Origin of the sequence: Bartonella sp. AC62GZZY (assembly GCF_042196525.1) — a bacterium.
Classification (GTDB): Bacteria; Pseudomonadota; Alphaproteobacteria; order Rhizobiales; family Rhizobiaceae; genus Bartonella.
This window is the reverse complement of sequence record NZ_JBHIQN010000009.1, coordinates 1-57,671: the sequence shown is the minus strand read 5'-3', so window position 1 is coordinate 57,671 and position 57,671 is coordinate 1. Positions and strand designations below refer to the sequence as shown.

42 protein-coding genes and 3 pseudogenes are annotated in these 57,671 nt (G+C 37.7%); 28 read left to right on the top strand and 17 right to left on the bottom strand.

The window, feature by feature from the left end; genetic code table 11:
• Positions 1-735 precede the first annotated feature (735 nt).
• From ACFIML_RS06620 to parA, 5 genes are all read right to left on the bottom strand, one after another.
• Positions 736-954, bottom strand: coding sequence for an EexN family lipoprotein (locus ACFIML_RS06620; RefSeq protein WP_375614687.1), 219 nt, complete (start codon positions 952-954; stop codon positions 736-738).
• A 45-nt stretch (positions 955-999) separates the two neighbouring features.
• Positions 1,000-1,212, bottom strand: a complete 213-nt coding sequence (locus ACFIML_RS06615; protein ID WP_375614688.1) for an EexN family lipoprotein — start codon at positions 1,210-1,212, stop codon at positions 1,000-1,002.
• Between the two features lie 3 nt (positions 1,213-1,215).
• Entirely contained in the window at positions 1,216-1,482 is a 267-nt protein-coding gene (locus ACFIML_RS06610) for an EexN family lipoprotein (RefSeq protein ID WP_375607268.1), read from the bottom strand.
• A 1,097-nt stretch (positions 1,483-2,579) separates the two neighbouring features.
• Positions 2,580-2,810, bottom strand: coding sequence for a hypothetical protein (locus tag ACFIML_RS06605; protein ID WP_375615248.1), 231 nt, complete (start codon positions 2,808-2,810; stop codon positions 2,580-2,582).
• The gene (gene parA, locus ACFIML_RS06600; RefSeq protein ID WP_375687705.1) at positions 2,807-3,436 is read right to left on the bottom strand and encodes a ParA family partition ATPase; all 630 of its coding nucleotides are present in this window, start codon (positions 3,434-3,436) and stop codon (positions 2,807-2,809) included. The genes ACFIML_RS06605 and parA overlap by 4 nt, the downstream gene beginning before the upstream one ends.
• A 1,003-nt stretch (positions 3,437-4,439) precedes the next feature.
• On the opposite strand from parA, the gene ACFIML_RS06595 reads away from it, so the two are divergent.
• Complete coding sequence (locus ACFIML_RS06595; RefSeq protein WP_375687703.1) at positions 4,440-4,769, top strand: TIGR01244 family sulfur transferase; 330 nt, start codon at positions 4,440-4,442, stop codon at positions 4,767-4,769.
• A 2,111-nt stretch (positions 4,770-6,880) separates the two neighbouring features.
• Here ACFIML_RS06595 and ACFIML_RS06590 read toward each other — a convergent pair.
• Positions 6,881-7,882: a bifunctional riboflavin kinase/FAD synthetase gene (locus ACFIML_RS06590; protein WP_375609227.1), complete on the bottom strand. Its 1,002-nt coding sequence runs from the start codon at positions 7,880-7,882 to the stop codon at positions 6,881-6,883.
• The gene (locus ACFIML_RS06585; RefSeq protein WP_375607263.1) at positions 7,882-8,727 is read right to left on the bottom strand and encodes a TIGR01459 family HAD-type hydrolase; all 846 of its coding nucleotides are present in this window, start codon (positions 8,725-8,727) and stop codon (positions 7,882-7,884) included. Before ACFIML_RS06585 ends, ACFIML_RS06590 begins: the two co-directional genes overlap by 1 nt.
• 1,190 nt (positions 8,728-9,917) lie before the next feature.
• Here ACFIML_RS06585 and ACFIML_RS06580 point away from each other — a divergent pair.
• Positions 9,918-10,277 carry a helix-turn-helix domain-containing protein gene (locus ACFIML_RS06580; protein ID WP_375607262.1) on the top strand — a complete coding sequence of 120 codons (360 nt, stop codon included), beginning with the start codon at positions 9,918-9,920 and terminating at the stop codon, positions 10,275-10,277.
• Positions 10,278-10,659: 382 nt separating this feature from the next.
• On the opposite strand, the pseudogene ACFIML_RS06575 reads toward ACFIML_RS06580, so the two are convergent.
• The 3 genes and pseudogenes from ACFIML_RS06575 to ACFIML_RS06565 form a co-directional block, all read right to left on the bottom strand.
• Positions 10,660-11,050: pseudogene (locus ACFIML_RS06575) on the bottom strand (integrase); the annotation flags it as partial.
• Positions 11,051-11,516: 466 nt separating this feature from the next.
• Entirely contained in the window at positions 11,517-11,753 is a 237-nt protein-coding gene (locus ACFIML_RS06570) for an EexN family lipoprotein (RefSeq protein ID WP_375607261.1), read from the bottom strand.
• Between the two features lie 1,031 nt (positions 11,754-12,784).
• Entirely contained in the window at positions 12,785-13,510 is a 726-nt protein-coding gene (locus tag ACFIML_RS06565; protein WP_375687701.1) for a hypothetical protein, read from the bottom strand.
• Between the two features lie 398 nt (positions 13,511-13,908).
• Here ACFIML_RS06565 and ACFIML_RS06560 point away from each other — a divergent pair, with 398 nt between their 5' ends.
• From ACFIML_RS06560 to ACFIML_RS06440, 25 genes and pseudogenes are all read left to right on the top strand, one after another.
• On the top strand, positions 13,909-14,229 hold the full coding sequence (locus ACFIML_RS06560) for a TrbC/VirB2 family protein (RefSeq protein ID WP_375614691.1): 321 nt from the start codon (positions 13,909-13,911) through the stop codon (positions 14,227-14,229).
• Positions 14,230-14,538, top strand: coding sequence for a type IV secretion system protein VirB3 (locus tag ACFIML_RS06555; RefSeq protein ID WP_375607258.1), 309 nt, complete (start codon positions 14,230-14,232; stop codon positions 14,536-14,538). It abuts the gene before it with no gap.
• A 22-nt stretch (positions 14,539-14,560) separates the two neighbouring features.
• Positions 14,561-16,915: a VirB4 family type IV secretion/conjugal transfer ATPase gene (locus ACFIML_RS06550; RefSeq protein WP_375607279.1), complete on the top strand. Its 2,355-nt coding sequence runs from the start codon at positions 14,561-14,563 to the stop codon at positions 16,913-16,915.
• On the top strand, positions 16,912-17,397 hold the full coding sequence (locus ACFIML_RS06545) for a type IV secretion system protein VirB5 (protein ID WP_375687698.1): 486 nt from the start codon (positions 16,912-16,914) through the stop codon (positions 17,395-17,397). The genes ACFIML_RS06550 and ACFIML_RS06545 overlap by 4 nt, the downstream gene beginning before the upstream one ends.
• Entirely contained in the window at positions 17,384-18,370 is a 987-nt protein-coding gene (locus tag ACFIML_RS06540; protein ID WP_375607256.1) for a type IV secretion system protein, read from the top strand. The genes ACFIML_RS06545 and ACFIML_RS06540 overlap by 14 nt, the downstream gene beginning before the upstream one ends.
• Positions 18,371-18,580: 210 nt before the next feature.
• The gene (locus tag ACFIML_RS06535; protein WP_375607255.1) at positions 18,581-18,883 is read left to right on the top strand and encodes a type IV secretion system protein VirB7; all 303 of its coding nucleotides are present in this window, start codon (positions 18,581-18,583) and stop codon (positions 18,881-18,883) included.
• Positions 18,837-19,541 (top strand): virB8 family protein, encoded by a 705-nt coding sequence (locus tag ACFIML_RS06530; protein ID WP_375607254.1) that lies wholly within the window; start codon positions 18,837-18,839, stop codon positions 19,539-19,541. The genes ACFIML_RS06535 and ACFIML_RS06530 overlap by 47 nt, the downstream gene beginning before the upstream one ends.
• Positions 19,538-20,404 (top strand): P-type conjugative transfer protein VirB9, encoded by an 867-nt coding sequence (gene virB9 / locus ACFIML_RS06525; protein WP_375607253.1) that lies wholly within the window; start codon positions 19,538-19,540, stop codon positions 20,402-20,404. The genes ACFIML_RS06530 and virB9 overlap by 4 nt, the downstream gene beginning before the upstream one ends.
• Positions 20,397-21,557 carry a type IV secretion system protein VirB10 gene (virB10, locus tag ACFIML_RS06520; protein ID WP_375614694.1) on the top strand — a complete coding sequence of 387 codons (1,161 nt, stop codon included), beginning with the start codon at positions 20,397-20,399 and terminating at the stop codon, positions 21,555-21,557. Before virB9 ends, virB10 begins: the two co-directional genes overlap by 8 nt.
• On the top strand, positions 21,554-22,624 hold the full coding sequence (gene virB11 / locus ACFIML_RS06515) for a P-type DNA transfer ATPase VirB11 (RefSeq protein ID WP_375607251.1): 1,071 nt from the start codon (positions 21,554-21,556) through the stop codon (positions 22,622-22,624). Before virB10 ends, virB11 begins: the two co-directional genes overlap by 4 nt.
• Before the next feature lie 62 nt (positions 22,625-22,686).
• On the top strand, positions 22,687-22,905 hold the full coding sequence (locus ACFIML_RS06510; RefSeq protein ID WP_375607250.1) for an antitoxin VbhA family protein: 219 nt from the start codon (positions 22,687-22,689) through the stop codon (positions 22,903-22,905).
• 10 nt (positions 22,906-22,915) lie between these two features.
• Positions 22,916-24,550, top strand: a complete 1,635-nt coding sequence (locus ACFIML_RS06505) for a BID domain-containing T4SS effector (protein WP_375687696.1) — start codon at positions 22,916-22,918, stop codon at positions 24,548-24,550.
• A 155-nt stretch (positions 24,551-24,705) separates the two neighbouring features.
• The gene (traG, locus tag ACFIML_RS06500; RefSeq protein ID WP_375614697.1) at positions 24,706-26,625 is read left to right on the top strand and encodes a Ti-type conjugative transfer system protein TraG; all 1,920 of its coding nucleotides are present in this window, start codon (positions 24,706-24,708) and stop codon (positions 26,623-26,625) included.
• 516 nt (positions 26,626-27,141) lie between these two features.
• Positions 27,142-28,770: a BID domain-containing T4SS effector gene (locus ACFIML_RS06495; RefSeq protein ID WP_375687694.1), complete on the top strand. Its 1,629-nt coding sequence runs from the start codon at positions 27,142-27,144 to the stop codon at positions 28,768-28,770.
• Between the two features lie 248 nt (positions 28,771-29,018).
• Positions 29,019-29,204: pseudogene (locus ACFIML_RS06490) on the top strand (type IV secretory system conjugative DNA transfer family protein); the annotation flags it as partial.
• A gap of 1,200 nt (positions 29,205-30,404) precedes the next feature.
• Complete coding sequence (locus ACFIML_RS06485; RefSeq protein WP_375687692.1) at positions 30,405-32,003, top strand: BID domain-containing T4SS effector; 1,599 nt, start codon at positions 30,405-30,407, stop codon at positions 32,001-32,003.
• Positions 32,004-32,311: 308 nt separating this feature from the next.
• Positions 32,312-33,619 carry a BID domain-containing T4SS effector gene (locus tag ACFIML_RS06480; protein WP_375687690.1) on the top strand — a complete coding sequence of 436 codons (1,308 nt, stop codon included), beginning with the start codon at positions 32,312-32,314 and terminating at the stop codon, positions 33,617-33,619.
• Positions 33,620-33,962: 343 nt separating this feature from the next.
• A complete protein-coding gene (locus ACFIML_RS06475) occupies positions 33,963-34,802 on the top strand; it encodes a BID domain-containing T4SS effector (protein ID WP_375687688.1) in 840 nt (279 codons plus the stop codon).
• A 354-nt stretch (positions 34,803-35,156) separates the two neighbouring features.
• Positions 35,157-36,437 (top strand): BID domain-containing T4SS effector, encoded by a 1,281-nt coding sequence (locus ACFIML_RS06470; protein WP_375687686.1) that lies wholly within the window; start codon positions 35,157-35,159, stop codon positions 36,435-36,437.
• A gap of 294 nt (positions 36,438-36,731) precedes the next feature.
• A complete protein-coding gene (locus ACFIML_RS06465) occupies positions 36,732-38,696 on the top strand; it encodes a BID domain-containing T4SS effector (protein WP_375687684.1) in 1,965 nt (654 codons plus the stop codon).
• 336 nt (positions 38,697-39,032) lie between these two features.
• Positions 39,033-42,263: a BID domain-containing T4SS effector gene (locus ACFIML_RS06460; RefSeq protein WP_375687682.1), complete on the top strand. Its 3,231-nt coding sequence runs from the start codon at positions 39,033-39,035 to the stop codon at positions 42,261-42,263.
• Positions 42,264-43,041: 778 nt separating this feature from the next.
• The gene (gene murJ / locus ACFIML_RS06455) at positions 43,042-44,613 is read left to right on the top strand and encodes a murein biosynthesis integral membrane protein MurJ (protein ID WP_375608076.1); all 1,572 of its coding nucleotides are present in this window, start codon (positions 43,042-43,044) and stop codon (positions 44,611-44,613) included.
• A gap of 60 nt (positions 44,614-44,673) precedes the next feature.
• Positions 44,674-45,744 carry a tryptophan--tRNA ligase gene (gene trpS, locus ACFIML_RS06450; RefSeq protein ID WP_375607239.1) on the top strand — a complete coding sequence of 357 codons (1,071 nt, stop codon included), beginning with the start codon at positions 44,674-44,676 and terminating at the stop codon, positions 45,742-45,744.
• A gap of 62 nt (positions 45,745-45,806) precedes the next feature.
• A complete protein-coding gene (locus tag ACFIML_RS06445; protein WP_375607238.1) occupies positions 45,807-46,298 on the top strand; it encodes a universal stress protein in 492 nt (163 codons plus the stop codon).
• Between the two features lie 59 nt (positions 46,299-46,357).
• Positions 46,358-46,936, top strand: coding sequence for a NifU family protein (locus ACFIML_RS06440; RefSeq protein WP_375607237.1), 579 nt, complete (start codon positions 46,358-46,360; stop codon positions 46,934-46,936).
• Positions 46,937-47,380: 444 nt separating this feature from the next.
• Here ACFIML_RS06440 and ACFIML_RS06435 read toward each other — a convergent pair.
• From ACFIML_RS06435 to ACFIML_RS06425, 3 genes and pseudogenes are all read right to left on the bottom strand, one after another.
• Positions 47,381-47,463, bottom strand: a pseudogene (locus ACFIML_RS06435) (DUF4102 domain-containing protein); the annotation flags it as partial.
• A gap of 1,051 nt (positions 47,464-48,514) precedes the next feature.
• Positions 48,515-48,850 (bottom strand): zinc ribbon domain-containing protein YjdM, encoded by a 336-nt coding sequence (locus ACFIML_RS06430; protein ID WP_375607236.1) that lies wholly within the window; start codon positions 48,848-48,850, stop codon positions 48,515-48,517.
• Positions 48,851-50,127: 1,277 nt separating this feature from the next.
• A complete protein-coding gene (locus ACFIML_RS06425) occupies positions 50,128-51,756 on the bottom strand; it encodes an alpha-D-glucose phosphate-specific phosphoglucomutase (RefSeq protein WP_375607235.1) in 1,629 nt (542 codons plus the stop codon).
• Positions 51,757-51,973: 217 nt separating this feature from the next.
• Between ACFIML_RS06425 and ACFIML_RS06420 the strand changes: the two genes are divergently transcribed.
• Positions 51,974-52,498, top strand: coding sequence for a peroxiredoxin (locus ACFIML_RS06420; protein WP_375607278.1), 525 nt, complete (start codon positions 51,974-51,976; stop codon positions 52,496-52,498).
• Between the two features lie 873 nt (positions 52,499-53,371).
• Here ACFIML_RS06420 and ACFIML_RS06415 read toward each other — a convergent pair.
• From ACFIML_RS06415 to pyrF, 4 genes are all read right to left on the bottom strand, one after another.
• Positions 53,372-53,905 (bottom strand): replication protein, encoded by a 534-nt coding sequence (locus ACFIML_RS06415; RefSeq protein ID WP_375687680.1) that lies wholly within the window; start codon positions 53,903-53,905, stop codon positions 53,372-53,374.
• Positions 53,906-54,495: 590 nt separating this feature from the next.
• Positions 54,496-55,980, bottom strand: coding sequence for a histidine--tRNA ligase (hisS, locus tag ACFIML_RS06410; protein WP_375614708.1), 1,485 nt, complete (start codon positions 55,978-55,980; stop codon positions 54,496-54,498).
• Positions 55,981-56,022: 42 nt separating this feature from the next.
• Entirely contained in the window at positions 56,023-56,271 is a 249-nt protein-coding gene (locus ACFIML_RS06405; RefSeq protein WP_375687678.1) for a hypothetical protein, read from the bottom strand.
• A gap of 58 nt (positions 56,272-56,329) precedes the next feature.
• The gene (gene pyrF, locus ACFIML_RS06400; RefSeq protein WP_375607231.1) at positions 56,330-57,175 is read right to left on the bottom strand and encodes an orotidine-5'-phosphate decarboxylase; all 846 of its coding nucleotides are present in this window, start codon (positions 57,173-57,175) and stop codon (positions 56,330-56,332) included.
• Positions 57,176-57,671 lie beyond the last annotated feature (496 nt).

Genomic DNA, 57,671 nt, shown 5'->3' with positions numbered 1-57,671 from the left:
AAAACATTTATCACACACTCAAGAACAAAAAACACCTCATACGTAAAGTTTTATATGAGCTCCACTGCTCAACATGATAATATAACGACACAATTAAGATAAAAAAATAATAAGGAAAGACCTTGCAAACTCAGAAAAGAGAGGAGAAAAATGAAAAGATGTGGAGAGCGCTCAATTCCTCACACATCCGGCAAAACCGTCCTAGCAAAACAGCCTCACAACTTAACTAATGTTATAATATTCTCAAATCAAAAGCAATTTTTTTAAAATAGTTTGAGAAAAACATTTGAGTATGAAACGATAATAATTCCATTCAGAATGTTTTTCTCTTTATTAAAACAGAGAAAAGTAATTTCCAAACAAATGTTTCCTCCGAATTTTTCCGAAATTAGCCGCAACGCTTAAAGACGATCTTAGTGTTATGAAACATTTATTTGTGATAAACGCAAAAAAACACCCCAAAGATAAATTTAATCTCATATTTTAAATACATGTAACCAAAACATTAAAAAATTAGCAGTAACACGTAACAACTCATTGGGAGGCAATACTATCTACAATTGAAAGCACTTTTGGGCTTAACAATGACAGTATAGCATCCGTTTATACAAAGAGTACTAAGCGTAAAAGACTAATTCTTGAAGCCATAAAAAGACTCTCTAAAAGTTAGAGATAGCCTGAAAACGCAATAGAATCAATAACTAAACAATTCTTTATTTATTGAACTGTATGTTTTTAATTAATGCCAAACATAAGTTCCATATATGCTTGTCTGGCATGTTGGCAATTTTTAGATTTCTCCATAGAAGATTGATCCAGCTTTTCACATTTTTTTGCCCACTCTTCGAGTAATGTTTTATCTTTCTTAAATTCCGCTACGCTGTAGTTTTTTTCACAACCAGCAACGACAAGTCCAGTACAAACCAGCAATGCTGTAATAATAACTTTATTCATAAATAAATTCCCCTTTTTTCAAATTTACAAAATTTAGGACACAATTTAGGGCCTTAAAAAAAGTTCTATATATGCTTGTCGAAGGTTTTTACAATTTTGAGAGGATTTGAGCGGTGAATCATCCTTCTCACATTTCTTTGCCCATTCCTCGTATAATTTTTCATTTGTTTTAAATTCTTTTACACTATAAGTTTTTTCACAACCAGTAACAGCAAGTCCAGTACAAAGGAGCAATGCTGTAATAATGACTTTATTCATGATTTAATTCCCTTCTTTTTTATCTTCAGTTTTTTCTTGGTCGTCCTTTCCAGAGCCGAAAATTCCCCATTTTTTACGAGTTTCTAATTCAGCTTGTTCTGCGTTTTTACAATTTTTTGAATCAAAACTTCCTGCAATAAAACATTTCTCTAACCACTGATTGAGTAATTTGGGATCTTTCTTAAACTCTGCTACGCTATAAGTTTTTTCACAACCAGCAACGACAAATCCCACGCAAAGCAGTAGCGCTGTTATAATGATCTTGTTCATGATTTACCCCCTCTCTTTGTTTTATATTTTATTAACAATATCTTTGGGTTCACATCCCCTCCTATATTGTGACCTTGCGTCTAACTTTCCTTTGCAAATACGTACACTTCCAACGCAAACATATTAAATCATGAAAACTGCTTTCATTTATCAAACTTGCATTTGTAACATTATCTGCACGGCTGCTCTTTGTATTTGAAGTGTTAAAACTTCAGCAAAAATTCTGATATCTTGACATTCTCAAAAAGCTTTTTAATCATTTCTTTTCCTTCAAGAACCTCTTGGTAACGAGAAACAGTACGAATATCTTACCCAAAATTCGTTATGCCTATACCCATTGCAAATTCCCTGCAAACGAAAGAATACACCTTTTAATCAACTAATTGCGCTCTTATCATTTCTAAACCACCGGAAAAGAAAGCTTTAAGTCCCCCCTTGCACTTTTTAAAAGCCAATAGAAATGCTAAAAAAGCAATCTTATACATTTCCAATTGAAGAAAAAAGCCTATTGCCTTGTATATCATTACGAATGGCATTAACTATTTAAGACTATAAAATCATATAAATGTAAGAAATATTGTCTATAGTATACTCAATGACTTCTTTTGTTTATTAGGAAAACTTATAGCGCGTCAATATCAGTAAATTTTACTTATTTTTATTCCCCGCCTTTATAAACATGAATATAATTTAATAAAATGGATTGCTACATAACAGAAAAAAATAATCAACGCTACTCTTAATTACATTATTACATTATTTACCCATGTATTAAGTAAAATAAACAAAAATAACCTGATGTTTAAAATCATTATCAAGATAATTTTTATGGAAGAATAAACTTATCTATTCATCTAGAGATATAAGATAACAAGTAGTATGATGATTATCACATTTATAGGGAAAAGTTTGAAATGGAGAATTTTTCGCAAACACATAGCTCTTTCATAAGATGATACAGAACCTTATGAAAAACAACTTAAATGAAGCAACCATCGTGAAAAAGGAAGAGCGCTTTTATTATTAACTTCGTATAAAAACAATCGATATCATCTCTAGAAAAAGCACTCAAACCAACGAAATTATCGTATCATTTTTTACACTTTTCCGTATTTTTGTGAAAGCAATTCGCGGACCTCATCAGCTATTTTAGTTCCACGACTTGCACAACTGACCTTAATCAACCGATGCAAACTTTCTGGTATATCAATCGTAAGGCGCTTCATCCCTCCATTCATGCTCCCTTTGTGGCGTCCTACCCATGCATCCGCTGTTAAAGGAATTGATTTATTCGTTGGTTTTGTGCCGATTTTAATTTTTTTATTCATCGCGCTAACTCCTTGATTTCCGCTGCAACCGCTTCAATCTCTGCTGTTGCTGGTCCTTGCTCATCAACTTCATAAACCGCCTTCCCCTGTGCTGCTGCTTCTGCAAAAATCACGCGCTGCGCAACGCTAGAAGAAAGAACATGCACGTGGTATATGCCAAGAGCTTCGTTCACATCACGCCCTATCGCTGTATTGACGATTTTACGATTAATGACAAAAGCAGATTTAAGATTTTCTTTATAAACACGTGCTTCATCAATCAGCTTTACAATTCCATCCGCTGCCCAAATATCATAGGGACTAGGCAAAACAGGGATAAGCACCAAATCCGAAGCCATAAGAGCACTACGAGCAAGATCAGTTACACGCGGAGGGCCATCGATAATAATATGATCATAACCATGCCCAATCTGTGTAATCTCTTTGTGAACCGTTGCACGCGGTAAACCAATAACCGAAAACAAAGGTGCATCTTCACGTGCAGCAGCCCAATCCAATGCACTTCCCTGTGGATCAACATCAATAAGCAATACACGTGCACCAGTACGTGCAAAACTGGCGGCAAGATTAACACTCAACGTCGTTTTTCCGACACCTCCCTTTTGATTCAAAAGTCCAATGATCATCCATTACGCCTTTCAGTATTATCGTTTTTACGATAATACTGAAAATAACAAAAGAAGCAAGCATTCAACACATGAAAAACAACTACTTCTCCCATTTTTAGGATAAAAACGACACCACCCAATTTTATCTTTATAATATTCTTTTAACTTTTAGCATTGAGCGAAATATTATAAAAATAATATTCTTGAGGATAAGAAAAATTTAAACACGAAACACGCTCTTCTTCCCCACCCTAAAACAAAGATTTTTAAATCCATGTCGATCTGTAAACAATGCTCTGTAAATGATCCAGCTTCTTATTTTGCGCCGGCCTTTTGGGCTTCTCCTTTCATGCAATCCACTTAATGCAACTCTACAAACAAGCTCCACTCTGAATATACAACAAACTATAAGGAGAATTCATTGTTTCGCACGTTGAATGAGAGAGCCGAAATCAGGAAGATTCTCTCATTTCATACCTCTTATATTAAATTAATCAAAATCATATCTCTTGTACGTACAAGCAGGGCTGGCGTGTGAGTAAAACTGTACAAGAAAGGATTTAAAATGCTTCTTATGCAGAATCTCAAGTACCAAGAACTATTACAATATTGGGGGTTGGCAAATATAACAATGGTACCGACTTCCTTCTTCATAAACGTAAAGAGAGTGGTGATCCGTGAATTTTATACTCTTTGACGCTCGACAGAGTAAAATGGGCTTAAGAGAAATAAGGATACCTCTAGCAAGCGTGTAAACAAACAACACAATGAAATGTCTATGCTGAGTAAACACTATAGATTATCCATAAAGACCAAACATCCGTCTTTTATAAGATCGCATAACGAACATGTTGCGGAATGAGATATTTTGCATCTTAAAGCTCGTTTTTCCCAAATAGATCTTCTCGACAAAAAGAATATTTTTGTTAAGATGCCACTGAAAAACTTACCTTCATTATCTTCTTTCTATATAACAGACCAGAGGGTATCGTGAAGATCGTGCAATTGGGAATAAACAAAAATGAATTTACAACAAATTGAACCTGATATTTTTATCAGTGCACAAATTAGCATAGAAAATATCAAAACATTGGCACAAGCTGGTTTTAAAACAATTATCTGTAACCGCCCCGATCACGAAGAGCTCCATCAACCTGACTTTTCTAGCATTAAAACGGTCGCAAATGAATATGGCATAAAAGCCTATCACATTCCCATTTCTCCTCCAACTATAGAAAAATCAGCTGTTGAAGCCATGCAAACAATTTTAAAAACAGCCTCTCTGCCTCTTCTTGCCTATTGTCATCACGGATCACGCTCGCTGCATCTTTATCGTTTAGCGCATCTTTAAACAGAGGGTATGCACACTTCCTCCTCGCCTTAAAAGACAAAAATTCTTAAATACACATCGATTTTTAACAAACAATCTGTCAATAATCTTTGTCTTGCGCCTTTCCCTTGGCTTGCCTCTTCATAAAACTCTACAAGCAAGCTTTGCTCCTTAATATACAACAAGCATGCACACCCGAAGCCATAAAAATGCATGAAAATGCATATGATGATCAAAGAAAATTATTTTCACCTCACTTTTTATCACTGCTCCACCTTCTTTTTCTCTTCCTTTACCAATACGAGCTCATTCGTACGCCACAGACACCTAAAACGACAGTAAAACCACTAAGAAAACCCCATATTCCGAATAAAAGGCATGCAGAGTATTTTATAAAAAAACCGTAAGCCATAATCTATGATTAACTACAACATATTGATTTATAACAATTAATTATTTTGCACATTGAGTAAAAAATCCTAATACCGTAAGATTCTCTCAAGTCTATTTATAGTGAATCAATCAAAAGCGTGTTTCTTACATGTCACAAGCAGGAAGTGTTCATGTGAAATAAAACGAGTTAAGAACAAACTCTCATAAACGCTCTCAAATAGCCAAGGCTGTACAAAACTGAAAGCTTGTCAATATAACTGATGGTGTCGGATTCTCTTTTATTAGGCATAAAGAATGATAGCGCTCAACGAAACTTGCATGATACCATTCATGAGAGCCATCATGAAAATGAATATGAGAAGCGTTGAGAGATATTTCTTTAAAAGAAGCGCATAAATTAGTAAAACAAGGACATTCCAGCATTTTATTTTACCTGTGGGATCTGATATCCTATTCAAAGAACAACAAAAGCCTGAAGCTGTTATTTTCATGATTTAAGAGATATTGCTCTGGACACTTTTGAAAGTAGCAAAGCCAAATTTAAAAAAGACAGTCATCTGGACTGATTTTCCCTTGATAACTTCATATTTTTTTCCAATAAGGCTGTAAACCGATTTCAGAGATTACGCAAATGGATAATGCAATAGGGCTCTCCTCATCTAGCATACAAAAGCTGTAACAGTAGAAAGAGCATTAAAGCGCCTTAATTTTTATCTCAAACATATTGCTGCATTGGGGATCGCTAAAGAAAAAGTTTTATGAGAAAAATAATACGATAAAGTCATGAATAGACCGAACATAGACTGGAAAGATGTTCTAACTTTTATCCAATACTTCTACCAAAAAACAACAAAACATTATTGGCTTTGTGTTTTCATATCCTTACAAGACTGTCTTTCCTTTGCATTATAGGCCTTACCTTTGTGAAGGACAAAGGAAATATATGGATAGTTCTTAGCTTGAGAATCTAAAAGATTGACATATTACGACAACAAAATTGTACCTTTATCCATCAAAAGCATTAGAAATTTTGAAACAAATATACCTGCTTTCTCGCAATGATTTCTTTTTATCTGCAATCAATCGCAGTCTCCTTAATATGTATTCCCCATCACAACATATGAGAGAAACGAGACTTAAAGCCTTTCTCATCGGCTTCATTCTCATTGACGCGATTGGTTAACACGAAAGCCGCTGCTCACCACTGATCTACTTTACGAGACTCGACAAACAAACCTTTTTTAAAAATATTCATCACATAATACAAAATATCACACGTGTAAGGTCACACGAACCAACTCTCATCATAAACGATGATAAGACATAAATGACATAATAAAACAAATTAGAAAAAAGAAACAATAAACTTTTAAAATAAAAAAGTCATCAATTAAATTTTATCAAACTATAAGCTTAAAATAGCAAGAAATTTTAAAAACAGCCTTTCTCCCTTTTCTCGTCTATTATTGCTAAATAGGCTGAATGCTTATTATTTACTGCATCTTTTATGATGCAGTTTTAACGGATCAGAAAGAAACAAGTAGTAAAATTTTGAATGACAACAAAAACCATAAAGTTAACTTTGAAAAAAATGATGCCAAAATCAGATCTTCAGATATTCGATTCTCCCTCTCAACAACGGAAAAAACATATATTCCACGACGTTTTGGAATATATCTTTGTGATTATAATCACTTTAAGTGCTATTTTTACAGCTCTTCTCTCTTTTTCAGATAAATTTAGAACATATTTTTAAAAGTAAGCAGTCTGTCCAACTTTGATAATGGTTGTACTGTTTTTAAAATTTCTTTTGCTTTCTTTTCATCACGATGCATTTGGGCAATCAAAGGTTCAAGTCCATCAAACTTTTCTTGTCCTCGCAAAAACTGGAAAAAAGAAACGGTACAGTTTTCCCCATAAAGGTCGTCGTTAAAGTCAAACAAATAGGTTTCCAAAAGGGGCGCCCCATCCTTAACAACCGTTGGACGACAACCAAAGCTTGCAACACCATCATACAAAACACCGTTCGCACGACGCAAACGTACCGCATAAACACCATGTGCCAAACGAACTTGGGGAGGCAACATTTGATTAGCGGTAGGAAATCCCAAAAGACGTCCAAGTTTTTCACCTTGAATAATATTGGAGCGTATCCGATAGTGATACCCTAACAAATGGGCTGCTTTGTCCACTTCCCCTTGTGAGAGAAGTTGCCGAATAAAACTCGAGGAAATAATCAAAGATTGTGATTCTTGAGGACGAGCAACGCAAGGAACTTGCACAACCTCAAATCCATATTTCTCTCCCCTTTTGCAAAGAAGATGTACATTTCCACTTTTCTGATGACCAAATTGAAAATTTTCGCCTGTCACCACAACTGAAACATCAAAAACTTCCTTTAAAAAAGACTTAATAAATTCGTCCGCTGAAAGAGCGGCAAACTGTGCATCAAAGGGCTGTTCAATCACACCATTAAAGCCAAGGGTTTTAAAAATTTCAGCTTTTTCAGCTGCCTCTGTCAAACGATAGACAGGAGTTGAATGTTGAAAAAAACTTCTTGGATGTGGTTCAAAGGTTAAAACAACGGCTGGTTTCTTTTTTATCCGCGCAAAGTCAAGTGCTTTTTGCAACACCACCTGATGCCCACAATGAACACCATCAAAATTTCCAAGTGCCAACACTGCTCCCCGCCAAGCCGAGGGAAACATATGAATTCCCTGAAGACGCAAAAAATTAGTCATTACTGAAGTGCCCACATGATTGCTTGTGGTTTATAACCATGATGTTCAAGAAAAGAATGCAAAGCTTGCTTATCAACCACACCATTTTGCGTATAATCATAATGATGAATCCCCCCCATAATATAAAGGGCATCAAGACCAAAGTGAGCCGCTCCCTTAATATCCGTTAAAAGACCATCACCAATAGCTAAAACTTGACTTTTTTCTACTGTTCCCCGTATTTTTTGAAGTTTTTCAAAGGCACATTCATAAATAGGCTCGTGAGGTTTTCCAGCAATGCGCACTTCCCCTCCTAATTGTTGGTAAAGACGAGCCAATGCACCAGCGCACCAAAATTCTTTATTTCCATAATGGACAATCACATCTGGGTTCGCACAAATAAAAGGTAAATTCCGCGCCCGCATACGAAGAAACATCTCCTCATAAGCAGAGGGTTCTTCGTCAAAATCTTCAAGAAAACCGCTACAGACGACAACAGAAGCCTCCCATTCTTCAACAAATTCACACTCTAACCCTTCAAACAGCACCAAATCACGTTGTGAACCAATGAAAAAAACTTTACGTGGAGCATTCTGAATGAGATCGCGCGTTACATCCCCTGAGGTGATAATGGCATCATAATAGTCGCTATGAACATTCATACTTTGTAATTGAGCAGCAACATCTTCCCGTAGCCGAGGGGAGTTGGTTAATAAAATGACAGTTTTTCCCATTTGTCGGATTTTATACAACGCCTTCAACGCTGGTTCAAATGCATGTACACCATTATGCACAACACCCCACACATCACAAAAAACAGCATCATAATGCGCTATAATAGTCTCAATATGGGTAAGTTCATTCATGGTGCACCTATCTCTATTTGTCATTTAAAGCTGTCTTTTACTTCAAAACTACTTACCGAAAGATAATACTTGTGTCATCTGCTTTCTCAAACCATATCCCAACTTTTTATCGTCTATAGAGATCATAAGAAATGATAAAATAACTAAGTTATCATTAAGTTGTGCAAAATTCTAAAATGCTTGATAGCAAAAGCTTATCATTCCCCAATGCTCATTTTTCTCATAAAAATTTTAATTCTAACAACAACGACGTTGATAGAGTTTTTTATCTAAAATACTCAAATTCTTCACTGAGAAAATAAACGTATCCCCCTCTTAAAAACATGCATCATGAGAAAGCCCAATATATTTTCTCATTTCAAATTTGTTTATATTGAATCAATCAAAACCTATTCGCTTACACATTATAAGCAGAGAGCGTACAGATAAAAACATGTGAAGAGAGAAAAACTCTTATGCTCCCTTTCAAAGGCAAAAACTGTCGTAATATTTTGAACTGGCAGAGAGTATGTGCCGTCCGAGCATCTTTTTTTCAGTAAAGATAGGAATATAGCTTTTATCCCATTCATAGAAGCTTTTACACTATATATTTTACGAAGCACCATTGTAAAATAGGCGCTAACATTGAGAAATATCTTCTAAAACAAACATGTGAATATACAACAATCAGATCTATAATGTTTTGAGTTTATTTTGCATGAGGGCTCTTTACTCATAAAAGCTTTCCCCTATCATCATGATATCTCAGACGTATCAAAACAAGCCATTTTGGTTATTGGTTAAGAGCAACACCGTAAGCGGTGCCTTGAGCTTAAAAACCAAGGTTTACCTTCGTAAAATGCATATCTGATGTCATGCGTTTAGTAAGCAAACCTTAAAAGTTTGAAAGGCAAAAAACCTCCTATTTAAAAAAATTTATCCGTCTCAAGAAAAACTATTTTTATTGCCAATCTCCTAAAATTACTTTATGAGTCAGAAAGTGTCTTGGTCGCATACGCAACGACCAATAGGGATTAAAAGCCTGAAAACTCAAACATGAATTGACCCCGCTTTTCGGGTATCCCGGAATTCGGGGAGATTTTGCTATGTACAAGTGTGTCGACGCACTAAAAGCAAAATGCTGATTTAAGTTCAGTACTTTTAACTCCCGGAATACTCATGCGAGGGCGCTCGCAATCGGTGGGGGAAAAATGCAAGCTCCAAATCTTAATATTGATCTTTTTGTGGGCAAAAAGATTCGCTTTAGGCGAAAAATGCTAAAAATGTATCAAAAAACATTAGGGCATCATTTAGGTATCACTTTCCAACAAATCCAGAAATATGAAAAAGGCTTAAATCGCGTGAACGCAGGACGTTTAAAGGAAATTTCCGATATTTTGAATGTTCCACTTGCCTTTTTTTACACTGATATCATCAAAAAAGACAATACCCCATACCATTATGATGAAATCGCCTCGAGCAAAGAAGAATATTTGCTTTTAAAAAGTTTTAGAGTCCTCACATCTGTTAAACAGAAAGCGATTTTAAACTTAATTTGTGATCAAAATTAAAACACTTTAAAAGCATAGCTATAGGGTACTACACGCCCTATTCTTGGCTTTCTCCCCACACCTCAAGGGACGCTCCCTCCTCAAACCGGTTGATAAACAATCCGCCTTCTCAAAAATAGCTCCTTCTCAGCTTCCAATTTCATAGGATTCCTTTCACAAAATTATATAAACAAGCCCTCCCTTGAATATTCATTACACTCTCTTATCAAAACAGCCTATGCATAAATTTTTGTGTCTTACATCACCATACCGCAAACAATAGTGTTTTACAGCACAATAGGACAAGCATTCATACGTATAAAGGGTAGCCCCCTCTTCGCTGTGGACACTCCATTAATTTTAAACGATGTGCATTTAATATACTTTCGTAAGATGCCTGCTTATAAAGGCATAAAGGTGAAAACCATTTACCATCTTTCCCATCTCCTTTTAATTCAGCTTTACGGCTTTCAAAAATACCCAAAGCAATATCTTTTAAATAATGCAGATTGCTTATTGCCTCACGCTTTTGTTTATCGCGTTCTTTAATGGGGTAACAACCCTCACGTAAAATAGAACGCCACCCAATTTCCAATTCATAGACTTGTTTAAAAAAACATCTCTTAAAGTACCCAAGCCCACTTCGCGACAATGCCCATGAATGGTATAACGGTAAATTCATTGAGCAGCCCCATCTTTACGCTTGTGGGGAAGCAACCCGGCACCATCACAAACTTTGCCAACTCCCAATGTTGCAACAGCTCTTGGTACTTAAGACGATTCATAAGAACTATTTTTAGTCCTTTCTTATACAAATTCTACCCACATACTCACCCCGCTTGTGATATGCAAGAAAGTGATTTTGATTGCTTCAACATAAACAGGTTTGAAATGAGAGAATCTTACGATATTCGGGACTCTCACTCAACATACAAAACAGTAAATTATCATTATAAATGAATTTATTGTATAAAGACTTGGTATCATTATGCATTCCTAAAAGCATATTCTTTCCTCTAAAGTCTCAATGCGATACCAATGCCATCATAAGACAACGCGATCCTATACTCTCGTGAGAATAATCCTCAATTTTACAAAGTTGAAACAAACAACATAATGACCAATACAATTTGAGGCAATTATCTAAAAAATGATAACGATTACTACCTATAAAAATTAAAGAAGCAATTATTCTTTGAATAGTAACTTCTTTATTGAGACATTAATATATCAAAATTTATTGTAGAGTGTATATTTCTATTAAAAGCCGTGTTCACGACCTGTAGAATCAAGCTTTGGCGAGAAAAATAGTTCATTATCTGCTTGGAGAACATTTTGACAATTTTTAGATTCCTGAACAGCTAGTCCTGAAAGAAAACATTTCTTTCCCCATTCTTCTCTTAATTTTGCATCTTTCTTAAAATCTTCCACACTATAAGTTTTTTCACATCCCACAACGAATAATAGAGCCATGCATAATAAAATAATTTTTTTCATTTTACCCCTCTTTAAAGAGCTTATTTGTTAACATCATCCCCTAAATGGATTTTTAATTTTCACACTGTATGAGAATACAGCCTTACTATTACTTGCTTGCTTTCACAGCAAATACTCTGAGTAAAATAACGCAAGAAGAGCTCACGACAACCATTGTATGAATTTGTCATAAATACTATGAGAAGGAAAAAGCCAAAACTGACCACAAATGATAAAATCAGAAAGCGGACTAAAGCTTTTGTCCAACTAATTTCAAATATAGAGACTGTGATAAAAATTATCCCTATCCAGTAGGATAATCTATGAACATTATAATGATTAGTATTGCGATCAATGAACTATGAGGCCATAATAAAAAAGTACGAGCCCCTTCTTTTACCTATTTATATTTTGGTCATTGTTCCCCATCGAAGGCCTAAATAGAAACGTTTTGTGATATATAGAAAACAATCAGCAATGCAAATTATTTTTACGAAGATTTCTTCGTGTAGAGTCTATTTGAAATCCATCCATCATTTGGAAGTCTGAATTTAAAAGCAGATAATTATGAAAGCTTTTCAAGGAATGCAACAGATTGATCACTTTTAAAGAAGTAAAAAACGTGATCCAATCCTGAAGACAAAATTCTGATGAAAAAACTTTTTCTATGAATTCTTTTAAGGCATTGTGAAAAATTTTATCCATTATATCAAACGTTACACCATTTGGAGATCTGTTTATTTTTTACTTTCATCAACACCGCTCTAGAAATCCGTTTCTTGAGCGTTTTTTATCGCCTCACTTTCTCCTTCAAACACAAATACTCAAAAATGCTTTGCCACCAACAATGACATTTTCCTGCTTTTATAAAACACATCAATAAGAGAAGCTATTTTAAGAGCAAATCTCTCTTCAACATGAATGTATCATCCATTTACTCCAAAAACGAAAATAATCTCACCGTTTATTCAAACTTGCTCTACGATTTGGTACAATTTTATTGATAAAGTTTTCTCTATAAAAATTTAAGTAAATATGTTCGTTAAAACCAATCATGGACTAGCAAAGGGATTATAGGATCCATTATCTCGCCGCCATTTTAAAGGTTCAGTGAAATCACTCGACCAAAGACCAATCTTGTTGCCACGTGCTTTTTCTTCCGCATGATGATACCGGACTGGAATAGGATTTTTCCCCTCTTTTGAGAGTACGAACATACCTTCTGTAAGACCTGCCTCAGCTAAATCAACCCCTTGAACAAAACATTGCGCATAATAAACACCATTGTGCATCAAAGCCTGTTTACAGGATAAATCCTGCCCAAGTGTTTTGGTGACAAGCCAAGCCATTGTAACCACACCACAGGGCCATTCTTGATCATTTAATCTTGCTTTTTGACGGGGTGCACATGTGTCCACACCATAAAGATGAATATCACGGGAGATATGTGAGCGCCAAGATTGTGCAGCAGGCGTCAGTAATTTAAATGTAACCCCACTTGTAACAGAAGCCTTACCATGAAAAACAACAGCATTATTTGCAACATCATTTAATGAAACACTCTTCTGCAAATCGAGAGCTGGTTCATTTTTTTCTAATTGCTGTTTAGCGATAGGTCTACCCAACTTTTTTTCTTCTCGATAGAGATCGACAATATCTTGGATATCTTGCGTCTCAAATGTTTTAAGAATGCTGAAATCCATTTTATCTTTATATTGGCTTAATCCCCACACTGTGGCCCCCATAATGTAAATAATAACAATCAATTTAAATAGCATCTCTTAACACGCTCGCTCAAAAAATTCGTTTTTTTCCTATCATGTCAGATTATTGATCAGAAATCCCCTTGTTTTTTAAAGAAAAAATCAAAATATAAGTGTTGCAGATTAACTACATTTTGTAAAGAATGATATTCTTTCTTTCATTATTTTAATATTGTTATTTTTACCAATATACACAACTTAAAATTGCCATTTTCATATAACACAATCTCAATTTGAAAAGACTTCTGTCTCTTTACGAAGAAGAGCTTGAGAGTGAACAGATCCACGATCAAGGCTTTTAAAACAAACAGACGAGGAGAATTAACTGTCATAAAATGACAGCAGTCTGCAGTTTGTTAGAGGCAATAGAATATCGACATATGAACAAATATTATTTGTTAAAGAGAGGTAAAATGACAGATAATAGATTCCAAAACATCATTTTTATCGTGACCATGCTGTTTTTTACAGCATTGCTTGTATCAGATCTTTCTTATGCTGCTTCTTCTACTAGTGGAGGTGGTCTGGGAAATCTTGATGGTGTTTTAGACAACATTGTCAAAGCGATGACAGGTGCAACAGCAAGGCTTATTGCAATTATATGTGTTGCTGCTGTAGGTATTGGCTGGATGTATGGCTTTATTGATTTACGCAAAGCAGCTTACTGTGTTCTGGGGATTGCTATTGTTTTTGGAGCCCCCACTCTCGTCACGAAATTAACGGGCTCAGCATAAATGAATGAAGATACTCTTTTCCTTGCCTGTACCCGCCCGACTATGTTTGCCGGTGTTACAATGGAAGCGATGGCGCTCAATGTCATGGCGACATCCATTCTTTTCATTTTGACCAGTGATTTTACCATATTTGGTCTTGGGATTGGGATGCACTTTATTTTGCGAGAAGTGACAAAGTACGATCACAACCAATTTCGCGTATTATTTGCATGGCTCAATACCCGAGGAAAACAAAAAAACCTCAACCGATGGGGAGGAGGTTCAACCTCCCCTTTACGCCTTATCCGCACTTATAAGGAACTAAGCTGAAGGAACGAAACTGGTGAAACAGATGTCAATCATGAAACGGGAAACTTTGCCTGAAGAATATATTCCCTATATACGCTACATCAACCAACATGTCGTTGCTTTAAATTCACGCTGTTTAATGGTTGTGATGGCTGTTGAGGGTATAAATTTTGACACTGCGGATATTGATCAATTAAATTCTTTACACAACCAATTAAACACCCTTTTAAAAAATATCGCAGACGAACGGCTTGCTTTATATTCTCACATCATCCGCCGCCGTGAAACGATATACCCAGAAGGTCATTTTCTTTCATCTTTTGCAGCAATATTAGATGAAAAATATAAAAAGAAGATGGTTTCGCAAGAACTGTATAGAAATGATCTATTTATTTCACTGCTTTGGAATCCGGCCGCGGATAAAACAGAAAAGCTGGTTTCATTTTTTCAGCGCTTGAGCAAAGCGAAGAAAACACAATCTGAACCCGATGAGGAAGCTATTCGTAAACTCGAAGAGTTAAGTCAAGATCTTATGCAAGGTTTGGAAGAGTATGAAGTCCGTCTACTATCAATCTATGAACATGAAGGACTTTTATTTGCCGAACAAAGTGAATTTCTCCATCAACTAGTGGGGGGAAGACGTGAGCGTATTCCTCTCACATTTGGAACTATTGCTTCAACAATTTACTCGGATCGTGTTATTTTTGGGAAAGAAATTATCGAAATTCGCCATGAAAGCAATGAACGCTTTGTGGGCATGTTTGGATGGAAAGAGTATCCTTCTAAAACACGCCCAGGTATGACTGATGGTCTGCTTACGGTGCCATTTGAATTCATCTTAACACAATCCTTTGTCTTTAAAAGTAAGGCAGCCGCCAGTGCAATTATGAGCCGCAAACAAAATCAAATGATCAATGCAGCTGATCGTGCTAGCTCACAAATTGATGCACTGGATGAAGCGCTGGATGATTTAGAATCAAACCGTTTTGTTTTGGGAGAACACCACATTTCTTTAGCTGTTTTTGCTGATCATCCCAAAATATTGTCTGAAAACTTATCAAAAGCACGTTCCCATTTAACCAATGGGGGAGCCGTGATTGCCAGAGAAGATTTAGGATTGGAAGCAGCATGGTGGGCACAGCTTCCTGGAAATTTTAGCTATCGTGCGCGTTCAGGCGCCATTACTAGCAGAAACTTTGCCGCTTTATCGCCCTTCCATTCTTTCCCCGTTGGCAAACTGAACGATAATGTTTGGGGGGCTGCTGTCGCATTGCTAAAAACGCAGGCTGGTTCACCTTACTATTTTAATTTTCATTATGGCGATCTTGGAAACACATTTGTTTGTGGTCCATCGGGCTCTGGTAAAACAGTGATTGTTAATTTTCTTCTTGCACAATTACAAAAACACAATCCAACTATGGTTTTTTTTGATAAAGATCAAGGAGCAGAGATTTTTGTACGGGCTGGAGGAGGGAAATATAAACCTTTAAAGAATGGGCAGCCCACGGGTATTGCTCCCTTAAAGGGCATGGAATACACCGAAAAAAATAAAATCTTTCTTCGTAATTGGATCTTAAAGCTGGTGACCGCTGAAGGGCAAATCGTAACAGAAGAAGAGCGACAAGATATCGCCAAAGCCATTGATTCCTTGGAAAACTTACCCCCAACCCAGCGCTCTCTTGGTGCCCTTCAACTGTTTTTTGACAACACATCCAAAGAAGGGATTGCCATACGGCTGCAACGCTGGATTAGAGGCAATGATTTAGGATGGGTTTTTGATAATGATCAAGATGATCTCAATTTAAATGCGCAGTTCATTGGATATGACATGACCGATTTCTTAGATAATGAAGAAATTCGGCGCCCCTTAATGATGTATCTCTTTCACCGCATTCTTGATTTGATTGATGGGCGGCGCATCATTATCGTCGTTGATGAATTCTGGAAAGCTTTAGAAGATGATTCATTTAAAGCTTTTGCGCAAGATCGGCTAAAAACAATTCGTAAACAAAATGGCATGATGCTCTTTGCAACACAAAGCCCTAAAGATGCTTTGAACTCAACAATCGCGCACACAATCATTGAGCAATGCCCCACCCAAATATTTTTTCCAAATCAAAAAGCAAATTACAATGATTATGTCGAAGCTTTCAAACTTACTGAGCGTGAATTTGAACTGATACAGTCAGAGTTAAGCAGAGAATCCCGTCGTTTTCTCATCAAACAAGGACAAAGTTCCGTCGTTGCAGAACTTAACTTACGTGGAATGAATGATGAGATCGCCGTTTTAAGCGGCACAACAAAAAACATTGAACTCATGAATGAAATTATCAACGAATATGGAGCTGACCCTGATAAATGGCTGCCCATATTTTATCAAAGGAGAAAAAATCAATGAAAAAATATGGCTTAGTTACACTGTTATCTCTTTCTTTTATTTCTCATGCAATATCACAAACGACACCCGATGTAGATGAATATTATAAACAAGCACTCGAGAACACACAAAAATTAAATGCTGCAAAATCAGAAACAGCTGAAAACATTTATAAAACAGCAACTGACACTGCAAATAAAATCAAAGAAATAAGTCAACAACTTGAAAATATTAAATCAAAACCAGAAACAAAACCAGAAGAATTGCAAGCCCTTCAACAAGAGCTTCAAATAAAGCTTTCTCTTCTTCAAGCAGGTCTTCAAGTGAATTCTTTAAAACTTCAGTCTCTTGATATGATTCAAGCAAGAGATACGAAAACAAAAGACGAATTGCGTGAAGAAAAGGAACAACAAAAGCATAAACATATTGAAAAACAGTTAAAAGAAAAAGAAAAACAATTAAAAGAAAAACTTGAAAGTGCGCGTACAGATGTCAGACTTTAGTTTTTCTCCCTTTGAAAGCGTTTCTGGGTATATTTTAAAACCCCTCGATAATGTGATGGATACAACGGTGAGTGGGCTATCTTCTGCTATTTCAGCGCCCTTAAATCTCGCTGCAATCATTTTTATCTTTCTTTATGGCTATAATGTTATGACAGGTCGCGTTGCGCTTTCCATGCATAGTCTTCTCAATAATGTTGTTAAAATCGTTGTTGTTACAACAATGGCAACGAATGCGGATATATTTAATACTTATGTCAAGGATATTTTCTTTAATGATTTATCCAATGCTATTGGGAATGCGCTTAACAGTAATCCTGCAAGCTCCAATGTTTTTGATTATATTTTGTTAAAGGCAAGTTCGCGTTATCAAGAAGTCTTATACAATGCTTGGTTTTTTGAAAAGATCATTGTGGGTCTTCTTGGTTCTATCATGCTTCTCGCGGTTATTCTTTTTTGTATAGGTGGTTTTATTGTGCAAATGTTTGCACAAGTTGCACTGGTCATGATTATAGGTCTTGGGCCTCTATTTATTAGTTTGTATTTGTTCAATGCAACGCGAAAATACTCCGATGCATGGATTACAACTTTGATCAATTTTACCATTTTACAAGTTCTCGTAATCATGCTTGGAACCATTATATGTCAAGTTATCCTACAGGTTCTCAAAGTTTCATATGAATCAATTTACGTTCTTTTTCCCCCTGTCATCGTCATTTCGATCATAGGAGTTATTATCTTCCGTGCGCTTCCTGGTATTGCAACAGCGCTGGCCTCTGGCGGACCATACTTTAACGCTGGTGTCTCTTCAGGAGGACAGATTTTTACAATGCTTTCAAATGGTGCAAGAGCGAGTGGCAATGCAGTAAAAAGTGCCACTTCACAAATCTCAGGAGCTGCTGGTAACGCTGTTAGAAGTGCGGCAGGGGCGGCCGCAAAAGCAGGTAAATCTGGAGGTGGTCGTGGTCGATTTTAAGATAAAGCACCTCTTTAAAAGAATAAGAATTTTTGTTTTTTCCTTGTGTGCGCCAAAGGGTGCACGCGCCATGATCCTGTTCCAGATAAGATCTAACACCTTGGGTCTAACAACAAAACCAATCGAAATCTTGCATCACATAAACTTGTAAAAATGTTCAGAACAAAGGCTCTCATGCATTGTATTCCAAGATATTTGTGAGTTTAAAAAATGAAACAAAAAATAACTTTTGTTATGGTCCTAACAATGGCTCTTACTGGTTGTGCCTCTTTGAGTGGCCCTAAAAAACCACCACGCTGTAATGGCAAACATACACGCGCTTTAAATAAAGATAAGTGGAATTGGGACAATAAAAACATTGTCTACCCAGAAAAGAGCCTAAAGCCTGTTACTACTCCCATCATTCTCAATACTTTGGAAAGTGAAAAAGTAACAGCCAATTCAGCTTTATTAAAGCCGGTTATTCATGAAGCACGATCTGATAAAACTGTGGAGGTTATGCGTGAAAAGTGATGCCCTTGAAGAATATATAAAAGAAGCGCGCTCATTTGACATTGATCGCATGCATAGCATGCGTGTGCGGATGAAAATCTCCATGGCTTTAACAGTGCTTTTTGGATTGATGACGATTGCGCTAGCTTTAGCTGTCGCAGCTTTGACGCCTTTGAAAACGGTAGAGCCTTTTGTTATCCGCGTTGATAACTCAACAGGCATTATTGATACTGTAAGCGCCCTAAAAGAATCCCCTAACGACTATGATGAAGCTATAACGCGTTATTTTGCCAGCCAATACGTTCGCGCTCGTGAAGGTTTTCAAGCATCAGAAGCAGAAAACAATTTTCGCTTAGTCTCTCTTTTATCTTCTCCAAAAGAACAAAACCGTTTTGCAAAATGGTACGCGGGCAATAATCCAGAAAGTCCGCAAAATATTTATCATAACGTGATTGCTACCGTCACAATCAAATCAATCTCTTTTATAAGCAAAGATCTTATCCAAGTTCGTTACTATAAAACGATCAGAGACTTGAATGAAAAAGAAAATATTTCCCATTGGATTTCAATCTTAAATTTTTCCTACGTGAACGCACACATTTCAACGTCTGATCGTCTTATCAACCCTCTTGGTTTTCAAGTATCGGAATATAGATCTGATCCAGAGGTGATAAAATGATCAGACTTTTGCAAACAATCTCTTTAATTTTTACGATCACTCTCAGCTTTCACACAGTTCTCTCACTTGCAGAAACAGCGCCTATCAGTGCACGTAAAGATAACCGCATCAGATTTGTCAATTATGACCCCTACAACGTCGTACAAATCATTGGCTCCATTCGCTCTTCGGTTCAACTAGAATTTGCCGTTGATGAAGAAGTAACCTATGTAGGAATTGGAAATTCGGTTGCTTGGCAAGTTGCACCGGCTGGACACTTTGTTTTTCTCAAACCACGTGAAGTCCAGCCTGTGACAAATTTACAAATTGTCACAAGCCGCCAAGATGGAACACAACGCTCTTATCAATTCGAGCTACAAGTCCGTGAAGGCGATGTTTCAGCGGGTAATGAGACGTATTTCTTAGTAAAGTTTCGTTATCCAGAAGATGAAGCCTTACGTAAGAAATTAGCCGAAGCAGAAAAAGAAAAACAACGTGAAGAAAACTTTGTCAATGATATTTTAAATATCCATGAAGATTTTGGACCACGCAATTGGGCTTATGAAGCTCAAGGCTCATCCCTCATTGAACCTGCTTCTGTCTATGATAATGGGAAAACAACAACCTTTACCTTTTTAGGCAACATTGAAATCCCTGCCATTTACATTGTATCGCCTGATGGGCAAGAAGCCCTTATTCCCAAATCGATTAAAGGCAACAAGGTTATTGTCCATGCGACATCTGCACAATTCACGCTACGACGTGGGAATGAAGTATTGTGCATCTTTAACAAAAGGTTCGTACCAAAAGGAATTAACCCTGAAACAGGTACGACATCACCATCTGTACAACGTAAAGTGAACCTAGGAAGCAGCCATGAATAACACCGTGGATGAAAAAAGCATTAATGATCGCGATACAATAAAAAATGCTCAAGGGAAAAGTCAACAGAACAATGTGGGGAAAGCTATTGCTCTTATTATTCTTTTCAGTGTCTGTCTTTATTTAGCCTATTCAACACTTGTTACAGACAAAAAGCAACCGGTTGAATCTTCAAAAGAAGGAAAAGTTATAAAACAAACAGAGCTTTTTCGTCCTGCAAAGCCTACCCCTCCCCCCTTTGAACAGCCTCAACGAAATAACGCTCTATTACCAAAAGTCGAGCTACCAACACCAAACATCAATCAATTAAATTCTGATGACTCACTGCTGGAGGCAGCACAACGTGCTCCTGTATTAGCTTATGCAAGTACACAACAAAGCAAAATAGATTCACAAACAAATAATGGTGCTTTGCCTCACCAACTTGAAAGTAAATCTGATGAAACGACACAACGTTTTAATCATCTTCTCAAACCCACAGTGCTTGAAGGTATTCGTGCTTCAACCCTTGGCAATCGAAACTACATCATCGCGATGGGAACTTCTATTCCTTGTATTTTAGAAACAGCCATCAACAGTGATCAACAAGGTTTTGCCAGTTGTATCATCTCCAGAGATATCTTATCAGACAATGGTCGTGTTGTGCTTCTTGATAAAGGCACCCAAATTGTTGGTGAATATCGCGCCGGATTGAAAAAAGGCCAAACACGTCTCTTTGTACTATGGAATAGAGCAAAAACCCCCAATGGTATCATTATATCCTTAGCTTCACCGGCAACGGATGCTTTAGGGCGTTCTGGTATGGATGGAGATATTGATAACCATTGGCTCGAGAGGATTGGGTCTGCGCTTCTTGTCTCACTAATAAAAGATGCAACACACTATGCCAATAAACGTTTATCAAAAAAACAGGAAAAAGAAGAAACTGAAACTCTCTCTTCAGGACAAAACATCGCAAACATTCTCGTAGAAAATTACGCCAATATTCCTCCAACATTATCCAAAAACCAAGGGGAAATGGTGAATATCTTTGTTGCCCGCGATTTAGATTTTTCCAGCGTTTATAAATTGAAAGTCATCGAAAACAAAAAACAAATTATCAATCGAGCTGTTTCAAGAAACTTTTACAAAAATTCTGCGGTAACTTTAGAATGAACTCAAACTTACATACCATGTGCGATGAAACCGTTGCGATTGTTCTCACAAAACTTGAACCCATCAATGCTTTTTTGAAAGATGATAGTCTTTTTGAAATTGTTATCAATCGTCCCTATCAAGTCATGACTGAAGGATTTGATGGATGGAAAACAATAGAAGCACCGGCTCTCTCTTTTAATGAGCTTATGGGGATTGCGAAAGTTGTCGCCTCCTATTCCAAGCAAAACATATCGGACAAAAACCCAATATTATCTGCAACGCTACCAGGCAATGAGCGCATTCAAATTGTCATTCCGCCGGCTGTCGAAAAAGACACGATTAGTATGACAATTCGTAAACCATCATCGCAGAGTTTTTCTCTCGAAGAACTCGCCAAGAAAGGCCTCTTCTCGCTCTGTGAACAGGTCTCTTTCACACCTTTGAATGACTATCATTCTCGTTTTAACGAACTCAAAATCATCGAGCATAATTTAGCCAATGCCTACTGTAATAAAGACTTTGTCTCTTTTTTAAATCAAGCTGTAGAATGCCAGAAAAATATTTTAATTGCGGGAAAAACCGGTTCGGGTAAAACAACATTATCAAAAGCATTAATCGCCAAAATCCCTCAAGAAGAGCGTATTATCACCATTGAAGACACGCAAGAATTGGTGATACCACACCCTAACCATGTCTCAATGTTCTATTCAAAAGATGGACAAGGCTTAGCCTCCGTTGGCCCCAAAGAGTTGCTTGAATCATCTTTACGGATGCGTCCTGATCGTATTCTTTTGCAAGAACTTCGAGATGGTACAGCCTTTTATTATATCCGCAATGTCAATTCAGGCCATCCAGGTTCCATTACGACGGTTCACGCATCAACAGCACTTGCAGCCTTTGAGCAGATGACCCTTTTGGTCAAAGAAAGTGAAGGCGGTGGTGATTTAGAGCGTGATGATATTCGAGGACTGTTGATTTCAATGATTGATATCATCATCCAATGCAAACGGATTGAAGGAAAATTTAAGGTCACAGAAATTTATTACGATCCCTTCAAACAACGAAACATCTTTGGAGGTGACTAAAAGAAAGATCACACCGGCTGCCAAAGGCTCTTTTAAAGCAACAATTGCAAATAAGAGAAAAAATGCATGAAAACCAACGAAACAGAAATAGAGAAAATCTTTTATCGATGACAGAGGAAGAATTAAAAAAACGCCGTGAAGCCGTTGAAGCAGCCATCAGCACCCATACGATAGAGGGAATAGCGCTTCATCCTACAACACTCAAAATTTTAGAAGAATACGCAAAGGGGAATATTTCACTCGAGAAATTTAACACTCTTATGGACAACGTAAAATTATAAGGAAGCTGCGATGCCAAAAGCAAAAGCAAAGACAAAAAATATACAGACAGTTTCTCCCCATCATTATGTCTACCCAAACACCACAACACTCAAAAATAAATATGGAATAAAAGACTTAAAATCCTTTCTGGATAAATGCTCAAAGGATACAGCAGAAGCGATGGTTAATCTGCGTGAATCCCCCGTACCAGAAAAGTTTGATAGCTCCTATCTATGCTCTATACATCACCACTTATTTAAAAATACCTTTGAATGGGCTGGATATCTGCGCCATCTCCCCTTTACATTTGAAGATGGTACCACAGCCGCCATGCCCGAAATGAAAAGAACAGGATGGGAAAATCCTTTTGCACTCGGCGATGAAATCCAAGACGGTTTACAAAAATTAGATCAAACGCTTGCCGAAAAAGATAATTTGCAAGGCTTAACGCGTGAGAAATTTAACGCTGAAGCAATAAGCTTATTTAACGCCCTTAACCAACTCCATCCTTTTAGGGGAGGAAATGGACGTACACAACGGGTCTTTTTTGAAAATCTCGCCAAAGCCGCAGGGCATCAGCTTGACTTTTCACTTGTTACAAAAGAACGCATGATGCTCGCCAGTGTTGCTGTAGCAGAAAATGGTGACCTAGAGCCAATGCAACATCTGTTTGAAGATATCTCTAATCCCAATAAAATACTTCTTTTAAAGGAATTCATGAACAACATGAAAGAACTTGGACGCAATGTTAATAATCGTCCTGTTATGGTTGCAAAAGAAGGTGAAACCTACACAGGTACCTATAGGGGTGCTGGTTATGATAGCTTTGCTTTCAATGTGAAAGGCGCTTACATCATCGGCAATAAAGAACAGCTCACGCCAGAACAACTCAAAACATTAAAACCTGGTGATAGATTTACCTTTACCGTTCCCAAAACAAAAAAGCTTGAAAGCATTCTCATTCCAGAAGAAAGATTAGCCCCTTTGACAGAAAATGAAACGGCCCAAATGGTTGCAGAAGATTCTTGTGTCCACGCAAGCCTAAAACAGGTTCAGCAATTGTCAAAAATTGTTTATGGTAACGAAAAAACATTAAACAAACAGATGGTAGAAATCATCAAAAATCCAAGCTTAGGCCAACAGCTCGCTAACCAGATTGAAAGAGCACCGCACTCTATTTCTCATCTTGCCGGTTTCAGTTTATGTGGACTACAAAACCAGACACGTGCAAACGCTAAAAATCATCTTGAGATGCTCTGTACTGCCGTTGCAAATTTCGCGTATGCTGTAAAACATGCTGAAAAGGAAATTACGCAAGAACATGCAACAGAACAAAGTCGTCGTGCAAAAACGGTAGAAATGCCAAGTCAAAGCTTGCAAGATCTCTTCGCCTTGCCAAAAGAATTACAGCAAGAAGCTTTAGCAAAAAATCCTTCACTGCAAAAAGAGCTTACAAACTTTGCAAAAAGCATCAATAACCGCCTCTCACCAAATGAACATAAAGCAGTCCAAAAGAATGACTCTGAAACATTGGCTCAAAGTATTGGTGTATCAGAAAGTAAAGCTAGGCAAATTACAGAAATTATTAAGCAAACCAAAGAAGTACATCAACGAGCGCAAATATGCACAATGCATCGTTCCCAAGCATTTGCTATGGCCTGCTAAGAATAGATAAAACCTTTCTCCTTAATGAGAAAGGCTCATAAGCAAAAACTGTCTGGCGTTATCTGCACCTTTGCAAAAAGAGATGAGAGTTCATATCACACACTTGGAAAAGAGCATTTCGCAACATATTCTGACAGAATTGAAAGTAAAATACAATGAAATATACCAAAACACAAATGGTACTCATTTTAACACCGATCGCTTTAGGTGCTTTAACAATATTCCTTGTCCCTCACTTTTTGTTGTTTATAACAAATGGACTAAAGAGCGATCAAATTTATTGGACTCTTCGTTCAGAACCTTTATTAGTCCTAGCACTAACGGCTACTGTTTCATTGTTGTATAGTCTCTCGCAAAAACTGCACCTGCGTAGAATAATCACTTTTGTCTCCGTTGTCTTTTTTGGAATGACTGCTCTTTACTATATTGGTGGTGAAATAAAACGCTTAAGTCCCTATGTTGGACAACAAGGAATAACGTGGAGCTACGCTCTTCAATTTATGGATCCCATGGTTGTCTTTGGCATCATCATTGGTGTTTTTTTGTCCCTCATTCAATTCATAACAACCTCTCCACCTAAAAGTAAGGTCAAGCGTGCAAAAAAAGGTGTTTTTGGTGAAGCATCATGGATGAATTTAAGAGAGGCAGCAAAAATCTTTCCTGCCAATGGGCAAATTGTTGTGGGTGAAAGATATCGTGTCGATCAAGATAATGTGTGCAACATTCCCTTTGCACCTGGCAATAAAACAACATGGGGAAAGGGTGGAACAGTCCCTTTGCTAACCTTTAATCTTGATTTTGGTTCAACTCATATGATCTTTTTTGCTGGTTCTGGTGGCTATAAAACAACAAGTACAGTAGTTCCTACGTGTTTAACCTATCCAGGGTCTATTATTTGTCTTGATCCTTCAACAGAAGTTGCCCCAATGGTCAAATATGCGCGTCAAAAAATGGGAAATAGAAATGTCATTGTTCTCGATCCCAACTCATTGTTAACAAAAAACTTTAATGTCATCGATTGGCTTTTAGACGACAGCGTACCACGCACACAACGCGAAGCGAATATTGTAAGCTTTTCAAAGTTGCTTCTTACAGATAAAAAATCAGACAATTCTTCAGCGGAATATTTCTCAACACAAGCCCATAACCTATTAACAGCTCTTCTTGCTCATGTTGTATTTTCTGATGAATATGAAGACAGCGAGCGCAATTTAAAAACATTGCGTGGTATTCTCTCTCAATCAGAAACAGCTGTTGTTAATCAATTGCGCATGATTCAAGAAACAACACCTTCTCCTTTTATTCGTGAAATGGTGGGTATTTTTACAGAAATGGCAGAGCAAACCTTTTCAGGAGTCTATACAACCGCCTCAAAAGACACCCAATGGCTTTCTTTATCCAATTATGCAGATCTTGTCTGCGGAGATGATTTTTTTTCCTCAGATATTGCCAATGGCAATACAGATGTTTTTCTCAATCTCCCCGCAAGCATTTTAAACAGTTATCCAGCTATTGGACGTGTGATTATTGGCGCCTTTCTCAATGCCATGGTTACAGCAGACGGTAACTATAAAAAGCGTGTTTTATTCGTCTTAGATGAAGTTGATCTTCTAGGCTATATGAATATTTTAGAAGAAGCCCGCGATCGTGGACGTAAATACGGCACATCCTTGATGCTCTTTTATCAATCCACGGGTCAGTTGGTCAATCACTTTGGCGAAGCAGGAGCACGTTCATGGTTTGAAAGCTGCTCCTTTGTCAGTTATGCGGCCATTAAAGACCTTCAAACAGCTAAAGACATTTCAGAACGCTGTGGTCAAATGACCGTTGAAGTCACCGGAACGAGCAAATCAAGAGGTTTATCTTTAGGAAAAAGTTCTTACAACATCAATTACCAACAAAGAGCTCTCATTTTACCCCACGAGATTATTCAAGAAATGCGTCAAGATGAACAAATTATTCTTATGCAAGGACAACCCCCTTTGCGATGTGGTCGCGCCATCTATTTCAGAAGAAAAGAAATGTTAGCCGCAGCTGCAAAAAACCGTTTTGCCCCAAAAGCACAGAAAAACTAAAAAACACCCTCCAATGGAGGTCATGCATCAAAACAAAAACATCAAAGGATAAAAGCAGAGACTCTATCTCATAAAAGCCTATAAAGAAGGAATTCCCGCTTGATACAACAAGAAAAATATAGGGAAAAGTCTTTGAATGATGGTATTATGCCTGTGCTTACCAATGCCAATTTTCTTTATAAAGCACTCTCCTCATCTCCAAATAATAAATACCAATCATATCTATGCCTTGAGAATCCTATCAAGAAACTTTTGAAGGCACCGCTTTTATAGGAAAATTTTTCTACAAAAAAATTAAAAGACAATATGCATGAAAACAACCCAAATGAACTATTCTCTCTCAGTAAAAGAAAAAAGTGCCAAGATAAAGATTTATACACTCAAAAACACCTACGAATTTGAGGGATTTTTTCCTCACCCAAGTCTCAACATCTCAAAACAATATGCGTGGGGGATTTTCAAACAAAAAGTTTAACACACTCTCATAGACAATGTAACATTATAAGGAATGTAACAATGCCAAAAGCAAAAGAAAAAACAAAAGGAATTCCCTCACCCCATAATTATATCTATCTTGGTACCCAAATTCTCAAAAATAGATATGGAGAAACAGATTTAAAACGCTTTCTGGAAAAATGCTCACATGATAGGCAAAAAGCCATGATCAATCTGCGTGCAGAACCCCTGCCAGAATATTTTAATTCAACTTATCTATGCCATATCCACCAACAATTGTTTAAAAATACCTTTGTATGGGCTGGACATCTGCGCCATATCCCCTTCGCATTTACAGACGATAGCATTGCCGCCATGCCAGAAATGAAAAGAATGGAATGGGGCAATAATTTTGCAACTGGTGAAGAAATCCCTGAACTCTTACAAAAATTAGATCAAACGCTTGCCGAAAAAAACAATTTGCAAGGCTTAACACGCGAAGAATTTGTCAAGGAAGCAACGAGTCTATTTTATTCTCTTCACAAAATCCACCCATTCATAGATGGCAATGAGCACACAGAACAAGTCTTTTTTGAAAATCTTGCCAAAGCTGCAGGACATCAGCTTGACTTTTCGCTTGTCACACAAAAACGTATGATGGCTGCCTGTAGCGAAGCAATGCAATATAGCAATACACAATTGTTGAAAGATCTTTTTGAAGATATCTCCAATCCCCCCAAAATACGTCTTTTAAAAGAATTTATGGACCACATAAACAATACGGGACGCAACGTGGATGATCGCCTTGTTATGGCAACAAAGGCAGGAGAAACCTATATAGGAACTTATAAAGGTTGTTATTCAGAAAGTTTTATACTCGATATGCAAGGAACTTACATCATTGGTAGCAAAGATGATCTCACACCAGAACGATTAAAAACATTAAAACCTGGTGATATCATTACCTTTACCGCCCCCAACAGCAAAGAGCTTGAAAACACGCTTATTCCAAAAGAAACATTAGCGCCTCTCACAAAAAGTGAATGTGCCAAAACAGTTGCGCTAGATAGTTACGTTCTCAAAGCTCAAAAGCAAGTCCGAGCTTACGCAAAAACTGTTTATGGTGACGCAAACGTATTAAACGAACAGATAGAAGAGATTATTAAAAATCCAGAATTAGGCAGACAGTTTGCTAATCAGATTAAACAGGCACCGCACTCTGTTTCTCCTCTTGCAGGTTTTAGTATATGCGGTCTACAAAATCCGACACGTGTACACGCTCGAAATTATCTTGATGTGCTCTCTCTTGCAATTGAGAATTATGTGTATACTGTAGAAACTACCTATAATATAGTCACTCGAGACCATAAAATTAAACAAGAACGCCTTGGAAAAGCGGTAGAGAATCCCAGTCAAAACTTGCAAAATATTTTTGCTTTATCACCGGAAAAACAAAGAGAAATCTTGTCTCAATCTCCTCAATTATACCAAGAGCTCCGTACTTTTATAAACAGTTTAGAACATCGTCTCTCATCAAACGAATGTAGTGCGATCACAAACAAAGATTATGAAACACTTGCACAAAGTATTGGTATATCAGAACAGAAAGCACGAGAAATTACCGACATTGTTCAAAAAGCAAGGAACGCTCATAGCCAATTCTACACACGCACACAAAATCGTTCAAATACACTTGCTATGGCCAACTAAAAAATATGAAACTTTGTTTTTTTGATTTAAACACCTATGTGGAAGAGATATTTTAATATTCTTATCATACATGCAAAAAACAGACTACTTAAGCGCCCTACCACCAATTTTGCACATAGCATATACACCATATCCAAAGCAATTGGACAGGATAATTGTTAATTCCTTTTAAACGTCATGATTACTACTGACGAAAGCTACAAAAGCCTATTTTATTTGTCTTAGATGGAGTCGATTTTCGTGGTTATATGAATATTTTAAAAAGAGCTCTCATTTTACCCCATGAGATAATTCAAGAAATGCGTCAAGATGAACAAATTATTCTTATGAAAGGACAGCCCCCTTTGCGATGTGGCCGCGCCATCTATTTCAGAAGAAAAGAAATGTTAACCGCTGCTGCAAAAAACCGCTTTGCTCCACAAAAGAAAAACTAACCTTCTATTATGAGATCTTGACTATGAAAAGAACAACCACAGAAACAACATAGATTTCTGTTTTTTAAAAACCCGTTAACAAAAAGTTTTTGACCGCTTCCACACACACATATAAGGAAAACATGATAAAAAAATCCGTGTTTTTCCTTTTTGTATTTTGTGTATCGTTTTACCAGCGCCCATCGTCTTTATAAGAAATACCAAAACCCTCAAATTATCTATAACTAAACCAACCTCTCCACTTGGAAAAGTCCTGCAAATACATTCCTACAAAGCTTTTTGTGTATAATTTATCCCCTACAAACAACCAAAAACATTTCACAACGCTAATCACCAATATCAAGGCTTAAGAAAAACAAACGATTGATCTTTGAGACAAGAACTCTCAAAACACCTACACTCAAGAACATCGATTTTTTCCCAAAAAATATTTAAGATATACATCAAAATGAATAAATCATTCTTACACAAGCTTTCCCCCCTTTACGATATCATAAAGTGTTCTATTTTAACGATAAAGCGCTGAAAAAAGCTTTTTTTTCAACCAAAGAAAGAGTTTTCTCTCTCATGGATCTTAGAGCAGCGCAATATAATAAGAGCAACAATATAAAATAAAAAACATTTTGTTGCAAAATACACAAAAAAGATATCCGTATGGCAAAATATTCATATGGAGCAATAAGAAAAACATAATGGAGAAAAATTTTTGATGACTGCTTTTGCCCATAGATTTACCAATCTGAGAGCTGTGTATGAAAAGTACCAGCACCATCCGCTAACCAAGAGCGATTACACCCGCTATATCCACGCCCCTCATCAAAGCGCTCTTGCAAATAACTTTGTTAAAGGAAAAAACAGTTTTAAGCTACATTTTTCTTTTTGACCTCTTTCTTACACCTCAAAGAACGAAGATTTTGCCCAAAGTCAATTTATAGAAAATCCATTTTCTGGCCACTCATGAGCTTCATATCAGCACCCTAAATACCAAGTATTTTACAGCACAAGATAATAAACACAGGAAACATCAGAAAAGCTTTTCAAAAGCATCACAAAACGATTGATACAACCCATACACTTGAGGGAAAAATGCTCCCTCTCATAACAACCAAAATCTCAAAAGAATACGCGAAGGGGAATTTTTCACATGGCAGCGTTTAAGACGCTCATCAACCACCACCCTACCTACTTAGGAGAGATTACATGTTAGAGCAAAATTATCTATATAAAGGAACCAAAACACTCAAAAATAAATATGGCATCAAAGACCCTAAAAAACTCTATCAACGCAGTACCCATGACGTCACTAAAGCAGCCGTAAATTTTCGCCATGAACCACCCCCACAAAAATTTGATGCTTCCTATCTAAAACTAATCCACTGGAGCCTCTTCTACGAAACTTTTGAATGGGCGGGCCACACCCGCGATACATCCTTTACATTTGAAGACGGCACTTCTGCCCATATGCCGGCAATGCGTCCCAAAGGTTATGAAGCTCCTTTTGCTATCGGTCCACAGATAAAAAAAGAACTCATACAACTCGAAAAAACACTTAATGAGAAGAACAATTTAAAAGGTTTATCGCGCCAAGAATTTGCTGAAAGTGCCGCTGAAGTTTTTATGGCGCTTGAACACGCGCATCCTTTTAGAAAAGGGAATGGGCGCGTCAATCGAATGTTTATGGAAAAACTTGGACAAGCAGCAGGGCATACCATTGACTTTTCTTTCATCACAAAAGGACGCATGACAGCAGCTTGTATTGAAGCCATGCAATATGGCAATCCTCAACCGATGAAAGATCTTTTTGAAGATATCACGCATCCGCAAAAATCCCTTGTTTTAAAAGAATTCATCTCCCAAATGAGAAACGCTGGATTGGATGAAATTAACAATCGTGTTGTTGTTGCTGCAAAAGAAGATGTAACCTATGAAGGCATCTTTAGAGGTTTTTCAGCAGAAGGTTTTGTCATGGAAGTAGAGGGAGCTTTCGTCGTCGGACACAAAGATGATCTTCCCCCAGAACAAGTCAAAACATTACAAAACGGTGCTCACCTCTGTTTTCAAAAAACCAACGTTCAAAGCTTAAAAGAAATACTGATCCCAAAAGAAACATTAGCCCCTTTTACCCATGAAGAGTTATTTGAAAGGATTTCAAATGACGCTTATGTTGAAGCATGCCGAAAAGAAATCGAAAATTTATCAAAGACTGTTTATGGTAAAACCCACGCCTTAAAGACAACATTAGGTATCGTAACGGCAGCTCCAAACTTGGGAAATCAATTTGCCGATGAAATTTTAGAAAACCCTCAATCAATTTCTAAATTTGCAGGAAGTAAAATACTTGGCATGAAAAGTTCAAATCGCAGACAAGCCGAACAGACTGTTCCACAACTCAGCCAAGCCTTTAAAAATTATGCCACAATAACACAACAAACAAAAGAAGAAATTTTAGAGCAACACCAAAGAGAACAAAATCGATTGAGTCACGCTGTCGAAAAACCTGGAAAAAATTTACAAAACCTTTTTTCCTTATCAGAAGAACAACAAAGGGAAGCTTTATTGCATTCTCGTTCACTGCGACAAGAACTCCATACCTTTTCACGACAACTACACAATCGTCTATCCTCAGAAGATCGTAAAGCCATACAAGAAAAAGACCATACCAGACTAGCGTGCCTCCTTGGGACATCGGAAAGCAAAGCAAAAGAAATTGCGAATACTGTAAAGAACACCCAAGAAGCACAATGTCAAGCCCGCAGCTTGAAAGTTAGTCGCTCTTCATCGCTTGCTCTTACCGGCTAAAAACGCGTGAACTTTTGCCTTCCAACTAACTCTTAGCGCCAATCATTTTATCTCCAGTGCGCCCACCTATTGTTTTAAAATGTTACAAAAGATAGTCCTAAAAATGAATCCTATAATTTACTATAACTTATTGATAATATTTCATAAAAAAACTGTATAAAAGACATAAATGTCCATTACATATCAATATGAATAGCGCGAAGTCTTTGGAGACCATTCAGTTTGATATTCTTCTTTTGTCTTAAAAAATATCAAAAAGTGGGAAATGCGCCAAAGAGGTTTTCTAAAAATATTGAAAGGAAACAGCCATGAAAAAAAATCACCCAAGCCCTTCTACCAATGTAGAGGAACTAAGACGACAAGTTGACCAACAAAATCTAGGTGCTTCTAATGTAGAAGACCTCTACGCAAAGGTTAATAAACCACCCAAAGAACAGCGCACCTCACCTCAATATACACTTCAACAACCACCAAAAACGGTCTATGCTCCCCAAAAGCCACTTGACCAACAAAACCTAGGAGCTTCTAATGTAGAAGACCTCTACGCAAGGGTTAATAAGCCACCCAAAGAACAGCGCACCTCACCTCAATATACACTTCAACAACCACCAAAAACGGTCTATGCTCCCCAAAAGCCACTTGAACAACAAAATCTAGGAGCTTCTAATGTAGGAGACCTCTACGCAAAGGTTAATAAGCCACCCAAAGAACAGCGCACCTCACCTCAATATACACTTCAACAACCATCAGAAACGGCCTATGCTCCCCAAAAGCCACTAGGAAATCCCTATGACAGACTTGGTGGAAGACCAAGTGATGGGCGACGCACCGACAGACTCGTAAACCCCTATTCAATAACAGATTTGGCAGCGCAAGATTGGCAAACACCTTACGACACAATTGGTGAAGGTGCACAGGGTGGACGACATCCCCAAGAATCAAAACATCATCTCTATTCAGAGCTTGAATTTGGTACAGAAGGTGGTCGCTCTCCCCAAAGACCACTCGAATCTGTCTATGCAACGGTTGGCATGGGAGCTGAAGGCGGGCAAGAGTCTGAACAACTAGAAAATCCCATCTATCAAGGCGTTGGCGGAGGCAGAATCTCCCCTCCCAGAACCCCAAAAGATGTGGTTACAACAAAGCTTTTAACAAACGTAGACTTTCAATATGGTGTAAGAGAAACGCAAGAATGGTGCAGAGTTGTTTATGGTAACGAACATGCTTTGAATCAACAACTGGCTAAGATTCTTGACGACCCTCAAAATGCAGAAAAAGTCTTATGGAGCCTTGCAGAAAATCCTGAAAGCGCTGGTAAGCTTGCAGGTCACAAAATACTTGGTGTAAAATCTCTAAGCCGCAGAGAAGCTGAAGATGGTTTTCGTCCTCTTTGCTCAGCTCTTGAGAGACATATATATAATACACAAAAGCTCCATAAACAGTTTACACGGGAGCAGGAAAGAGAAAGAGGTCAAAGACAAGAAAGTCCAGAAAGAGACCCAGAACACAGACATCACCACCATCATCGTCACGCAAGAGGACGAGAATACAATAGTCCAGAGCACAGCCCACAACAACAAAGACATGGAGAAAAAGGAATGGCTTTTGCCATGTAAGGGGAACATAAACATAAAAATAGATAGTTTTTGTTTTTCATGTAATCTTTTTTTCAGTGAGTTTCTTGGTGCAAATCATTTTATCGTGATTGCACCAAGAGTTGTTTTAAAATATTACAAAAAATAGTTCTAAAAGTGGATCCTATAATTTATCATAACTTATTGATAAAATTTCATAAAAAAACTGTATAAAAGACATAAATGTTCATTACATATCAATATTGAATAGCGCAGAATCTTTGGAGGTCATTCGGTTGGATATCTTCCTTATATCAAAGTTATCAAAACTAAAAGTGGGGAATGCACCAAAGAGGTTTTCTAAAAATATTGAAAGGAAATATGTATGAAAAAACATCATCCACATCCTTCTGCAAATCCAGAGCCCCTCTATGCACAAGTTAATAAACCAACCAGAGGAAACCAGCGCGGACCAACCCCAGAAGAGGAAGTTCTATACGCATCCGTTAGCAGTGTTTCTCCTTCAAGAGGGAGACATCCTGATCGGGGAAGAGAAGATCCTGAAACCGATTACACAGAGGTTGCTCCCCCAAAACGCGAAGCTGAGGTTACATACGCATCCGTTAGCAGCGTTACCGCTTCTTCAAGAGGTAAACATCAAAGGACAGAAGATCCTGAAACCGACTATACAACGGTTGCTCCGCACCAAAGAGGAAAGCCTTCACCTTCTCTCACAACTGACCAAAAGAGTGTAATGCTTTTAAAAAATCCACAGGTCCAAGCACATGCAGAAGAAGTCGTACATTGGAGTAAAATTGTTTATGGCAATGATACAATTTTCCAAAAACATTTGCAAAGCATACTTACAGATCCCAATAAAGGAAAAGAGCTTTCAGATCAACTTGCTGAAAATCCTGAATCTATACATAAACTTGCTGGCCGCTCCACACTTGGCTTAAAAAATCAAACACGCAAAGCAGCTGAAGATGGTTTTAGATCGCTCGTTGATGCCGTTGATGGTTATACAAAGGCTGTACAAGACGCAGCAACAAGACTATCGCAAACCCCTCTAGCGGAACAAAGACGCCGTCAAGAAAATTCTCAGCAAGTTGAGAGCCCCCATCATCATCGTCATCATCACGAAAGAGGACAAGAACGAAATAGTCCAGAACACAGTCCACAACGACAAAGACATGGAGAAAAAGGAATGGCTTTTGCCATGTAAGGGGGCATAAACATAAAAACAGATAGTTTTTGTTTTTCATGTAATCTTTTTTTCAGTGAGTTTCTTGGCGCAAATCGTTTCATTGCGATTGCGCCAAGAATTGTTTTAGAATGTTACAAAAAATAGTCCTAAAAATGGCGCCTGTAATTCACGATAACTATTGATAACTTATTGATAATATTTCACAAAAAAACTGTAGAAAAGACACAAATGTCCATTAAGCTGATTAAAAATAGCGCAGATCTTTGGAGCTCATTCAGTTCGATATCTTCCTTTATCTCAAAGCAATCCAAGCATAAAAGGCAAGAGTGCTCCAAAGAGGTTTTCTAAAACAATTTTTGAAAGGAAACATGCATGAAAAAAAAACACCCTCATCCTTTTCCATCCTCTTCAATACAAGAACTTATAAAGCTCTATGAACAAGCGGCGGCAGAGGTCTCAGGCGCAGCCCCCCTTCCTAAAGAAACACCTTCAAAAAGCAAAAGACTATCATCCATACCGGAAGAAGATGAGGAAAGACAATCTCTTTTAAGCGAAGAAACTGTACATGCATCAACAAATCGAACAGCTTCGTTAACAAGAGTCGGCTCTACCAAAAGGCAGCAAAAACCTGAAACGACACACTCAACAGTTACTTCACAAATTATCCAAAGAGCAACAAGAGTTCTCTCAGAGGAAGAAATCATTCTATTGCTTCCACACCATTCATTGGTTAAAACATATCAAGAGGAAATCCAACATTTATCCGCAAAAGCCTATGGCAATCCAAACATTTTGCAAGAAAAAATGCAGGAAATTCAAAAAAATCCTGCTGCAGGAGAGGAGCTCTCATGGCGCATGGCAGCTCATCCTGAAAGCATCACTAAACTTTCCGGAACCAACATGTTGGGCTTTAAAAATCGAACGCGTAGACAAGCGGAAGAAAGTTTTTCCGCTCTATGCGTTACTATTGATTGTTATACAGAAGCCGTAAAACAGGCAAGAGAGAACCTCTTACAATCTCCAGAGCAAGAACTCAAAAACTATGAACGCTTAATGGGGAAGGAAGCCGTCGCTAAACTTCTGCAAAAACCAGATCAACGCGAAAAAGAAACTCTTTCAGAGACAGAAATTTCTACCCAAATTCAACAACATTCAAAAGTCAAAAGACACCGCGCCCAAATCCAATATTGGTGTAAAGTTGTTTTTGGGAACGAAAACATTTTGCAATCACAAACAGAAGAGCTTTTCCAAAACCCTGAAACAATAGAAGCACTCGCACAGCAACTTGTCGGAAATCCTCAATCTTTTCACAAGTACGCTGGTCATAACTTTTGTGGCTTTAAAAATCAAGCACGCAGACATGCTGAAGCGGGTCTTTCTCACCTCATTGACGCCGCTGACAATTATGCAACAGCTGTAACACAAGTAAGAGAGAGCCTTTCAAAAACTCAGCAGACAAAACAAGGACACAATGAAGCATCTTCTGAGAGAGCGCAAATCTTGCATCAACAACAAAGCGTCTCACAGTCTGCTCAACGCGTTGAGCTTTCAACAGTAACGCATGAAGGAGCAACAACCTCTACTCAACAAAGAGAAACAGATATTCGTCCTCGCAAAACTGCCGCCCCAAAAGCGATGGCTTTTGCCAGTTAAACAGACATAAGTTTTCACGTTGAATCCAACGTCTTGGCGCAACCATAGCAGAGGTGATTTGCGCCAAGAAATGGGGAAATTCATTCCTCCGCTACTTAATCTCAGCTATTGATCAAACAATATTTAGAGAGTGATTATGATCTGAACCATGAGAGTCAAATCTTGTGAAGCTTCTCAGTTTCATATTCTCTTTCATATTAGAGTAAGTGAAAAAGCATAAAACAGAATAAAAACCAACGTATATTTTTAAATAGTATTTAAAAACAATATTGAAAGAGTTTGAAAGGAACATGCATGAAAAAAAGAAATCCCTCCCCTTTTATCACCGAAATGATGGAAAAATTTCAACAACAGGCTGAACAATCCCCCACCAGCCCCCCCCCTCCCCAAGTTTCTCAAAGTTTGCCAAAACCAACTGTACAAAAACGCCCAGAAAATTTATCCCACCACCCAAAAGTTGCTCCACCACCTCCCCCACGTATGAAAAGCCCAGTGCAAACCAGCACAATGCCTCCTAACACCAAAAACCAAGAGACACCTCCCCCACAAAAAAAAGCAGCTCCGCCAAAACCTCAGCGTGTAAAAGAGAGACAACAACATAAACCGACAGTTCAAGAGTCCCCCTTCCTACAGACAAAAGTGGCTCCCCCCCCTCCTCCACGCATGAGAGAAAAAACACAAACCGGCACAAAAATCTCCAACTCAAAAATCCAAGAACACTCCTCTCCGCACACAAAAACAGCTCCACAAAGACCTCCACGTGCAAAAGAGAGGCAACAACATAGACCAACAGTTCAAGAGTCCCCTTCCCCGCAAAAAAAAATGGCTCCGCCCCCGCCCCCACGTATGAGAGAAAAAACACAAGCCGACGCAAAAATCCAAAAGCATGAAACCCAAGAAAGCCCCTCCACGCGCATAAAAATGGCCCCACAAAGACCACCGCGTGCAAAAGATAGAGAACAAAATAAACCAACTGCTCAAGAATCCCCTTCTCTACAGACAAAAGTGGCTCCGCCCCTTCCCCCACGCATGAGAGAAAGAGCACAAAACAGCACAAAAATTCAAAATCCTGAAACACACGAACCAAGTGTTAGACCCAAAACATCATCACATATGAAAGTCAGGCAGCAAAGCAGTTCATCATCACAAGACAGTGGAACATATGCCGTCCCGCCTTCAAGAAAACCGCACCGTATGGAAAACAGAAAACAAAGCGATACTGTCGTCCCAAAAACTTCCTCTCCACACACAGCAATTGAACAACCAAAACCGTCTCACGAACAAAAACCATCTATTAATACAATGGAAAGAGAGCTATTGCTCGTAGCATATCAAGAAGAAATACGATTTTTGTGCGAAAAGGTTTATGGCGAACGGCTTATTTTAAGTGAAAGAATAGAAGCAATCAAAGAAAACCCCGATATGGGAGAACAGCTCTTATGGGATGTTACAGAACGGCCTAAGTCTATTTCTAAGCTTGCTGGTAGAAAAGTTCTTGGCATAAAAAATCATGCGCGCAAACAAGCTGAAGAAACTCTTCCTACCCTATGTGCTGCTATTAACGGTTATGTGTATACTTCAAAATATACAAAAAGTGAAAGTATTTCTCAAGGTCCTCACACGGAACAACAACATCAGCGACAAACACAGGAGGAAAAGCTAACAAATCAACATTTACAAAATCCGCTCAATTCAGAAAAGAAAATAAAACCTCTCTCAAATCAGGAAATTGCTCGCAGAGTTCAACAAGATCCATCGGTTCAATATGGTCAAAGAGAGATCCAATATTGGTGCCAAATTGTTTATAAGGATCCATTTATTTTGCAATATAGAATGGAAGATATGCACAAAATTCCAGAGATAGGAGAAGAAATTGTATTTCAAATTGAAAAGGATTGTACATCTTTTGCTCCTCTTGCTGGTAAGCAAGTCCTTGGCTTAAAAAACGGAGCACGAAAAGCTGCTGAAGAAAATCTTCCTACCCTTTGTACCGCCATTAAGGATTATGCTGATACGATAAAACAGTTAAGAGAAGCCATTGTGCAAAACCATCAGGCAGAACAACAAAAACGTCATCAACCGCTTAACGATCTCGATAAAAAATTGCAACAGCAGCAAAACTTATCGCAGTCCCCGAAGCTACCTGAGCGCTCAACAATAAAGCAACATCAAGAAGTTGCAGAAACTTCTAGACAAGAAAATCAACCGCATGTTCGACCGCGCAGAGCCGAAACATCAAAAGCAATGGCTTTGTCGTGATAGTCTAATCATCGTTGACTTTTCATACAAAGCTTTGGTGCAATCATCTTACCAAGATTGCACCAAAGACGGTGTATGAAATACAGAAAACTTTGAATAAGGCACCCCATTATTTTACAGAATTCATTGATAAAATTTCACGATAATACTTCATAAAAATTACAAACTTTAACTTTGTTCCATGATTAACTTGGTTCCATGCGAATAAGGTCAATTTTTTCAATCATTCAAATAGGCACTCTTATTTGAAAAAAACGCTATGAAAATAATAAAAGGCAAAAAATGTAAAAAAGAAGATTTTAAAAAAATAATGTTACCATTTGAAAGGAAATATGCATGAAAGAAAACACAGAACATTGTGCCTCCTCTACACCGGAAGAATTGCAAGAACAACACTCTGCAATTAATGCAGCCATTTCAAAGCAAATCAATGAAGAAGCGCAAAAATTTTTCTACCCCAATAGCAAAGTGCTTAAAAATAAATACCGCATCAAAGATAACGAAATATTAAAAGAACGCTGTTCTAATGATGTAAAAGAAGAAATGATAAAACTGCACCAAGAACCTCTACCAGAGCAGTTTAATGCCTCTTATCTAAAATACCTTCATCAACGCCTCTTTTCCCGCACATTTGAATGGGCCGGACAAACGCGCGAAGAGCCTTTTACATTTGAAGATGGCACTGTTGCTTCTATGCCCATTTTGAAAAGAAAAGAATTTACAAAACCTTTTGCGATTGGCAGAAAAATACAGGAGGGACTAGAAAAGTTAGATAAAACGCTTGCTGAAAAGAATAATTTACAAGACTTAACTCGCGAAGAATTCGTTGAACAAGCAGCTAGTATAATGATAGATTTGCACCACTTGCATCCTTTCAGAGAGGGCAATAGGCGCACAAAGAGACTGTTTGTTGAAAAACTCTCTCAAGCAGCAGGACATGAGCTAGACTTTTCTCTTGTGAGCAAAAAACGTAAAAACTTTGTCCGCGTCGCTGCCATGGAACATGGCGACCCAGAGCCTATGAAGCATCTTCTTGAGGATATCTCAAATCCAGAAAAATTGCTCCTCTTACGAGAATTCACCAACTCTATGAGAGAGCTTGGATTGGATGAAAAAAATTATCATCTCGCTGTCGTTGCAAAAGAAGGAGAAACCTATCATGGTACCTATAGAGGCAGTGGACCCAATGGCTTCATGCTTGATGCCAACGGCATTTTCATCTTGGGAAATAAAAAAGATCTCACCCCAGAGCAAATACAGACATTAAAAATCGGTGACGCCCTCTCCTTTACAGCACCAAAAGTTCAAAAACCAGAAAAAACCCAGAAAAAAACATTGCTTCCAGAAGAAAAAGAAGAAAAAAGAGCCACTCTTAAAAACGATGAAATAACTGAAAAGAGCAAAGACAAAACATCCATTCAAACAAAGAAAAAGGGAAAATCCTATTTTTCACCATGGATTGCCTCTCATGTTTTACATGACAGCGTTGAAGTTATGCCCAAAAGTTTGCAAGCACAAGAAAAAGAACAAATGACACAACCAATTGTTCAATCGGCTTCCGCTATGAGGAAAATGCAAAAAGATTTTCAAAAAAATATTTTACAAAGCAATAATACAGCGACAAATGATCCAATATCTGTCAAAATGACAAAGGAAACACGCTCTGATCATCCAGAAATAGAAAAACAGCCTATCAAAAAAGCAATGGCATACTGGGATACTGGTACAAGAAAAACGGACACCATCCCTCTCACCTTACAGGAGAAATTATCATCACCACCTGAAACCGAAGAAAATAAGACAATACACCGTAATTTCTTTTACCCCAATAGTATCACCTTAAAGAATAAATATGGAATAAAAGACTACGGAAAATTAAAAGTGCAATGTGCCCATGATACAACAAAAGCAATCATTCATCTGCGCCAAGAAGCGCCACCACAAAAACTAACCTCCACATATCTCCAATATATTCATCACACCCTATTTAAAAATACTTTTGAATGGGCCGGACAAACACGCGAAAAACCATTTACATTTGAAGATGGTACCGTTGCTTATATGCCAATGATGAAAAAAGCTGGTATTTCTTTTGCCTCAGCAAAACAGATACAGGAGGGACTAGAAAATTTAGATAAAATACTTGCTGAAACGAATAGTTTAAAAGGCTTAACCCGCGAAACATTTGTTGAATATGTCACTGAAATGTTGATACAGCTCAACTATACCCATCCTTTCAGAGAAGGTAATGGACGCACGCAACGAATGTTTTTTGAAAAACTTGGGCAAGTTGCTGGCCACACACTCGACTTTTCTCTTGTAACAGAAAAACGTATGAATCTTGCCAGCATTGCATCGCTAAAACATAACGATAAAGAAGAAATGAAACATCTGCTTGAAGATATCTCAAATCCAGAAAAAATACTTATTTTAAAAGAATTCATGGACAGTATGAAACATATCGGGCTTGAGAGTATTCATCATCATCTTATTATAACAGCAAAAGAAGGTCATACCTATAAAGGCTTTTACAGAGGCAGTGGACCCAATGGCTTTATGCTTGATGCTAACGGAATTTTCATCTTGGGAAATAAAAAAGATCTCACCCCAGAGCAAATACAGACATTAAAAATCGGTGACGCTCTCTCCTTTACAGCACCAAAAATTCAAAACCAGCAAGAAGTGCTTATCCCCGCACAAACAATAGCCCCCCTTACCAACAATGAAATTGCCACAAGGATAAAAAACAACGTTTCCATTCAAGCAAAAAGAAAAGAAATAGAAACTTTGTGCCAAATCATTTATGGCAATCGTCATATTTTGCGGGAAAGAATTGAGATGATCCATGAAAATCATACTGAAGGAGAACAACTCTCCTATCAAATTTCCACCTCCCCCCAATCTATTTCTAAGCTTTCTGGTAGCAATGTATTTGGCATAAAAAACAACGCGCGCGCCCATGCTGAAGCAAATATTTTGCCCCTCTGTAAAGCCATTGATCGTTATATCAATATTTCTAAACAAACAGAAAGAGACATTCTCCATACCCATCATGTAAAACAAAGGCGGTGTGAACAGTCGGTAGAAATACCTAAAGCTTGGATAACAAATCTCTTTTCCGTGTCAAAAACACAACAGCAAGAAACGTTATCAAACTCTCCCGAATTAAGGGGGGAGATAAGGACTTATATCAAAAAAATCAATGAGCGCTTATCCTCAAGCGAGCATGAAGCTATAAAAGAAAATAATCCTGAAAGACTTGCGAAGAGTCTTGGCACATCAACCATCAAAGCAAAAGAGATTATGGAAATAGTCAAGCAGATAAAAGAGATAGAACAGCATATACAACCCATGTATTTTTATAATCATAAATTCGATGAGCGTTTCGCACCAAACCAGCATCAATCTATAAAGAAAAACAATGAAAAAAAATGTTCCAACACTCTTGATAAAGAGGCAATTAAAGTGCAAAAAATGACAGAAAACGTCAATCAGAATCCCAAAAGACAAGAAAATATTCAACCTCACAAAACGGCACACGCAAAAGCAATGGCAATGAATGTCTAAAAGGTTCATAAACTTTAACTTTTTCGCCCCCTCTGGTAAAAATGATAGCCTTTATCCCCCTTGCCTTCATCGGCAAATCAATCGCACCTCAAAGAGAATGGAAACCATGAGAGAGTAATTTTTATCTTATTTCCTCAGATTTTATCCTCATCAACTGTGAAAAGAAACCTGAACAGGAAAAATGCTGTTGAAAGATCATGTCTTCCTATCCTCTTGTTTATGTAATCTCTAAAATGGGAGGGCCGGCAAATTTGGGGAAAACATAAAGCCGTAAAAGTGAAAACCAATCACCAACTTTACCATTACCTTTTAGCTCAGCCTTACGACTTTTTAAAAGATCTAAAGCGCTGTTTTCTTAATAATGAATAAATAATGGAAATGGCGCATTGCTCCACGCTTTTATTTTATTGGCGTTCTTTTAATAGGGTCACACCCCTCACATAAAACAGAACGGTATTGGCTTACACTATTCACGATATCACACCATAAAGGGAAATGATCATTATATATCCCTTCAAACTGTTATGATATCACTCGCATATTTCAGTTTGAAAAAGAAATTTTAATTATTTTATGGCAACAATAAAAATTTTAATGCAACAGTAAACAAGGAGCATAAAAAAGTCTTCAAGCACCATTGTTGACAGAAAGATAAACACCGTCGTAAAACGCTTTCAAAAAGTCTCCTTGATTAGGATAGAGATCAGATTTTTACGATTTAAAACAGTTTATTTCTCCTGTCATCGCTTCTCTTTTACAACAAAGTTGATATATCTTTATGACATTGATTAAAAAAATTGCGACAGTTGCTTCCGGAACCCTCATGAGCCGTATTTTTGGCTTCGTACGCGAAATGCTTATGGCAGCAGCCCTAGGGACAGGTCCTGTTTCTGATGCCTTTAACGCTGCTTTTCGTTTTCCCAATACATTTCGTCGTTTTTTTGCTGAAGGTGCCTTTAACGCTGCTTTCATTCCTCTTTTTGCAAAAAAAATCACTGAAGAAGGCCACGAAACGGCATGCAAATTTGCAGAAGAGGTCTTTGGCGTTCTCTTTTCACTGCTCTTACTGTTAACGATTGCGATGGAACTCAGTATGCCTTTTTTGGTACGAACCATTATTGCTCCAGGTTTTACAGAAGATGTAACAAAATTTAACGCTACAATTCACTTTACTGCAATCATGTTTCCCTATTTAACCTGCATGTCGCTTGCTGCCATGATGGGGGGTATGCTTAATGCTCTACGACGCTATTTTATTGCCGCCATTGCTCCACTCTTTTTAAACATTGTTCTGATTGGTGTGCTTGCCTATGCTTGGATCTATAAACTTGACGCTTGGCATATCGGTTTAAATCTCTCTTGGGGTGTGTTGGCAGCAGGGCTTCTTCAACTCACCTTAATTGCCCTTGCTTTACGTCAAAGTGGAATGAAAATTTCCTTCCGCCAGCCCCATTTTAGTCCTAATGTTCGCAAGCTGTTAACTTTAGCATTTCCAGCAGCCATCACGGGTGGCATCACGCAAATTAATTTGCTCATTAATACCAACATTGCTTCTAGTCAATCAGGTGCTGTTTCTTCTTTAATGTATGCGGATCGTCTTTATCAATTGCCTTTAGGCGTAATCGCCATTGCCGTTGCAACGGTTCTTTTACCAGAGTTAACACGCGCTTTGCGGAGCAAAAAGCATAAAGAAACCCACCATTTACAAAACCGCTCTATTGAATTAACATTGTTGTTAACACTTCCAGCATCCATCGCTTTTTTGCTGCTCTCCACTCCCATTGTCAGTTTGCTCTTTGAACGAGGACAATTTACCAGTCAATCAACACACCATGTTGCACAATTACTGGAGCTTTATGGACTAGGACTTCCAGCTTTTGTTCTTATTAAGGTCTTTATTCCTAATTTTTTTGCCCATGAAGATACCAAAACACCGATGATTTTTACAGGTATTTGCGTTTTTATCAATATCGGTCTCGCCTTAACATTATTTCCTATTCTATCTGCACGAGGCATTGTTATTGCTGAAATTACCTCTGGATGGGCCAACACCCTGTTGCTGTGGAGTGTCCTTATCAAACGCGGTTATTGGAAATACGACTTCCAACTAATAAAGCGAATATTATGTCTCATGATGGCAACTCTTTTGAGTGCACTAGCCGTCTATTACGGATTGAATGTATTTAGTTTTTTGTCTTTTCCTTTATCCTCACAAGCATCCTTTTTCTTGCGCGCGATCACCTTAGCTGGGATCATGATTGGCATATTTTTGATCTATTTTAGTACCTATTTTTTATTCAACACCCGTTCCTTTTTTCACACGCTTAAAAATTTGAAAAAACGCTCATAATATCTATACTTTGTCAAAAACAATAAAATGAATAACCTTAATTGAAGAAAGAGCACTCCTATGGATACCTTCACACCACTTGTCTTTTCCGGCGTACAACCGAGTGGTCATTTACATCTTGGCAATTATCTTGGAGCCATTCAGCGTTGGGTTGAACTGCAAAACTCTCATCACTGTCTCTATTGTGTTGTGGATATGCATGCGCTCACAGTCAACCCAGATCCCCTTACTTTACGCGAATCCACCAGAACAGTGACAGCAGCTTTTTTAGCCGCCGGTATTGATCCTCAAAAACACATTATTTTTAACCAATCACGTGTTTTTCAACATGCTGAACTCGCCTGGATTTTTAATTGTGTTGCCCGTATCGGCTGGCTTCAACGCATGACACAATTTAAAGATAAAGCGGGAAAAGATCGCGAAAAAGCATCCATCGGGCTTTTTGCTTATCCCACTTTGATGGCTGCTGATATTTTAGTCTATCGTGCAACGCATGTTCCAGTAGGCGAAGATCAAAAACAGCATGTTGAACTCACACGCGATATTGCACAAAAGTTTAACAACGACTATGCACAGCGTATTGCCGAATTAAATTTTGGCGTCTCTATGCAAACGGATGAAGAAAAAAGACAAGGCTTTTTTCCTCTTCCAGAAGCACTGATTGGAACAACAGCCACACGCGTTATGTCTTTGCGCGATGGGACGAAAAAAATGTCAAAATCAGATCCTTCAGATTTTTCACGCATTAATTTGACCGATGATGCTGATCTTATCGCAAAAAAAATACGTAAAGCCAAAACGGATTCGGCCCCTCTTCCCGATACCCTTGCCGCTTTAAAAGAACGACCAGAAGTAGATAACCTGCTTGGTATTTATGCCGCCTTTGCCAAAGTTAGCAAAGAAAAGATTCTTTTAGAATTTTCTGGTCAACAGTTTTCGCATTTTAAAACAGCTCTAGCCGACCTTGTTGTCCATAAGCTTGCCCCTATAACAGAAGAATTACGTCGCCTTCATAAAGAAAGCGGTTATATCGACTCTGTTTTGCATGATGGCGCTAAACGTGCTAGTATGCTTGCAGAAGAGAATATGAAAAAAATTCGTGAAATTGTTGGATTTTTGCACGATACATAAAAATAATAAAACTAAAAACTGTAGAGAGCAAAAAAATCGTTTGTACAAAATAGAGAAAGTGCATGATTTCCAAACCCCAAAATCCGAAAAAAGAACCAAAGAAAAAAAACTTAGTTATTATCGATGAAACACCAGAGTGTCGGCGTGCCGTTGCGTTTGCCGCACAGCATGCCCAAAATACCAGTAGAACATTGGTATTACTTTGTGTCGTTGATAGTGTAGAATTTCAACATTTTCTGGGTGTAAACAACCTTATGCGTACAGAATCAAAGCAAAGTGCTCATAAAATATTAGGAGACATTGCCAGTGAAGTCCGCACCACCCATGCGCTTGAAACAGAAATAGTAGTGCGTGAAGGAAAAAAAATTGATGAGATTTCTAAACTGATCGACGAAGATAAAAGGATTGCACTGATTGTTTTAGCAGCCAGTGGACATACAGAAGGACCAGGACCCCTTGTTCAATTAATCGGGAATAAAGGGACAGCTTTTTCAATCCCTGTCATTGTTATTCCTAGCAATCTTGCCGATGAAGATATTAGATCTATTGCCTAAAAAATATAATTTTCTACAATGTAAGATCTTCCCAAGCCTTCATTATAAAAGGAGAATCTATGTTTATTCAAACTGAAACCACCCCAAACCCTGCAACACTTAAATTCCTGCCAGGACGCGTGGTTCTTTCTGAGGGCGTATTAGAATTTCGTGACCGTGAAGAAGCAGCTAAAAACTCACCTTTAGCGGCTAAACTGTTTAATATTCCCAATATCAATGGTGTCTTTTTAGGCTATGATTTTATCACCGTGAGCAAAAAAGAAGGAGAATGGCAACATCTTAAACCCGTCATTTTAGGCACAATTATGGAACATTTTCTATCCAATGAGCCAGTGATCACCACCAACGCCACAACACAAGCACAAACCCATGCCCTTAACGAAGAATTTTATGACGAAAAAGATGCTGATATTGTCTTAACCATTAAAGAGCTCCTTGAAACGCGTATCCGCCCCGCAGTTGCCAATGATGGTGGAGACATTACTTTTCGTGGATTTGAAAATGGTATTGTTTATCTCAATATGCGCGGCGCCTGTGCTGGATGTCCCTCTTCAACGGCAACCCTCAAACATGGTATTGAAAATCTTTTACGTCATTTTATCCCTGAAGTTTTAGGCGTTGAAGCCATGCCACAATAAATATTGACCTCAATAGGTAAAACAACCACATTGATTGCCCTTCTTCAACAGCGCTCAAACATGGAGTGCAAAAATCTTACATCATTTTATTCCTGAAATTTTAGAAGTGAGCTATGCAGCCATAAAAATACAGTACTGTAAAAAAATCTAAATAAAATGATCCCTTCGCTCACCTTTCACCTCCACATATGCCTTAAAAAGCTTTCTGCCCCTTAAGAGCATAAGTTGTTTCAATAAACCAATCGCATAGACAGAAATAGAACGCATAGGGATGTGCATTTTAAATTTATTTTGTTTCATAATCTTGTCATGCAATTTTAACTAGGAAAACAGGACCTCGTTACAAAAAAAGAAAACCCCAAAAAAAACATTGCAAGATAGAGTGCCCATTTGCTTCATCTTTCTCAGCTCTCCCAACGACAAAATCATGCAAAATACTTCTTGTAGCAAACCGGCACCATCATTATATCTGCCAGCCCCCAATGTTGCGACAGCCCTTGGCACTTAAGACGATTCATAAGAGCCATTTTTAATCCTTTCTTGTACAGTTTTTACCCACACGCCAGCCCCACTTGTGGTGTGCAAATAAGTGATTTTAATTGATTCAACATGGAACAGATTTGAAATGAGAGAATCCACGTTATTCGGGATTCTAATTCAATATGAATAACGCTAATTTATTATTATAAATCAATATGTTGTAGCATAAAATTGACAAAGATCATATTTTGCAACTTGAATGAAAATTCTGACATTCTTCTTATTTCAATTCTGTTTTTATTGCATCAATGAAAATCGTCCGCTTACACAGCACAAACTGGATAATAACAAAAACTATTTTTAATAGCGCTTATAAACACTTTTAAATATAAGAACTGTTGCAACATTGAGAGCTGGAAAAAAATGCATGATGATGCTACCTTATCAGTATCTCGTACCGATCTTTTCCTATTTTTGAGTCAAAAATTCCCCTCTAGCACCTTGAATCTGATCTCCATAAATATAGCGAGGAAGGTGTGTACAAATACTTGTAAAAATAAATAAATGTAAAATCAGATCTATTATGGTTGTTTTGGAAGTCATTTGAGAAAAAGTGGGAATATTTTTTCAATTCAGCAGAAATAAGTTTGTTACTTTACGGCATCGTTCTCTTCATAAAGCGCATACCTTTATTGTTGCTTGTAAATCAACATCTACCCCTTCTCATCACAATATGTTTAAAAGAAAAGACAGTGTCAGTATTTCTCTACTATATATATTTTTCCAACCCTCAAGGTTGCAATAGCCCTTGGCACTTGAGATGGTTCATAAGAGGCCTTTTTACTACTTTCTTGTACCATGTCACTCCACACGGATCTCCCCGCCTGTAACATGCAAGAGACATGATTTTGATTGATTCAACACGGAACAGATCTGGAGCTCTCATTCAACATGCAAAATAGTGAATTATCTTTATAAATCAAATTATTGCTGTACGTATTTTTATATCCCAATAAGGGCATATATTGCATCTATCTGATTGGCATAATCAGTGAAATAAGAAAAGAAATACAAAAACAATTGCAATAGGATAAACGTCTAAACTTTTTTCACAAACTCCGACTTTAAACTCATCTGCCCAATCCCAGGAATTTTGCAATCAATATTATGATCTCCATCTACCAAGCGAATATTCTTTACCTTCGTCCCCCCTTTTAAAACAGATGAAGCGCCTTTTACTTTCAGATCTTTTATCACCATAACAGTATCGCCATTTGTCAAAATCTGACCATTGGCATCATAAACAGTATCGGAAAGAACAGCGGCATCGTTCTTTTGTGGCCATTCATGTGCGCATTCAGGACACACAAAATTTTCACCATCTTCATAAGTATAAAGACAATCACAACGAGGACATTTGGGATATTGGGTCATAAATTCCCCTTTTTTAGAAAAATCATTCATTATGACGGTCATAAAACAAGAAATGCTTATTGTCCATTATTTTAGAAAAATACGTCCCTTTGTTTCATTCCCCATCTGCCAACTATGTTTGTCAATGCGATCACCACAGACAAGACGTTAATTTATAAGAATGATTTATCATTGTACACCTTAAATAAGCCCCTACCTATCATAAAATTTACTCCCTTCATTCTCTCTTATAAATCAATCAAAATCATTTTCTTATCCGTCACAAATGAAATTAACGAATGGATAAAAAATGAAAAAAGGAACATCTCTTAATAAATTCTCTCAAAGAGCGAAGCACGATTGAATATTGCGAGAAAAGAAAGTGATGCCTTAACTTGACCTTTTATTTTAAGTAAAAATAACGGTTATAATATTAGAGAATATGTTGATTTATAATCATCATCAATGGTTTTGTATATTGAATAGAACACCCGAATATTTTAAGATTTTCTTATTTCAAATCCTCTTCTATTGAATCAACCAAAGCCTTGCGCTTGCATGTTACAAGTGGAAAGATGCACATTGGGAACTAATCAATAAGTGTGATGGAGCTGGGCTTACTCTCTCATAAAAATGGTGGTGCTCAATGTTGTCACTGCCCTTGGCACAAAAGATGATTGATTCATAAGAGGTGTTTTTAGTTCTTTTTTGTACAGTTTTTATCCACACGGCTCTCCCCACTTGTTATGTGCAAATGAATGGTTTTAATTGATTCAACATGGAATAGATTTGAGATGAGATAATCTTACAATATTGGAGAGCTCTCATTCAAATTGAATAATACTAAATTATTATTATAAATCAATTTATTATCCAATATATATTGACCATTATATTCTTCTCGAGGATTTACCGTTATCTCCTACATGAACAGCATTCCATAAAGAAGGGCGTAAGTGTATTGAGAGAGGCTTTTAAAATAAGCATATGAAATGCGCAATAACGACAGTGTTCTGTTTTGCATGAGGAACATCATCCTATTAAACAAACACTTCTATCAAACCATCAGAAACCATTGGGCATAAATGCTCCGATTATGCTGGATTATAATTGCCTACAGCATTCGGTTTTAAGAAGCACGCAGTTTTAGGAATCGGATCGATATGTAAAGGTGAAAAAAACAAAGCGAGCTTGAAAATGGAGTTAAGCTCTTCCTTATGGCAAATAAAATCATGCCCCTAAAAACATACCCCATGTGATCAATCATCATACCTTTACAAAAAAACATTCCAATGATCTTAGGTAATAATATCAGGGTGGTCTCGTCCCAATACTTGTTGTATGTTTAGTAGTTTTAGTGCCACCTGTTGCAAAGGTTGGAGAACTTCTTGCGGATTAAAATTGTGTTTGCGTGGATCACTTTCATACTGTTCAAAATAAAGTCGTAAAGTAGCACCCAGTGTTCCTGTTCCCGACAAACGGACTACCAACCGTGCTCCATTCTTGAAAAAAATACGGATACCTTGCCGCGTGCTAACGCTCTGATCAACAGGATCATGATATGTAAAATCGTCTGCTTTTTTGACGAAAAATCCAGAAATTTCAGTTCCTGAATGTGGTAAGTGTGCACGCAAATGTTCTATAATTTCCAAAGCTTTATCGGCTTCGACTTCTTCATAATCATGCCGTAACGTGTAAAAACGCCCATAGGTGTACCAATGCTGTTGAACAATTTGTGCGACAGTTTTTTCTGTTACCGCTAAAAGATTTAACCAAAATAGGACAGCCCATAAACCATCTTTTTCACGGATATGATGAGACCCAGTTCCAAAGCTTTCTTCACCACAAAAGGTTACTTTCCCCGCATCCAAAAGCGTTCCAAAAAACTTCCATCCCGTTGGTGTTTCAAAAAATTTTAATCCTTTTTTTTCCGCGACCAGATCAGCAGCACGCCCCGTCGGCATAGAACGCGCTATCCCCACAACACCTTTTCGATATCCTTTAATGAGGTGTGCATGCTCAGCCATAATAGCCAGAGAATCTGACGGCGAAACAAATTGCCCACGACCAATAATGAGGTTACGATCTCCATCACCATCAGAGGCTGCGCCAAGATCTGGTCCTTTCTCTGACATCAATAAATCATAAAGAGCCTTAGCATAAACCAAATTGGGATCTGGATGACCACCTCCAAAATCTGGCAAAGGAATACCATTAACCACCGTCCCTTCAGAAAATCCTAAGCATTTTTCAAAAATTTCATGAGCATAAGGCCCTGTTACCGCATGCATGGCATCAAACCGTAAAGTAAGACCTCGAGCAACAGCCTTGGCAATACAGTCAAAATCAAAAAGCTCCTGCATCAAAGCAACATAATCAGCGACAGGATCAATAATATCAATCCGCATGGCTCCCATAAAGATCGTACCTTGCCTATCTAAATCAACATCTGGTGCTTCAAGAATTTTATAAAAAGAAAGACGTTGCGATGTTGCAAAAATAGCATCACATAAAGAATTAGGAGCGGGTCCCCCATTAGAAATATTATATTTAATACCACAATCTCCTTCTGGACCACCAGGATTATGGCTTGCAGAAAGAATAAGTCCACCATGGGCATGAGTTTTACGAATAAGATGCGAAACAGCAGGTGTAGAAAGAATACCGCCCCTTCCCATTTTAATAAGAGAGACACCATGCGCCGCTGCCATCTTCAACACAATCTGAAGGATAGTACGATTAAAAGTGCGCCCATCCCCCCCAAGAATTAACATTTTTCCTTCAAGAGGCCCAATGTTATTAAAAAGAGACTGTATAAAGTTTTCTACATAATGGGGTTGTTGAAAAACAGACACTTTTTTGCGCAAACCAGATGTTCCCGGTTTTTGCCCCTCAAAAGCCGTGGTCAAAACTGTCTTTATGGTCATATCCATACCTTTATATTCTTTCCTATAATTTTAAGGTGAAGAGTATCCAAAGTCGACCATTAATTCTACTTGACGGAAGTGTGAAATATTTGCACACTCGTTAGAAGTAAGAATTTTTTAAGAAGCCCTTTTATTTAAAACGATCTTTCCCATATGTTTTTAAATACGAAGGCTGTTTTAAAACAAAATTTTCGTAAAAGAATACAGGAGCATCATGATGATGAAAAAAACAGTTCCCAATGTAACATTCCACACACGCGTACGCGATGAATCAATGGCTGGAGACAATCCTTATCGGTGGCAAGAAGTTAGCAGCGATGCTTACTTTAAAGGAAAGCGTGTTATTCTTTTTTCTCTTCCTGGAGCTTTTACCCCTACTTGCTCAACCTTTCAGCTGCCTGACTTTGAAAAACTCTATGATGAATTTAAACACGCTGGTATTGATGAAATTTATTGCCTTTCCGTCAATGATGCTTTTGTCATGAATGCTTGGGGAAAAGCACAAAATATCAAAAACGTGAAATTAATTCCCGATGGCTCTGGTGAGTTCACACGCAAAATGGGTATGCTGGTTGCAAAAGACAATGTTGGTTTCGGCATGCGATCATGGCGCTATGCAGCTGTTATTAATGATGGTGTGGTTGAACAATGGTTCGAAGAAGCAGGTTTTTCAGATAATTGTGCAACAGATCCTTACGAAGTTTCTTCACCACAAAATGTTTTAAAAGCCTTGAAAAGCTAATTCCAACCCCGAATCGTCCATTTAAACAAAATTTTACGACACAAATTTCCTGAGCAGGAAAGTTTGTGTCGTTTATTTTTTGCAACATCTATTCGTGAAAGCAGACCCTATAAGTTTATTGTGTGCCTTCTGTGAGAAAAGATTAAAGCAATAATTTTTTCAATAAATATTTTATGTTCTAACGGCTTTGTAAAAGCTTGAAAAATTGCTGATGAAAAATCTGGCCCCGTTGTGGTACTAAAAAATCAAAGAGTTAAAAGCTGTTGCACGCTATCAAAAAATGCTGATGCAATTGCCAAATGCGCAAATTCATGCAAAACTCTCTCGGAAACATCAAGGATTAACATATAGATAAACTATGCAAAATCAACGCTGAGCTCCTCATGTTGAGAAAAACTTTATGTTGAAAATGGTTTGATTTATAATTTCTCATATTAAATGAGAGGAGCCGAATATCATAAGATTGTTTTATTTTATCCCTTCTTATATTGAATCCCTTAAAACTATTTTTTTGCTCATTAGCAAGTGGGATTGGCATATGAATAAACCATTAAAAAGAGTGAAAATGCTTCTCGTAAATGCTTTCAAAGGCGAAAGCTGTGAACATTAAGACTGCAAGGTACACAAAAGCATCAAGAGAGAAAATACAGATCAAACATTTGTTTGAAGAGGCGCACAGTTCAAATTGAGTTATGTCTCATAAAAAATAATCAAACACAGCATAAAAACAGCTCTGCATAAAGAACCGTTTATAAAGAAGATTCAATCAAAACAAATCCCGCAAACATTCCAATTCACATACCATAAACAAACTCATTACTGTTCTCATAGCCATTTATTCTAAGCTTTTATTTTTCTCTAAGAGAAAAACGGTTAAAGGAGTTGTTTATTCGGGTATTCTACCGTAAAACGTGCTTCTATCTCTTCCTCTTCATCGAACTCAAAATCTTCATCACATTCAGGAAGACCAAAAATATCTGGATTGATGAAATAACAATCTTTTTTTGTCCCCTTCGCTACAATTTTATTTGTTTCTAATTCTTTGATACCTTCTTTAAAACTTTCAAAATTAAGATATTCTGGTTCTTGAATTGAAAGATCGCAAGTCAAAAATTCTTCAAGAATATCACGATCCAATGTTATCTGATCAAACCATAAATCCACATTATCCCCCTCATCTAACATTTTCCCTAATTGCCACAACATCACAAAAAATGCTTTCATACCATTAAATGATAACCCAAAAATCATACGCCGACATGACGAGGCGCCTGAAAAGGTAATTTGCGGAAGATCTTCAAATCCGAAATTTGAAGGAGGAAGTTTAAATGATTTTCCAATATTCTCAGGTCTTTCAAGAATAAAGGGATTTCGTTCATAGAGCAGAGTAAAATCATATTGGACCATTTTCATTTCTCCGTTAAAGAATTGATTTTATGAAAAATGCATATTATCAGTAGGTTACCATTATAGCAGCTTACAATTCATCCAAACATGCTCCTGTAAAAAATTGTTCGATTTAAGTCATTCCATTGTTTTTTGAAGCTTAAAAAGTTTTTTAGGATAAAACGCTCTAGTTCTCCCTCCTTTTGCAATAAGGCTAGATTTTGTAATGTCCAAGAAGAGAACATCAAAGGATTTGATACTCATAGATGAGAATTCAAAGATGAAGCCAATATAAACTGTCAATATTTTATAAACTTTTTCAGAAGCATTACGTGAAACCCTTTAATTTTCTCAGAGTTTTTGTTCGTTACTATTTTTTTTGCACATTTTAATGCATTATCATCGCATCCTCAGAAGGGCACATTTTATAGCGAATAGCGCTTACTTTTATCTCTTAAAAAATCTCTCTTTTATGCCGCACGCACTTCAAAACCCCACTTTTGAACGCGTGTGCCAGCACGTATAAACGAGCAAAGCACAAATTTCAAAAATTGAATCTCAACTTTTCCGAATATTTCAGGTAATCCTTTCGATAAAGACTTTTACCATTATCACTTTTGGGTAGCTAAAATATTCTGTACCGTTTTGACCAATTGATCTTCATCAACCGTCACTTGTGCTGGTCGACTTTCACGCCATGTTTGATTATCTTTGATCTCATGAGATAACCGCGCCCCTTCAATCAAATCTTTAATCTGTATTTTTCCGCTCTCACGTTCTTGTGAGCCTTGGATAACCACACAAGGCGCTTGGCGTCGATCCGCATATTTCATCTGCGCTTTTATCCCCGATGCCCCCAAATAGAGCTCAGCACGAATTCCCGCACCACGCAACTGCATCACCATTTTTTGATAACCAGCAACCGCCTCTGGCTCTTTATCCATCATCAGCACCACAACCGGCCCTGTTGTCTCCTTCATAGGCAACTTTCCAAGATTTTGCAAAGCAGCGATCAAGCGTGAGACCCCGATTGAAAAACCTGTTGCTGGAATGTTTTCACCACGAAAGCGTGCCACCAATCCATCATAGCGCCCACCACCACCAACGGAGCCAAAAACAACTTTCTGCCCATCATCATTGAAAACATCAAACAGCAACGTAGCCTCAAAGACAGGACCTGTATAATAATCCAGTCCACGCACCACCGATGGATCAATCTTGATACGATTCTGAAAACCATTTGCGGCAAAAATTGCTTGCATTTCCTCAAGCTCACGAATTCCCTCACGCCCTTGAACATGATCACCAACCACTTCTTTAAGAGCCTCAAGCGTTTCTTCTGCTGTTTCAGCTCCAGCAGCAGTTAAGGTAAGAATACACTCAATCTCTTTATCCTTAAGCTCCGCCCCTTTTGTAAAGTCACCACTTTCATCCAAACGCCCTTTTCCCAAAAGCAAACGCACCCCTTTAGAACCAAATTTATCCAGTTTATCAATTGCTCTTAAGACAGTTAAGCGCTTTTCAGCCTGCTCATTTCCCCCCAAACCAATTTTCTCTAAAACGCAATCGAGAATTTTTCGGTTATTCAGACGAATGGCATATTCATGATGCTGAAACCCTAGTTTTTCCAAACTATCGGCTGCCATCATACAAATTTCGGCATCAGCTGCTACCGTTGGTGTTCCAACAATATCCGCATCAAACTGCATAAATTGCCGAAACCGCCCTGGACCTGGTTTTTCATTGCGAAAAACAAAGCCAAGACGATAACTGCGATAAGGTTTTGGCAAAACTTCAAAATTCTCTGCAAAATAACGAGCAAGAGGAGCAGTCAGATCATAGCGCAAAGACATCCATTGCTCATCATCATCTTGTAGCGAAAAAACGCCCGCATTTGGACGATCTGAATCCGGTAAAAACTTACCCAGCACATCTGTATATTCAAAAATTGGTGTTTCCAGTGCTTCAAAACCATAAAGTTCATAAACTTCACGAATTTGCGCAATCATTGTTTCAGTTGCATACAACTGTGCACTTGTACGATCAACAAACCCACGGGGTAAACGGGCTTTGGTTTTTTCTTGTTTTGATAACATATTTTTCTCTAACAACAATATATATTCACCGATAACGTGTGTCTATCTTATAGAAACAAACGCTGCAATACCTTTATCAACTGGAAACTGGTAACAATATGCATAAGCTTTTGCTTTTAAAAAATGCAAACCTTTACCCTTAAGGCAATCTACTGAAAATATTTGCATTTTCAATAGGAACATAGCCCCCCACTCAACATGAAATGCACGCTTAACATTCAATGAAAAGACATCTGTGCTTGTTGAAAGAAACCACAAAGCAACTGTTGATTCTGGATAAATCGGAAACATCCCCCTCAAAAGCCCTCCCTCTCAGAATTCTTCAGATTTATTACAGATGCAAAAATCCTCAAGACATCAGTGTGCTTTGCGCTTGTTCTGCAAAATGATTGATAACATTTTTTAAATCAACAATATTTCGTCCAGCATCTGTAATAGAGCGTGATACAGAGGGAATAACATTCTGCCAAAGTCTTTGTGGAAATTGATTTGCTAGTTGTGTCATTGTTCCACCTTGGGTGCCAATACCTGGAACGAGAAACAGACTACTGTTTAACTGCTCAATTGTATCTTTTGATTCAGATCCTAATGTCGCTCCTATAACCGCACCTATGGGGCCAATATTATGATGGAGAACCGAAGACTGACTATTATAATCACAAATACACTGTGCAAGATGAAGAGAGAGTGTCTGGTCACCAATAAGCGCATTTCGTATTTGTTTCCCCTCTGGATTAGAAGACTGAACCACTACAAAAACCCCTGCTCCTGTTTCTTCAGCAACCTTTATCAGAGGAATAAGAGCATCAAAACCCAAAAAAGGATTAATTGTCATGGCATCAGCTTTGAACGCACTGCTTGAACCAAGCCAAGCCTTACCATAGGCTTCAGCAGTAGAGCCAATATCCCCCCTTTTTGCATCCGCCAGAACCAATATGCCTTGTTCGTGTGCATTTTCAATCAGTTCTTTCAGAGCTTGAAGACCTTCCACACCATATAATTCAAAAAATGCGACTTGCGGCTTTATAATACCTACTTTACCCACAACTGCTGTTAAGAGAATATCACAAAAATCTTTTAGACCTTTATAATCAAAGCTTAGTTTCCACGATTGCAAAACTTTATGGCTCGGATCAAAGCCAATACAAAGAGGTCCATAGATTTCACGATTTTTAAAAAAAGTTGAACGAAACATTTTATATCCTAACAAGGTCTCTCTTTAAACTTTTTGATACAATCAAAAAGAAAAGCATTTGTCAAAAGAATACAATAGCGAAAACACAAAGAAGAGCTCTCTATACAAAGTGTGCTTTTATTCATGAAACATAAATATATTCCCATTCGTAACGCTTATCATATGTTTATCGACCAAGACGTTGTCATGAGATAAAAATTCAAATTTATGAAAGAATATAAACAAAAAAGCATCCATATTATTATGACCCCATAAAGCCCTATAAGCGTACCTTGTCGTTTTCACACCCTTTTTTATGATCAACAAAAACTCTCTATGAACGCGCTTTAAACAAAGTTTCAAAAGAAAATGCCCCACCATGATGATCTCGATCTTAACTTTAGATCTTTCCTATTCCTTTTTGGCTCATATCTATTCCCTTTTGGAACATAATTAGCAAAAAGGCATTGTATCTCCAGCATATTCAAGGAGATAAAACATGGAAACTCGCATTCCT

Coding starts and splice junctions, on each gene's coding strand:
- ACFIML_RS06475 (WP_375687688.1), top strand. CDS start 33,963: ATGAAAAAACATCATCCACATCCTTCTGCAAATCCAGAGCCCCTCTAT.
- ACFIML_RS06540 (WP_375607256.1), top strand. CDS start 17,384: ATGTCAGACTTTAGTTTTTCTCCCTTTGAAAGCGTTTCTGGGTATATT.
- ACFIML_RS06405 (WP_375687678.1), bottom strand. CDS start 56,271: ATGTTTCCGATTTATCCAGAATCAACAGTTGCTTTGTGGTTTCTTTCA.
- ACFIML_RS06590 (WP_375609227.1), bottom strand. CDS start 7,882: ATGACTAATTTTTTGCGTCTTCAGGGAATTCATATGTTTCCCTCGGCT.
- ACFIML_RS06485 (WP_375687692.1), top strand. CDS start 30,405: ATGTTAGAGCAAAATTATCTATATAAAGGAACCAAAACACTCAAAAAT.
- ACFIML_RS06430 (WP_375607236.1), bottom strand. CDS start 48,850: ATGACCCAATATCCCAAATGTCCTCGTTGTGATTGTCTTTATACTTAT.
- ACFIML_RS06615 (WP_375614688.1), bottom strand. CDS start 1,212: ATGAATAAAGTCATTATTACAGCATTGCTCCTTTGTACTGGACTTGCT.
- ACFIML_RS06460 (WP_375687682.1), top strand. CDS start 39,033: ATGAAAGAAAACACAGAACATTGTGCCTCCTCTACACCGGAAGAATTG.
- virB10 (WP_375614694.1), top strand. CDS start 20,397: ATGAATAACACCGTGGATGAAAAAAGCATTAATGATCGCGATACAATA.
- ACFIML_RS06580 (WP_375607262.1), top strand. CDS start 9,918: ATGCAAGCTCCAAATCTTAATATTGATCTTTTTGTGGGCAAAAAGATT.
- ACFIML_RS06585 (WP_375607263.1), bottom strand. CDS start 8,727: ATGAATGAACTTACCCATATTGAGACTATTATAGCGCATTATGATGCT.
- ACFIML_RS06440 (WP_375607237.1), top strand. CDS start 46,358: ATGTTTATTCAAACTGAAACCACCCCAAACCCTGCAACACTTAAATTC.
- ACFIML_RS06595 (WP_375687703.1), top strand. CDS start 4,440: ATGAATTTACAACAAATTGAACCTGATATTTTTATCAGTGCACAAATT.
- ACFIML_RS06565 (WP_375687701.1), bottom strand. CDS start 13,510: ATGCTATTTAAATTGATTGTTATTATTTACATTATGGGGGCCACAGTG.
- ACFIML_RS06570 (WP_375607261.1), bottom strand. CDS start 11,753: ATGAAAAAAATTATTTTATTATGCATGGCTCTATTATTCGTTGTGGGA.
- ACFIML_RS06505 (WP_375687696.1), top strand. CDS start 22,916: ATGCCAAAAGCAAAAGCAAAGACAAAAAATATACAGACAGTTTCTCCC.
- ACFIML_RS06465 (WP_375687684.1), top strand. CDS start 36,732: ATGAAAAAAAGAAATCCCTCCCCTTTTATCACCGAAATGATGGAAAAA.
- virB9 (WP_375607253.1), top strand. CDS start 19,538: ATGATCAGACTTTTGCAAACAATCTCTTTAATTTTTACGATCACTCTC.
- ACFIML_RS06555 (WP_375607258.1), top strand. CDS start 14,230: ATGAATGAAGATACTCTTTTCCTTGCCTGTACCCGCCCGACTATGTTT.
- ACFIML_RS06420 (WP_375607278.1), top strand. CDS start 51,974: ATGATGAAAAAAACAGTTCCCAATGTAACATTCCACACACGCGTACGC.
- ACFIML_RS06470 (WP_375687686.1), top strand. CDS start 35,157: ATGAAAAAAAAACACCCTCATCCTTTTCCATCCTCTTCAATACAAGAA.
- ACFIML_RS06610 (WP_375607268.1), bottom strand. CDS start 1,482: ATGAACAAGATCATTATAACAGCGCTACTGCTTTGCGTGGGATTTGTC.
- ACFIML_RS06545 (WP_375687698.1), top strand. CDS start 16,912: ATGAAAAAATATGGCTTAGTTACACTGTTATCTCTTTCTTTTATTTCT.
- pyrF (WP_375607231.1), bottom strand. CDS start 57,175: ATGTTTCGTTCAACTTTTTTTAAAAATCGTGAAATCTATGGACCTCTT.
- ACFIML_RS06445 (WP_375607238.1), top strand. CDS start 45,807: ATGATTTCCAAACCCCAAAATCCGAAAAAAGAACCAAAGAAAAAAAAC.
- ACFIML_RS06425 (WP_375607235.1), bottom strand. CDS start 51,756: ATGACCATAAAGACAGTTTTGACCACGGCTTTTGAGGGGCAAAAACCG.
- ACFIML_RS06605 (WP_375615248.1), bottom strand. CDS start 2,810: ATGAATAAAAAAATTAAAATCGGCACAAAACCAACGAATAAATCAATT.
- ACFIML_RS06495 (WP_375687694.1), top strand. CDS start 27,142: ATGCCAAAAGCAAAAGAAAAAACAAAAGGAATTCCCTCACCCCATAAT.
- ACFIML_RS06550 (WP_375607279.1), top strand. CDS start 14,561: ATGTCAATCATGAAACGGGAAACTTTGCCTGAAGAATATATTCCCTAT.
- ACFIML_RS06510 (WP_375607250.1), top strand. CDS start 22,687: ATGCATGAAAACCAACGAAACAGAAATAGAGAAAATCTTTTATCGATG.
- ACFIML_RS06560 (WP_375614691.1), top strand. CDS start 13,909: ATGACAGATAATAGATTCCAAAACATCATTTTTATCGTGACCATGCTG.
- parA (WP_375687705.1), bottom strand. CDS start 3,436: ATGATCATTGGACTTTTGAATCAAAAGGGAGGTGTCGGAAAAACGACG.
- murJ (WP_375608076.1), top strand. CDS start 43,042: ATGACATTGATTAAAAAAATTGCGACAGTTGCTTCCGGAACCCTCATG.
- ACFIML_RS06530 (WP_375607254.1), top strand. CDS start 18,837: ATGAAGCACGATCTGATAAAACTGTGGAGGTTATGCGTGAAAAGTGAT.
- hisS (WP_375614708.1), bottom strand. CDS start 55,980: ATGTTATCAAAACAAGAAAAAACCAAAGCCCGTTTACCCCGTGGGTTT.
- traG (WP_375614697.1), top strand. CDS start 24,706: ATGAAATATACCAAAACACAAATGGTACTCATTTTAACACCGATCGCT.
- ACFIML_RS06620 (WP_375614687.1), bottom strand. CDS start 954: ATGAATAAAGTTATTATTACAGCATTGCTGGTTTGTACTGGACTTGTC.
- ACFIML_RS06480 (WP_375687690.1), top strand. CDS start 32,312: ATGAAAAAAAATCACCCAAGCCCTTCTACCAATGTAGAGGAACTAAGA.
- trpS (WP_375607239.1), top strand. CDS start 44,674: ATGGATACCTTCACACCACTTGTCTTTTCCGGCGTACAACCGAGTGGT.
- virB11 (WP_375607251.1), top strand. CDS start 21,554: ATGAACTCAAACTTACATACCATGTGCGATGAAACCGTTGCGATTGTT.
- ACFIML_RS06535 (WP_375607255.1), top strand. CDS start 18,581: ATGAAACAAAAAATAACTTTTGTTATGGTCCTAACAATGGCTCTTACT.
- ACFIML_RS06415 (WP_375687680.1), bottom strand. CDS start 53,905: ATGGTCCAATATGATTTTACTCTGCTCTATGAACGAAATCCCTTTATT.